Below are 57374 nucleotides of genomic sequence, written 5' to 3' on the forward strand. Positions count from 1 at the left end.
TCACCGACGAGGTGCCCGAGCCTGCCGTGGCCGTGGACGAGGCGGAACGCGCGGTGGAGGCGTGGACCGTCGCCGAGGCCCTGAACCGGCTCAGCCCCACCCACCGTGAGGTGCTCGTCGAATGCTTCTACCAGGGAAGGTCGGTGGCGGAGGCGGCCTCCCGGCTGGGCGTACCGCCCGGCACGGTCAAGTCCCGCACCCACTACGCCCTGCGCTCACTGCGGTTGGTCCTGGCCGAGATGGGGATGACGGAATGACCCCGTGCGAGTTCGCGCACGACGACGGCGCGTACGTGCTGGGTGCGTTGGCCCCCGCCGAACGGGTGGCCTACGAGCGGCACCTCGCCGGCTGCGCCGCCTGCCGCCGGGCGGTCGCCGAGATCGCCGCCCTGCCCGGGCTGCTCGGCCGGCTCGACCCGGCCGCGCTGGAGCACCTCCTGCCGCCACCGGAGAACCCCCGGGTGCCCGAACTGCTCGCCGCCGCGCGGGAGCGCCGCCGCCGCGAGCGGTCCGCCACCCGCCGCCGGTACGCCCTCACCGCGCTCGTGGCCGCCGCGCTGGCCCTGGTCGTCGGCGTCGGCGCCGCCGCCCTGCTGCCCCGGGAGGCGGCCGACCCGTCGCTGCCGGTCGAGGTGCGGATGGTCGCCATGCAGCCGGTCGCCGGCACGGTGCCGGTGCACGCCGAGATCGCCCTGCGCGGCACCGAGTGGGGCACCGAGGTGAGGATGCGCTGCGGGTACGACGCGAAGACCGGCTACGCCAAGGCGTACGCCTTCCGGCTGGTGGCGCACGGCCCGGGCGGCGCGACGGAACAGGTCGCCTCGTGGCTCGCCGCTCCCGGCGACGACGTGCGGATCACCGGCGCGACCCGGTTCACCGACGCGGAACTGGTCCGGCTGGAGTTGCTCCGCGCCGACGGCACCCCCGTCCTCGCCTACGACGTCCCCTGACCGGACCGCAGGCCGGTCAGGGGGTCGTGGCGACCGTCTCGGCCTGGCGGGCGAGGCGGGTGGCGGCGCGGGTGTGGCGGGAGTGCCGCACGGCGTCGATGGTGAAGACGATCAGCGCTACCCAGACCAGGGCGAAGCCGGCGAGCCGGGCCGGCGGCATCGGCTCGTGGAAGATCAGCACCCCGCAGCCGAGCTGGAGGACCGGGGCGAGGTACTGGATCATGCCGAGACCGGTGAGCGGGAGCCGGTTCGCCGCACCGGCGAAGAGCAGCAGCGGGATCGCGGTCGCCGCCCCGGCCAGCACCAGCAGCACGCTGTGCCAGACCGACACCTGCCCGAAGGTCCCGTCACCGCTCGCGGTGAGCCACCCCAGGTACGCCAGCGCGGGCAGCGCCAGCGCCGCCGACTCGACGAAGAGGCCCTCCGCGGCGGGCAGCCCGAGCCGCTTCTTGACGAAGCCGTACCCGGCGAAGCTGAACGCCAGGACCAGTGCCAGGTAGGGCAGCCTGCCGTAGTCGACGGTCAGCACGGCCACCGCCAGGGCGCAGATGCCGAGGGCCAGCCACTGCGTGGGGCGCAGCCGCTCGCGCAGCACGGTGACGCCCAGCAGCACCACCACCAGCGGGTTGATGAAGTAGCCGAGGGCGGTCTCCACCACCCGGTCGGAGTTCACGCCGTAGATGTAGGTGCCCCAGTTCACCGCGATCAGCGCGGCGGCGATGCCGATGCCGGCCAGCGCCCGGGGCCGGCGCGCCAGCGCCCGCAGGAAACCGATGTTGCGCATCGCCGCCAGCAGCAGGGCGACGAACACCACCGACCAGACGATGCGGTGGGCCAGGACCTCCATCGGCCCCGCCGGGCGCAGCAGCCGCAGGTAGAGCGGGAAGAACCCCCAGAGCAGGTACGCGACGAAGCCGTAGAGGTATCCGAGGCGGAGTGGCGTCACGTCCCCACCGTAAGGGCCGAATGGCCGCCCGGTTCCTCGCCGGTGACCTGGCTCACCTGCTGATTGCGCTGGTCAATCTGCATCCAGCGGTCCGGATCGGTCATCCGGGCGAACCCGACCTTCGCGTACACGCCCTGGGCGTCGGCGGTGGCCAGCAGGATCCGGTACACGCCCAGGTCGGCGAGGTGGTCACGGACCGCCCCGGCCAGCCAGGTGCCCAGCCCCCGGCCACGCTCTCCCGGGTCGACGTAGACGTCGCAGAGCCAGGCGAAGGTGGCCCGGTCGGTGACCACCCGCGCGACGGCGACCTGCCGGCCGTCACCCGGGCGGTAGACGCCGAACGGCACCGACCCGGCGAAGGCCCTCGCCACCGTCTCCCGGTCCCGCCCGATCGCCCAGTACGCGTCCGTGGAGAGCCAGCGGTGCACCACGTCCAGGTCGATCCGGTCCGGGTCGGTGCAGATCAGGTAGCCGTCGTCGCGGGTCAGGGTGAACATGCCGCGATGCTAGGCGGTGCGCGGGCCCGTCGTGCGGACGGTGGCCGTGCGGGCCGGCAGGCGCAGGCGACATGGCCCGTCGGGTCCTCCGGCAGTGGACGCCGTTGCGGGGGCGCGGGCCCCTGGCAGAAACCGGCAGCACCGGCGGCCTCGTCCCGTTCGAGGAGACGCACGCACTTCGATCTAGAGGAACTTCGATGAAATGAGTAACGTCATGCATCGATGTACTGAAACTTATCGTCATGTAGCGGCATTGATGGAGGGTGTATGACCAGAACCCGGATGCTGACCCTGCTCGCAGGTGTCCTCTCCGCGACGCTCGCCGTACTCGGGCTGGCCAACCCGGCGCAGGCCGCCGGTCACCACTACGTGGCGCTCGGCGACTCGTACGCCTCGGGCGTCGGTGCCGGTAGCTACACGGCGGAGAGCGGCAGCTGCAAACGCAGCACCAAGGCGTTCTCCGCCCTCTGGGCGGCAGCCAACGCGCCGGCCTCCTACAAGTCGGTGGCCTGCGGAGGCGCGAAGACGACCGACGTGATCAACTCGCAGATCGCCGCGCTCAGCGCGCAGACCACCCTGGTCAGCATCACCATCGGCGGCAACGACGCCGGGTTCGGCACCATCATGAGCACCTGCGCCCTGCAGGGCTCGAGTGCCTGCATCGCCGCCGTGGACGCGGCCCAGGTGCAGGCCCGGGCGAACCTCCCCGGCCTGCTCGACCGCGCGTACGCCGCGATCCGCAGCAAGGCCCCGAACGCGAAGGTCGTGGTGCTCAGTTACCCGGTCTTCTACCAGCTCGGCACGGTCTGCGTCGGGATCGGCGAGGCGGCCCGCGCGAAGGTCAACGAGGGCATCAACCTGGCCGACAGCCTGATCGCCGCCGCCGCGGCCCGCGCCGGGTTCGTCTTCGCCGACGTACGCGGCATCTTCGTGGGGCACCAGATCTGCAGCGGCAACAAGTGGATCCACGCCGTGGACTTCCTGAACCTGTCGAACTCGTACCACCCCATGGCGACCGGGCAGGCCAACGGCTACCTTCCGGTGTTCACCCAGGCGGTCGGCCAGTCCGCCACCGCCAAGAAGGCCAGCGCCAAGGTGTAGCCCGCTTCTCGCCTCCGCCGGCATCCGTCGGCGGAGGCGAGGCGCGAGCGGTCCTCGTCCGGGGCGCGGCGCCTGCCGGATCTCCGGACAGGGCAGCGCCCCGGCGGGCGGCAAGCAGCACCGGGGCGGTCAGTCGCGGTCGAGGGCGGCGCCGAGGATCCAGGTGACGATGCCGACGAGGAGCGCGCCGAGCACGGCCTCCGGCCAGAAGCCGTCGACGTGGAAGGGCAGCCCGGCCTGGTCGGCGATCCAGCTGGTGAGCAGGAACAGCAGCCCGTTGACCACCAGCGCGATCAACCCCAGCGTCAGCAGGTAGAAGCCGCAGCCGACGGTCTTGATGATCGGCTGGAGCACCGCGTTGACCACGCCGAAGATCACCGCGACGAGGACCAGCGTGACGACCGCCTCACCGGCGGACGCGGTGCCCAGCGTGATGCCCGGGATGAGCAACGTGGCCAGCCAGAAGGCCAGCGCCGTGCTGCCCAGCCGGATCAACAGCCCTTTGAGGAAACCCATGGCCGGGATCGTGCCACGGACGGACAAACCACGGAAGCCTCGAGATCGCGGCCGGCTCAGCGGCGGGAGGGACGGCCGACCAGCTGCGACTCGATCGGGGTGGGGGAGAGCAACGCCCAGCGCAACGCCCGCCGGTTGACCACCGCGACCATGTCGTCGCGGATCCGGGTCAGCCACTCCGCCGATCCGCCGAGCCCCAGCGCGCCACCCGCCACGGCGGCCTCGGCCGGATCGAGCGGTTGCAGCACCGCCAGGTCGGCGCGGCCCAGCGCGTCGGCGTCGGCGGCGGTCAGCTCGTCGCGCACCAGCAGGGTGGTCCGCCAGGGGGCTGCCGGCTCAGCCTCGGCGGGGGCCGGACCGGCGTCGACCACCACCAGCAGCGGGCGCAGCGGCGAACCGGGCTCGCCCACCGGACGGCCGGGCGGCACCACCGGGATCATCCCGCCGGGGGTGCCGACGCCCCGGACGAACGGCTCCCAGGCGCGTGGCCGTGCGGTCTGCACCACCACCCGGGCCCCGAGAGCCATGGCGCGTACCACCGTGAGCTGCGCCGCGCGCACCCCGCCGACCAGCATCACCCGGGTGCTCTCCGGCCGGAACAACCGGACGGTCACCGCGCCGCCGTGCCGGTTGGTGCCGACCATCAGCCCCGACTCCCCGAGGGGCAGCTCCAGGTCGGCGGGCGCCGGACCAGGACCCGTCGCGCCCGCCGCGAGCGGCAGCGTGTCGGCCAACCCGTCGAGCTGCGCCCCGTCGAGCCGATGCACCTCGCCGCCCACCTCGGAGACCAGCCGGCGCAGCGCCTGCGCCGCCGTCGAGAGCTCCGTCGGGGTGGCGGCGGCCAGTCGTACGGTCAGCTCGGTCGGTGCCGACGCGGGGTCGGCGCCGGCCCACGGCCCGACGGCGAGCGAGACGGTGGTCGCCGTCGCGGGCAGCGCGAGCAGCCGGGGCACCAGCCGCCGACCGGCATCGGTACGCCCGTCGGGCCAGCGGCGCAGCCGGAACGTCGTCTGGAGCAGGTCGCCCGCCCGGACCGCCTGCCAGGACTCCTGCGCCGGATGGTCGTCGTGGTGGGCCAGCTCCGCCAGCATTCGCAGCGTCGCGTGCTCGCCGAGCGCCCGGACGGTGACGGGCCCGAGCCGCCGGACGATCCGGCGCACCGTTCCGGCGAGCGCCCGGCGCAGCTCCTCCGCCGTCCAGCCCTCGGCCCGGAGCACCCGCACGGCGAGCACGGCCCGTTCCCGGCCGGCGAGTCGCCCGTCGGTGAGCTGCCGGTACGAGGTGGCGACCGTGCCGCCACCCGCGCCGACGGTCGGCGCCGGTGAGCCCGTCAGCAGGAGCTGGAGCCGGACCGGGGGGCCGTCCGGCGCGGCGGCCGGCAGCAGCGTCGCCGGGACGGGCAGCGCGCGGGGCGCGTCGCCGAGCAGGTCGGCCGGGTCGCCGATCTCCAGCACGGCCACCATGCCGGCGGCGTCGTCCAGCACGGCGGCCGGCGTGCCGGCCAGTTCGGCAGGCCGGACGACCGCGCCCGGGTCGACCAGGCCCAGCAGGGCCGCCGGACCGGCGGCGGGCGGCAGGGCGCGGCGGCGCGTGGCGTAGCCCAGCCCGGTGGTCAGCCACTCGAAGACCCACCGCCCCCGCAGCCGTACCCACGCCAGGGGCAGCAGCAGCGCGGCCACCGCGACGGCGGCCAACGTCGCCAGCAGGCCCCGGCCGGTGGCCGCGACCACGGCGGCCAGCGCCACCTGCGTGGCGACCACCTGACCGGCCCGGACACCGGCGCCGCCCCGGCGGGCGGCCGGGATCCACGGCGCCGTCGGGACGAGCGGAGTCGCCGGCCCGCCCGCCACGGTGCCGGCCGGGCCGGGCCAGCCGGTCGGGCCCGGTGATGCGGGGACCGGAGCGGCATCGTCGTCCCGGCCGCCGCGTCGGCCCGGTGGTACCGGGGCGGTCGGGCCCGGAGCGTCGCCCGGTGTCGACCGGTGCCCGCCCACGCCGGTGGTCACCGTCACCGCGCCTCCTCGACCGGTCACTCGCCGCGACATCGACGCCGCCCATCGTAAGGTGCCCACCGGTCGGGGCGGGGCCCGTGCCCGTCCACAGGGGATCGTCACGGGGGTAGCAGAACCGCGACCGTGCCGCTACCGTCAGCGACGAGTTTCGCTGACCCCGCGCCCGCCGTGTTCGACGTCCGGGCGGCGCGAGCGGCGCACCCGGTGAGCGGGCGCGCCGACGGCCAGCCACGACCGATGAGACGAGGTGACGTCCCGGGTGTCCCAGACCCAGGCAGAGGCAGCGGTGATGCAGCAGACCGCCGCGAAGTTCGAGCAGGTCGACCAGTCCCTGCAGTCCATGCTGAGCAGCCTGATGGCCGAGTTGGAGGTGTTGCAGCAGGCCTGGCGCGGTGCCGGCGGGCGCTCGTTCAGCCAGGTCAAGCAGCAGTGGGCACAGGACCAGGCGGCGCTGCAGCGGGCGCTGCGGGAGACCGCCGGTGCCATCCGCACGGCCGGCCAGCACTACGACGTCTCGGACGCCGAGGCCGCCAGCCGCGTGTCCACCACCAACCGCGGCGGCATCCAGCTGCCGCTCTGACCCGGTCTCGGGGGAGGAGACATTCGATGGACCACGGTGTACTGGTCGTCAACTTCGCCGCCCTGCAACAGGCGAGCGCTGACATCCAGAAGGCGCTGAACGCGCTCGACTCGCAGCTCGGGCAGCTCGAGCGGGACGCCGCCCCGCTCGTGGCGAGCTGGTCGGGCGAGGCCCGCCAGGCCTACGAACAGCGGCAGGGCCGCTGGCGTTCGGCCTCGCAGGACCTCCAGGCCATGCTGCGCGACATCAAGCTCGCGGTGGACGACTCCGCCACCGACTACCTCGACACGGAGAAGAAGAACGTCGGCCTGTTCCAGTGAGTCCCGCCCGATGGTGGCGTCGACCGTGTCCCGGTCGGCGCCACCACCGGCCGTTGGGGACCGGTCGGGTCACGCGGGCCCGGCCGGGCGCCAGCGTCGGCGGGCGCCGCGCGGCACGACGAGCGCCAGCAGCAACGCCAGGGCCGCCACCGCGCCGCTGGCCCCCGCCACGAGCAGCGCCCGGTCCCGGGCCGCCTCCCGGCGGGCCCGCTGCGCCACCACCGCCGGTTCGGCCCGGTCGTCCGCGAGCGCGGTGACCTGACGCGCCCGCTGCGGCGTCCCGTCCCCGGTCTCGGTGACCGCGCGGTACGGGTTCAGCACCCCCGCGCCGTACCCGCCGCCCCGACCGTCGCCCGGGGCCGGATCGGCGGTCGCCACGATCCGCTGCGCCACCTGCGCCGCGGTCAGCTCCGGTCGGTACTGGCGCAGCAGCGCGGCCGTGGCCGCCACGAAGGGCGCCGCGTAGCTGGTCCCCTCGGCCCGGTGGTGGCCCTGACCGGGGGCGGCCATCAGCACGTCGCCGCCGGGGGCCACCAGGTCGACGTACGAGCCGGTCTGGGAGAACGGGGCCCGCATTCCGTCCGGCCCGATCGCGCCCACCCCGAGCACCCCGTCGTACGCGGCCGGGTAGGGCCGGGGATCACCGGCCTCGTGCAGGTTCCCGGCGGCGGCCACCACGACGACGTCCCGGTCGACGGCGTAGCCGATCGCGGCCCGCACCGCCGGGTCGTCCGCGTACAGAACGACGGAGAGGTTGAGCACGTCGGCGTCGTGGTCGACGGCCCAGCGGATGGCGCGGGCGAAGTCCTCGGCGCTGACCGTACGCCCCGACTCGCGCCCCTCGACCACCTGCTGCTCGCTGACCCGTACCGGCAGGATCCGGGCGCTCGGGGCGAGGCCGCGGAACGCCACCCCGTCGCGGGGGACGGCGGCGACGATGCTCGCCACGCCCGTACCGTGCCCGGCGCAGTCGCGGCTGCCGTCTCCGCCGGGCTCCAGCAGGTCGGTGCCGTCGAGCACCCGGCCGGCCAGCTGCGGGTGCCGGCGGTCCACACCCGAGTCGATCACCGCCACCGTCACCCCGGCGCCGGTGGCGAGCGGTGCCAGCCGCTCCGGGGCGTACCGCTGCTGCGGCCACGGCCGCGCGGACACGGGGCGGACCGGGGCGAGCGGTGCGGCGCAGCCGGGCACCGCACGGGCGGCGGTGGGCGCGGCGACGGACCGGCCGGCCGGCACCGGGCCGATGGTGCGCCCGTCCGGGCGGATGGCGACCGTCGGGGCGGACGGGTCGCCGGCGGCTGCGGGAAGGGCCGGATCGGCGGCCGGGACGGTGGTCAGCAACACCGTCGTGAGAGCGGCGAAGAACGGGCGTGTGCGGGACCGGGACATCGACCGCCTCCGTATCGTGTCGACTCCGGAACGGGATGTTAACGCTTCTTGTGGCACCCGGCGCACCGCCGCCGGCCAGCGATTGTGATCTTGTTTCTACCTTGTAGGTTGTACGCGATACCTATGGCCTGTGCGCGGGAGGAGGGGTGGCCGTGACCGAGTGGGAGCCGGCCACCGACGCCGAAGCGGCGATGCGGGACGCGCTGCGCGCCAACGATCAACAGCTCTACTTCCGCGTCCTGGCTCGGACCGAACTACTGCTGCCGGTCTCCGCCGAGGCGCTCGCGGGGACGGCGCCGGTGGGCTGGGGCACCTGGACCACGGGTGGCCGTACGCACGTGTTGGCGTTCACCTCCGGGGCGGCCGTGCGCGCCTGCCTGGGGGAGAACGGCGGCACCGTCCGACGCGTCCCGTACGCCGATCTGGCCGACAGTTGGCCCAACCACGAGTGGTGGCTGGCGGTGAATCCCGGCCTGCCCATCGAGGGCTACCTGCCCGCGTGGTTCGTCGCCCAGCTCTCCCGGGGCGACGTCCGGCTGCCCGGCCGCACCATGGGTGCGCGCGCCCGGCTGGAACGGGTGGAGACGGCCGCGCGGGCGCGGGCCCAGGCGGCGGCCCACGACACGCCGGGCGGGTCGATTGCCGGTGTGCCCCGGCCCGAGCCCACGGCCGCGCCGACCACCGGCCGGGTCCCCGCGTCGGTCTGGCCCGCCGCGCCGGCGGAGCCGGCCCGCCCGCCCGCCCCGCCGACCTTTCCGGCGGACCATCTCGACCCACGCCGTGGTGCCCCGACGGCCGGCGGACCGGCGCGGTTCGACGCCGCGACGGCACCCGACCGGCCCCCGCCACCGCGCCCCGCGCCGCTCACCGAGCGCCCCAGGGGCCTGCCGCCGCCCGACGCGCCGTCGACCAACGGCCGCCCGGCCGGGGAGACGCCCGAGCGGCCGAACCGGTCGTTCTTCGAGCCGGCCTCCGGCCGCGCCGCCGCCTCCCGGCAGGAGGCGCTGCGCTCAGGCGAGCGGGCGGCTCCGCCGCCCCGCCTCACGCCCGGCAGCCAGCCCTTTCCCCGCCGCCGGCCGCTCTCGGAGCCGGTGCCGGAGGACCCCACCCGCCCGATCCCGAGCGCCCCGACCGGTGCTGAGCCGACGCAGGCCTTCACGGCACCCGGCGGCGAGGCGACCCGGGCCTTCACGGCACCCGGCGGCGAGGCGACCCGGGCCTTCACGGCACCCGGCGGCGAGGCGACCCGGGCCTTCACGGTGCCCGGCGGCGAGGCGACGCAGGCCTTCACGGCACCCGGCGGTGAGCCGACCCGGGCCTTCACGGTGCCCGGTGCTGAGCCGACCCAGGCCATCACGGTGCCCGGCGGTGAGCCGACCCGGGCCTTCACGGTGCCGGGGGCCGAGGCCACGCAGGTGTTGCCGCCGCGCGGACCCGACGAGGAGGCCACCCGGGATCTCCGGGCCCCCGCCCCGGAGACCGGCCCACCACCGGCGTACGGCGTGCGGCGCCCGGAGCCGACCGAGGACGTGACGCAGAAACTGCCCCGCCGACAGCCCACCCCCGAACCGGTCGGGCCCGAGCCGGCGGCGGCCTCGGACGCGGAGCCGGTCTCCGCACCGCCCGCCCCCCGGCGCGGGTTCACGCCGATCGTCATCGAGGGCACGATCATCGAGTCGCGGGACCTCACGGGCCCGCCCGCGGCCGGGCCCGGCGCGGCTGCCGACGAGACCGTCTCGCTGTTCGAGCCCGTCCGACGTCGGCGGGAACCGGTGACCGCGTCCGCCGCTCCGGCCGACGCCACACCTGAGCCCGCCGCCGCGGCTCCGCCGCCGTCCGCCCCCGCGGCTGCACCGCCGTTCGCCGCCGGACCGCCGTCCGCCGATCCGCCGTCGCTCGCCGCTCCGATGGCGTCCACCGAGGCGGTGCCGCCCGCCGCCCCGTGGTCCGGTGCCGCGTCCGCCCCCGCCGCTCCGGCGTGGTCCAGCCAGGAGCCGGCCCCCGACGGTTCGTCGGCCTGGGAGGCGTCGACGACCGTACCGGTGCCGGGTGCCGGTGCCGCCCCGGAAGAGGCCGCGCCCGTGGCGCCGGCGCCCACCGGTGTCACCGAGGTCGGCGCGACCGCGGGGACGGGGACGGCGTGGCCGGTCGCGGTCGGGGAGGCGCCCGGAGCCCCCGTCGCCGACGAGCCGACGACGGGCCGTGTCGCCGGTGACGTGACGCCGGACCCCGGTCCCGCCCCGGTCGACTTCCAGCCGGCCAACGAGGTCGAGGAGAACATGCTCGACGCCGCCGGGGCCGGCAGCACCGACACGTTCCTGTCCACCCTGCTGCTGGCCCGCGTGCTGTTGCCGGTGGCGCCCGACTCCGCGCCCGGCGCCCGGCCGGGTGAGCCCGGCTTCGTCTGGCGTACGGAGGAACTGGACGGTGAGCCGTACGTCGTCGTGTACACCTCGCCGGAGCGGCTGGCCGATCACACCGACGCGCCGGTCGAGACCATCGAGGTCCGGTTCGTCCAGCTGATCCGCCGCTGGCCCGACGAGTCCTGGTCGTTCGCGGTGAACCCGGGCACTCCCGTCGGGGCGAAGCTGCCCGGGGAGCAGATCCTCGGGCTGGCCAACTGGGCGGCCGAGGTGGGGCTCGGGGACGACACCGGGGCCGAGGCCGAGCCGCCCGCCGCCGAGGAGCCGGTCAGCCGCCCCCGCTACGCCCCGCCCGCGCCCGACCCGGCGCGGCCGATCGTCATGCAGAAGGCGGTCGCCCCCAGCCAGCTCGCGTACTACCTGGAGCGGGGCTACGACCGGGTCTCCGGCTTCGTGCACCGGGCCGGCGAGCTGGCCCACCTCAACACCCCGGCCCAGTTGCACGACGCGCTCGGCCTGGCCTATCCCGACTCCCCCTTCGACAGGGACGCCGGGGAGATCTACGTGCTGCGCTGGCCCGCGCACCGGCCGAGCCTCTACCGGATCCCGTACGGGGGGCAGAACGAGGCCGCCATGCGCGCCATGGAGGGCTGGGTCATCGAGCGCCCGCCGTTTCGGGGCAACGGGTTCGCGCCGGGCGAGAGCAGCGACGTGGTGGCGGAGTTCAAGGTGGACAGCGCCCGGCTGCCACACGGCGCGCAGCTGTGGCGGATCGGCGCGGACGGCACCGAACGGGTGGTCGCCATCCTCGACACGGACGCGCTGCGGTGGCGACAGGTCGGTGAGCAGTGATGCGCGACGGCTACGTGGCCCGCTGGCAGGGCCGGGAGTACCAGGCGAGCCCGGACGGCGACGACGTCCGGCTCTACCAGCCGGAGCCGGGCGAGGGCTTCGAGGAGATCCGTCCCGGCCGGTACGTCCGGGTGCTGCCGGCCAGCGAGATCGACGACCTGGCGTACGTGCGTACCACCTGCACCTGGCAGGGGCAGCCGTTCATCGTCCTCGGTGAGCACGACGGCTGGCTGCGGGTGGAGTACACCGGCGGGCGCTGGCCGGTGGCCCGGGCGATGGGGCTGGAGGTCTTCGACTTCGGCGTCTACCAGGGCTGGGCGCCCGCCACCGAGGTCGCCGACCTGCGCGAGAAGCGGGTCTGAGTCAGGACTTCGCCCAGCGCAGGATCTCGCCCAGCACCACGTCTGTGGCCTCCACGTGCGGGAAGTGCCCGACGCCGTCCAGCAGCCGCCACTCGTAGGGTGCCACCACGTAGCGGCCGGAGCCCTGGGCGGTACGCGGCAGGGAGGCCTCGTCCAGCGCGCCGTGCAGTTGCAGGGTCGGCGTGACCAGTGGCTTCTGCATCAGCCGGACGAAGCGGTAGCCGTGCAGCCGGAGCACCGAGCGGAACGCCCAGCGGTAGCCCTCCAGGGCGCAGAACGCCGCCTGCGGGATGCGCATGGCCTCCCGGCACCGCGTCGCGTACGCCTCGAAGCCCGGCCCGCCGACCCAGCGTGGCCCGCCCCAGCGACGCAGCATCTCCTCGACGGCCGCGGCGTCGTCGCGGGTCAGCACGTGCTCGTAGCGGGGCAGCTGGAACTTCAGGGTGGGCGTGGCCGCGGCGAACTGCCCGCGCGGGTCGGCGAAGATGGCGGCCCGGAGCCGGAGCGGGTGGGGAGCGCCGAGCACCACCAGCCGGCGGACCAGGGACGGGTGGAACGACGCCACCGTCCACGCGATCATGCCGCCGACGCCGGTGCCCACCACGGTGGCGGAGCGCTCGCCGAGGGCCCGGATCAGCCCGGCGACGTCGGCGGCCAGGGTGTAGCCGTCGTACCCCCGGGGCGGCTTGTCGCTGGCGCCGTAGCCGCGCAGGTCGACCGCCACGGCCCGGAAGCCGGCGTCGGCGACCGCCGGCAGCATCTCGTGCCAGGCCCACCAGTGCTCCGGGAAGCCGTGCAGGAACAGCACCATCGGGCCGGCGCCGGCCTCCACGACGTGGAAGCGGCTGCCGTTGGCGCCCACGAACCGGTGCGTCCACGGCCCCTCGGTGAGGACGCACGACTCGTCGACGGGCCCGCCGCGCTGCTCGGTCATGACAGACAGCCTAGGACCCCCGTGCCGGCCGGCTCCGCCCCCGACCCGCGTGATGGCCGGGAGCGCTCGGGCGGGGTCGGCCGGGATCGCTCAGGCGGGGCGGGCCGGTCAGCAGACAAGGGCTGGTTCCCGCGACGCTTCCCGGCTCCCGGCTCCCGGCTCCCGGGTTCCGGCTCCCGGGTGCCGGGGCCGCACGCGGCTGGAGTGTGGAAAGGGCGATGCCCGGGCAGGTCACCTGCCCGGGCATCGTGTGTTGCTGGTGGTGCGGGATCAGCGGATCAGGAGATGCGGATCTTGGTGTAGACGCCGTCCTTCTCCAGGACCTTGATCTTGGTGCCGGTGGCCGGGAGCTTGACGCCGTGGTTCGGCAGCTCCGGGTACCAGTACTGCTTGGTGTCGTCGAACAGCGGCTCCGCAGCCTGGCCACGGATGTACTGCGGCTGGCTGTTGAGGTGCAGCGTGAACGAGTCGGCCTTCTTCAGGCTGAACGGCGCGTCGTAGACCTGGACGCGGGCCCGCCACGGCTGGCCGGTCAGGTTGTAGATCGGCCGCGGGTGCGCGTCGATGATCAGGTTGCGACCCTCACCCGGGTGCGCGAACGTGTCGTTGTCCGCCCAGCGGGTGTTCCAGTAGGAGATCAGCAGACCCTCCTGGTACGCGTAGTGGTCCACGTAGTCCGGGCGGGTGTTCGCGTAGCCGAAGAAGTACGGGCCGGTCTTCAGGTACTTGTCGTACGAGATGTACTGCCGGGTGCCCGCGATGTAGTAGTTGTCGTACAGCTTGGTGTAGGTCTCCTCGGCGACCGAGAAGCCACCGGCGAGCGTCCAGCCCGCGGCACCGGTCTCGGCACCGTCGGAGAGGACGGTCTGACCGTCGGCGGTCACGGTGATCGCGTCACCGTAGAAGCCGCCCGCGGAGAGACCACCGTCGGTCTGGTAGCGCAGCCGGACCTGCGCGACCTTGCCCGCAGCCACGTCCAGGGGGATGACGATGTCGGCCCACTGGTCGTCGGTGCTGCCGTCGAGCGCGTAGCGCCCGGCCGAGATCTCCTTCAGCGGCTGGCCGTTGGCCGTGCCGGGCAGGGTCACCCAGGACTGGCCGCCGTCCAGCGACGCCTCGAAGAACAGGTAGTCGTAGTCTTCCTCGATGTTGTAGCGGCCCTTCATCGACAGCGACGCCGACGACTTCCCGGTGAGGTCCAGGGTCCGGGTCATCGTGCTGTTCAGGTCGTCCTGGTTGCCGGTGAAGAACTGCTTGGTGCCCTCGAACGGCTTGCCGTTCTCGAACGTGTACTCCCGCTTCGGGAGCACCACGACGACGCCCTGGGCCTCGTCGCTGTTGTACTCCTGCGGACCGAGGGTCATGGTCCGCTTCTGCCCCGCGACGACCACCTCGTAGTCGAGCCAGCCGAGCTGGAGCTTGTTCCACGCGCCGAGGTCGCCGCCCCGGTCGCCGATGCCGCCGTCGTTCTTGGCGCCGAGCCGGCTCTGGGCCATCAGGGTCCAGTGCTCGTTGTTGTTGTCCCCACCACTGGTGACGTTGTAGTCGTCCGGCAGGCCCAGGTCGTGGGCGTACTCGTGGTAGAAGACGCTCCGGCCACCGTTCTCCGGCTGGATGGTGTAGTCGCCGATCCAGAGGCCGGTGTTGCCGATCTGGGTGCCGCCGAGCGGGTTGCCCACCGGGCCGGTCGAGCCCTGGTCGGACGCGTAGGCGTACCAGCGGTGGCTCCAGATGGCGTCCTCGCCCTGGTGCGGGTCACCGTCGGCCTCGTCGCCACCGGAGTGGACGATCTGGAAGTGGTCGATGTAGCCGTCCGGCTCGTTGAAGTTGCCGTCCGAGTCGTGGTCGTACCGGTCCCACTGGTCCATCGCCGACAGGTCGGCGGCGATCTGGGCGTCGGTGCGGCCCGCGGCCTTCTGGTCGGCGACCCACTGGTTCGCGGCGTCGCGGACCAGCGCCCAGGTGTTGGTGCAGACGTTCGAGCCGCACGGGTAGCCGCCGGAGCGGCCGTAGCGGGCCTCGTTGTACTGGACCTTCACCCAGTCGGTGACGGTGCCGTCGACGCTGTAGCGGCCCGAGGACTGCGCCTCGAAGTACTGCTTGACCGACTCGTCACCGGGGTTGGTGCCGAAGTAGAGCTTGCGGAAGTAGTCCGCGTTGTAGTCGGCCTGCCACACCGTGGAGTTGTCCACCGCCCGGTTGGGCTGGGGGATCTCGTTGTGCAGCGGACCGTCGAACCGGGTCGGACCCGGGGTGTTCGGGTTCGTGTCCTGGTCCGGGTAGTTCGGGTGACGCTCGTTGCCGAACTCCGCCAGGATGACGAAGATCCGGTCCGTCTTCTCCCGGGAGAGCTCGACGTACTGGTCCTCCGTCTGGGCGGCGGCGTTGGCCCGGGTCGAACGGGCGTTGGCCCCCTCGGCCTGGGTCTTGCCGACCTTGACGACCGTGCTGCCGTTGATCTTCTGCGGCTTGACGCGGCCCGAGAGGACGTCGCTCAGGCCCTCCTGGCGCAGGGCGCGCCGCTTCTCCTCCAGCGGGTTCGGCAGGTCGTGGTCGACATGGGCTGGCTCGGCGACCGACGGAGCGGCCGTCGGCAACTTCGGCTGCGGCGCGGCGCTGGCGGACGATCCGAACGCCAGTCCTGTCGCCGTCAGCGAAAGCCCGAGCAGACCCACTGCGACTTTGCGCACGTGGTACCTCCGGTTTGAGGGAACCGACCCAACGGGGGTACGGGTCGGTGAGACCGATCCCACTAGTGGGACCAATGGTGAACATAGACACTGATGTGACCGGTGGGAAGATGCGTGCGTCGATTTGTTGCAAAGTTTTGTTGGGAACGCTTTTCACCGTCACATCCCGGCCCTTCGCGAGCGCGGTGAGCTGCGCGGACGGCCGCACCTGGGCGAGAAAGAGACGGTTTTCGATAGGCGTGATCGCCGGCGGGAAATGTGTGCCGGGCCACCATCCCCGCCCGTCCCGCTGGTGCTTCAACACACTTCGTGGCCGCCGCCCGAGCGCGGGTACGCAGGGCGGGGCCCGCCCGGAGAGCAGCGTGCTCCCCGGACGGACCCCGCCCGTCTTCCGCTCGGTCGACCCCGGTCAGTTCCTGGCGGGGGTGACGTGCACCGTGGCGTACGAGTTGTCCCTCGCGGCGCGCTTGATGGTGATGGTGACGCCGTAGGACACGCCCTGGTCACCCGGGTTCCCGGTGCCCAGCACGATGGCGCCGCCGCCCAGCGTCACCCCGTAGTAGGAGGGTGCCGGCGTACCGTCCGGGTTGGTGACCCGGGTGGTGTACGGCGCGTTGCCCTTCGACGGGACGACCACGGAGGCGTCGTTGTCCCGGGCGTACGCCGCGCCGTCGCGCATCTCGATGCCCGGGTACCAGCCCTTCGCGTCGGTGAAGCCCTTCACGGGCGGCTGCGCCGGGAAGTTGGTGCAGTACTCGCTGTACGGCTCGTCCGCCGCCTCCAGACACTCCTTGAAGGGGTACGTGGCGTTGAGCGAGAAGGCCGCGTTCGCCGACTGCGGGCGGCTGGGCAGGTTGTCCAGCACCGACGGGTCCTTGACGGCCGCCTCGCCCGTACGCCGGTACGGGTCGAAGTGCGAGTCGACGATCAGCAGCCCGCCCTTGGCGCCGTAGCTGGGCAGCGCGGTCATCTGCGCCGTGGTGTGGTTGACGTCCCCGAGCGCGGTGTCCCGGTACCAGACGAGCATGCCGGGCGCGTTGTACGAGATCCGGTCGACCTTCCACGCGTCGCGCGAGTAGACCGTGTCGTAGGTGTACTTCAGGCCCTTGTCGAAGCCGTCGAAGTTGCGCCACTCGGCCAGGTAGTAGTGCGCCTGCACCGAGGTGCCGCTGGCGGTGCGCCAACCCGGGCCGGTGGTGTCGACGAAGGTGCCGCCGGTGGCGGTCCAGCCGTTGGCGCCACTCTCGACGTCGTCGCTCCAGGTGGTGGCGCCGCCGCCGGTCACCGAGAAGTCGTCGGCGAACCAGCCCCGCTCCACGAACGCCTCGTCGGTGGCGTAGCGGAGCCGGAGCTGCACGGTCTGCCCGGCGTACGCCGACAGGTCGACGTAGTCGTGCCGCCAGCCGTGGGTGTCACCGGTCAGGCCGTACTTCTTGTTGCCGAAGTCGACCATCCGGCCGTTCGGGTCGGCGTAGCCGTCGTTCGTGGTGACCAGGTTGCCGGCGGCGTCGTAGACCTTCTGCTCGGTCCAGGTGGTGCCGCCGTCGGTGGAGAGCTCGACGAAGCCGAAGTCCCAGTCGGCCTCGATGACGAAGTTGTTCCACATCCAGAACTTCGCGTCGGCCGCCGCCGGTACGGCCACCTGGCGGGTGATCTTGACGTCCGCCCAGTTCTGGTCGGCGCCGGTGTACCACATGTTCGCGCCGCTGTGCGGCGTGGCCAGCGTGATCACCTTGTCCGGCAGGTCGATCTTGATGCCGTCCTGGGTGCCGCGCGGGGTCCGCGAGGTCTGACCGAGCTGCACGGTACGCGGGTCCGCGCCCGGGGCGAGGGTCAGCGGGTCGGCCCAGCCGAGCACCCACTTGTCCCACAGTCCCATGTGCGTCGGCAGCGCCTGGAAGATCTCGCCGGAGTGCGATCCCGAGGCCATCAGGTCCCAGAAGTCGACGTCCGAGTCGGCGTTGCCGGAGGTGTCGTAGAGGTCCGGCAGGCCCAGGTCGTGGCCGAACTCGTGGGCGAAGACTCCGACGCCGGCGTCCTCCGGCTGCACGATGTAGTTCGAGACCTGGAGGTTGGTGCCGGGGATGGTGTAGCCGCCGGTGATCGAGGAGGAGTGCGCCCACACGGCGTACGTGCCCTCGGCACCGCCGCCGCGGGACTTGCCCTGCCCGGCGTGCACCAGCACCAGGTGGTCGATCACGCCGTCCGGCTCGAAGAGGTTGCCGTCACCGTCGCGGTCGCCCTGGTCCTCGGTGTCGTAGTCGGCCCACGGGAAGTTCGGGTTCATCCTCGCGAGGGCGTCGATCGCGTCGGTGGCGAGCCGGCCGGCGCCCTGCGGGTTGTCCGGGTGGCCGTTCATCGACTGCTGGCGCCCGGCGACCCAGTTGCCGTTCTCGTCCTGGAAGCAGCGCGAGGCCGCGTACCAGCCCTCCGAGTGCGGGACGGTGATCCACGGGCTGGCCTGCCCGTCGACCGTGTACGCGCCCTTGGACATCTCCAGGTACATGTTGTGCATGGTGCGGCCGGTCAGGTCGATGCCCGGCCTGCCGTCGGGGCCCCGCAGGTCCTTGCGGACCCGCTCGGTGATGCCCTTCTTCGAATAGAGCATCTTGTCGTAGTGGGCGGGGGAGAAGTCCGGCACCCACATCGAGTTGTTGTCCTCGTGCGGCAGGTTCGCCGGGTTCGGGATCCGGTTGTGCCGGGGCCCGTTCTGCACGGTCCCGGGGACACAGGTCCGGTCCTCGAAGACCGTCCTGGGGACCATGACGCCGGTGAAGTCGTCGTTGGCCTGGTCGTTGAACTCCACCAGCAGGGTGAGCAGCTTGGCGGTCTGGGTGGCCGGGGCCTTCTTGATCTGCCGGGGGCTCTTGCCCGTCATGATCGACTTGGCCTCGTGCTTCGCGAGCTGCTCGGCCGCGACCGGGTTGCCGCGGGCGTACTTGCGGTCGTAGGCGCGTGCCTCCTCGACCGCCGGGGCGTAGACGCCGCCCTTGCCCTTGACCTCGCGGCCGTTGCTGTCCGGCTGGACGGCCGGCTCGGCGTAGTTGATGTAGTACTCGTCGGCGCCGATCGTGGCTCGGGCGGGGCCGGGCTCAGCCGCCGCCGTACCACCCGTCACGGTCAGTGACCCGGCGGCGAGGGCGAGGGCGGGCAGCGCGACGAGCAGGCGTCGACGCGACCCGGATTGCGGTTTTCTGTTCATGCCGCTCCGTTTCTCGGGCATGGGGAGGAGGAAGTCGACCGGGCCCTGTCGATGTGACGCCCATCGAAGCGACCCGATCTGCGTGAACGTAGAACAGAAAACAGGGGAACGACAGGGGTCGACAACAGCCTGTGTCCGTTCAGCTTCTCTCGGCTCACCCGACCGACCGATGTGACAGTCCGCGACCGGCCGGTCGTACACCCGTAAGAAAACGACGATGGGTGACGGTCCGCGAGGGACCGCCACCCATCGGGGCGTACGCCTGCGTCAGTCCTCGTCGGACTTGCCGCCGCTCATACCGGACGAGATCAGGTCCATCACGGACGAGTCCTGGAGCGTGGTGACGTCGCCGAGCGAGCGGTTCTCCGCCACGTCGCGCAGCAGCCGGCGCATGATCTTGCCGGAGCGGGTCTTCGGCAGCTCCGGCACCAGCATGATCTGCCGGGGCTTGGCGATCGGCCCGAGCGTCTTCGCCACGTGGTTGCGCAGCTCGGCGATGAGCTTCTCGCCCGCCTCGCCGGCGGTGTCCGTGGTGCCGCGCGGGATGGCGAACGCGACGATCGCCTGCCCGGTGGTCGGGTCGGTCGCGCCGACCACGGCCGCCTCCGCCACCGACGGGTGGGAGACCAGCGCGGACTCCACCTCCGTGGTGGAGATGTTGTGCCCGGACACCAGCATCACGTCGTCGACGCGGCCGAGCAGCCAGATGTGCCCGGCGTCGTCCTTCTTCGCCCCGTCCCCGGCGAAGTACATCCCGTCGAACCGCGACCAGTACGTCTCGATGAACCGGTTGTCGTCGCCCCAGATGGTGCGCAGCATCGACGGCCACGGCTCACGCAGCACCAGGTAGCCACCGCCGCCGTTCGGCACCGACTGGCCCTGGTCGTCGACCACGTCGGCGACGATCCCGGGCAGCGGCGTCATCGCGGAGCCGGGCTTGGTCGCCGTCACGCCCGGCAGCGGCGAGATCATGATCGCCCCGGTCTCGGTCTGCCACCAGGTGTCCACGATGGGCAGCTCACCGCCGCCGACGTGCTGCCGGTACCACATCCACGCCTCGGGGTTGATCGGCTCGCCCACGCTGCCCAACAGCCGCAGCGAGGACAGGTCGTAGCCGGCGGGGATGTCGTCGCCCCACTTCATCATCGTGCGGATGAGCGTCGGGGCGGTGTAGAGGATGCTGACCTTGTACTTGCCGACGATCTCCCAGAACCGGCCCTTGTGCGGGGTGTCCGGGGTGCCCTCGTACATGACCTGGGTGGCGCCGTTGGAGAGCGGGCCGTAGACGATGTAGGAGTGCCCCGTCACCCAGCCGATGTCGGCGGTGCACCAGTAGACGTCGGTCTCCGGCTTGAGGTCGAAGACCGCGTGCGTCGTGTACGACGTCTGGGTCAGGTAGCCGCCGGTGGTGTGCAGGATGCCCTTCGGGCGGGCCGTGGTGCCGCTCGTGTAGAGGATGAACAGCGGGTGCTCGGCGTCGAACGGCTGCGCGTCGTGCTCGGCCGAGGCGGTCTCGACCGTCTCGTGCCACCAGCGGTCCTTGGCCGACCAGGCGACCTCCTCGCCGGTACGGCGCACCACCAGCACGTGCTCGACCGACGGGCAGTTCGCCACCGCCTCGTCCACGGTCGGCTTCAGCGCCGACGGCTTGCCCCGGCGGTAGCCGCCGTCGGCGGTGATCACCACCTTGGCGCTGGCGTCCTGGATCCGGTTGGTGAGCGCGTCGGCGGAGAAGCCGCCGAAGACCACGCTGTGCGTGGCGCCGATCCGGGCGCAGGCGAGCATCGCGACCGCCGCCTCGGGGACCATCGGCAGGTAGATCGCCACCCGGTCGCCGGCGGCGACGCCCAGCTCGGTCAGCGCGTTCGCGGCCTGGCAGGTGAGCCGGTGCAGGTCGGCGTACGTGATGGTGCGGGTGTCGCCCGGCTCGCCCTCCCAGTGGATGGCGACCTTGTCGCCGAGGCCGGCCTCGACGTGCCGGTCCAGGCAGTTGTACGCCACGTTGAGCTGCCCGCCGACGAACCACTTCGCGAACGGCGGCTTCGACCAGTCGAGCACCTGGTCCCACTGCCGCGCCCAGGTCAGCCGCCCGGCCTGCCGCTCCCAGAACGCCAGCCGGTCGGCGTCGGCCTCGTCGTACGCGTCGGCGGTGACGTTGGCGTTCGCGGCGAGTTCGGCTGGCGGCGGGAACTGGCGCGTCTCGTTCAGCAGATTGGCCAATGCCTCGCTCATGCCGTGCTCCCTCGTCGATCGGGTGACCTGCGTCTCTCTAGGGCAGAAGGTTAGTCGGGGCGACCAGCGCGGGCGACCGCCGGTTCCGCCAACGCGCGCCGAGCGGCCCCCGCGACGCGCCGGACGGTGATCCGGACGCAAGGAAGGGCCACTTGGCAGGGCATGAACGACCCTGCCAACGTCGGAGCGGGTGGCGCTTGTCGCTTTCGGTCGGCTCGTCGGCGGGGCATGCCGGGCAGTCGATAGCGTGACGGGGTGACCGCCGACCCGCTCGCCCCGCTGCTCGCGCTCGCCGACATCGCCTCCGCCGTCGAGCGGGCCCGCGAGCGGTTCGACCAGGCGTTGGGGCACCGCGCGCTGCGCCGGCACGGTGGCCAGGTCGCGGCCGAGGTCAGCCTCCGGTCCGCGGTGGCCAGCGCCGCCCTGGAGGGGTACGCCCGCGACCGCGAGGCGGTACGCGCCGGAACGGTGACCGAGCCCGTGGTCCAGGGCGCGCTGCGGGTCGCCGGGGCGCTGCCCGGCCTCACCGAACTCTGGCCGAAGGCGCCCCGGCAGGCGCTGGCGAAGCTGCACGTGCTCGCCGCCCGCGACGTCGTCGGCGAGGCCGAACTGGGCCGTCCGGTGACCGACCCGGTCGTCGCCGCCCGCCTGGACGGGCTGGCCGGGCTCGTCGCCGGCGGCACGAAGGTCTCGCCGCTGGTGCTGGCGGCCGTCGTCCACGGCGAACTGCTCAACCTGCGCCCCTTCGCCGGGCCGTCCGGGGTGGTGGCCCGGGGCGCCGCCCGGCTGGTGCTGCTGTCCAGCGGGCTCGACCCGCGCGGCCTGCTCGCCGTTGACGTCGGTCACCACGAGCGCGAGCCCGAGTACGTCGGCGCGGCCGGAGCATTCGCCACCGGCACCCCGGACGGCCTGCGCTCCTGGCTGCGCCACTACATGGCGGCGGTGGAGGTCGGCGCCGACCAGCTCACCACCATCGGCGACGAGATCCTCGCGGCGTCCTGACCGTCCCCGGCTGGCGGGCTCAGGCGGGCGTGGGGGTGGTGCGGGTGCGGCGGTGGCGGCCGTACCAGGCGATGCCGATGGCGACACCCACGCCCACACCCAGCGCCGCCGCCGCGACCGGGACGGCCGGGCGCTCGCGCAGCCGCCGCCCCAGGGGGATCGGGTGCCGGAACTCCAGCACCGGCCAGGAGTTCTCGATCGCGAGCCTGCGCAGCTGCCGGTCCGGGTTGACCACCGACGGATGGCCGACGCACTCCAGCAGCGGCCGATCGCTGTACGAGTCGGAGTAGGCGTACGAGTCGGCCAGGTCGTAGCCGCGTTCCGCGGCCAGCTCGCCGACCGCGTCGACCTTGCTCGGGCCGGCCGCGTAGAACTCGACCTCGCCGCTGTAGCGGCCGTCCACCACGCCCATCCGGGTGGCGATGACATCGGTGATCCCGAGCAGTACGCCGATCGGCCGGACCATCTCCTCGCCGGAGGCGGAGACGAGGACGACGTCCCGGCCGGCGGCCTGGTGCTCCTCGATCAGGGCGGCGGCCTCGGCGTACACGTAAGGGTTGATCAGCTCGTGCAGGGTCTCCGCGACGATCTGGCGGACCTGTTCCACCGGCCAGCCCTTGCAGAGCGCGGCGAGGTAGTCCCTTGTCCTGGCCATGGTCTGCTCGTCGGTGCCGCCCAGCCGGAACATCAGCTGCGCGTACGCCGACTTGACCACGTCACGCCGGGTGATCAGGCCGTCCCGGTAGAACGGCCGACCGAACGCCAGGGCGCTCGACTTGGCGATGACGGTCTTGTCCAGATCGAAGAAAGCGGCACTTCGGCCCACGGCGCGAAAGTCTAGCCGGATGGTCTATGGTCGGCGGGTGCCCGGGGCCCAACGACCCCTCGGAGCTGCGGGCCGAGCCCCCGCCACCCTCGCGCACAGTGACGAGAGTCACACTCTGCGAAATTTATTTCGCGGGGAGTGGGGGCGGCACCACTCGACGTATACACGTTCGCTCAGGCAGACTTGTCGACGCGACGAGCGTTCACATCTCGTACAACAGGCAGACCCTCGGCGGTTGCACCCCCCGCGACCGCTGAGCGGGTTCGGCTCGACCCCCCCGGAGCCGAACCTTCGACGACCCCCGTCTCCCCCCGACGGGGGTCGTCCCTTTCCCGCGTGCCTATTTGTGCAGGTGGATGGGCCTCGCCCCGGCTGGCGCGGCGTGGTGCCAGGCGGAGTCAGCGAACGTCAGCCGGACCCGATGGGCGTAGTCGTCCGGGGTGTGCGTATAACGATTGAGCGTCGTTGACGACCGCTTTGTCGAAGGGGAGCAGCACGACGCTGGAGCGCCACTACCTGTACGGGGCGTACTGGATGCTGCGGGACCAACGCCGCCAGAAGGGTAGCGGCAGGCATCCGGCCGGCGCTTCGCCTCCGATCTCGGTCTCCACGGTTCCATCGGCGAGCAGGACCGAGATGGCCGAGCGACCCGGAGCGAACACCTCCCGAACTCTGCCGGCGATCACCGAGCGAGTGATGTCTTCAAGCAGAGCGACGTCTTCGGGACCAGCGCCCAGTTCCCATCGGCCGCCGTAGTCGCCGACCTGAAGGATGAGCTGATCGGAGAACTCCGCCCAGCCGAAAGCGCGAGCACGAGGATTGCGCGGTGTGACGCTGACCGATATCCCGCCCTTGCAGTCGTCGATCTCCACAGTCGCCACCGCCGCCAACTCCTGTGCCAGCTGCCTTGCGATTCTCAGAGTCGTCGCTGACGGCTGGTCGGTGCCGGGTTCGTCCAGGCCGTGCCCATCACTCACGGCGTCACTCTGCCAAACCAACGGCCGAGAAGTCCTGATCTTCGTCGGGCGGATCCGGTCGCCGCGCCCGGGTCCGTCTCCGGAAGGCACAGGTCATGACCACCTTGGTCGCCTGCCCTACTTCTTGTTCGAGCTGGACGGCAGTCTCCTCTCGTAGAAGATTTCCGCGTACGTGCCGTCGTGGTATGCCGGGATCTCGACATAGCCGTGCCGCAAGTAGAGCGCACGGGCCTCGACCAGGTCGAGACGGGTGTCGAGCACGATTCGTTCCGCGCCCAGGTCACGCGCGAGACTCTCCGCCGCGACCAGCAGCCGCGCGCCGCCGCCCAGGCCCCGCAGCGCGGGGCGCACGAACATCCGGGTCAACTCGGCGGTGTACGGGTCGAGTATCCGCAGACCCACGCAGCCGGCCGGGTCGTCGCCGTGTCGCGCGAGCAGGAACAGTCCGGTTGGCGGGGCGAGGTCATCGCTCGGAGCGGCGGCAAGGCCCTCTTCGATCTCCCGAGGCGTGGACGGGCGGCCGAGGTGGAGCTGGTGGTAGCGGTTGCTGACCTCGGTGTAGTAGTCCCGCAGCAGGTCTGTCGCCGCAGTGGAGCCGACGAGGGCCAGGCCCACGTTCCAGGCCTGTGCGGTCGGGACGGTGATGCTCATGCGCCATTGTCGGAGGGCCGGCATGGTCATCCAAACCAATTTGCGGCCGACGCCGAGCGCGACCGTCGGAGCCCATAGCAGATCGACTCGCGCGGCGGGCGTTGTCCACAGAGCCTGCGGTTATCCACAGGCTGTGGAGATCGGGCGGCGCCGAGGGGCGGTTCCGGAGCAGGGTCTCGGGTCAGCAACCCCGAGCCCGACCGCTGGAGGCCGCGATGCCACCCCGTACCTCCGTTCCACCGCACCGGCCCCTGCCGCTGCTCGTCACCTCGGACGGTGATCTGCTCGACGACCTGCTCCGGCTCGCCGCGGCGGGCGGCGTCGAGGTGGAACTCGCCGCCGACCCGGCGGCGGCCCGCACCCGCTGGTTGCCCGCTCCGCTGGTGCTGGTCGGCGCCGACCAGGCTCAGCCCTGCCTGCGGGCACGGTTGCCGCAGCGGCCACGGATGGTGCTGGTCGGCCGGTCCGGGGAGCTCGATCCCGGCTGGCAGGTCGCCGAGCTGATCGGCGCGGAGCACGTGGCGACGCTGCCGGCCGCCGAGCCCTGGCTGGTCGACCGGTTCGCCGAGTGTGGACCGGAGGGCGTCGAGCGGGGCGGCGCGCAGATCGTCGCGGTCCTGGGCGGGCGGGGCGGCGCCGGAGCGAGCATCCTGGCGGGCGGGCTCGCCGTCACCGCCGCCCGGGCTCGGCTGCGTACCCTGCTCGTCGACGCCGACCCGCTCGGCGGCGGCCTCGACCTGGTGCTCGGCTGGGAACAGTTGGAGGGGTTGCGCTGGCCGGCGCTGACCGGCGCCGACGGCCGGGTCGACGCGCCGGCGCTGGTGCGGGCCCTACCGAGCCGGGGTGACCTGGTGGTCCTCTCCTGGGACCGGGGCGACCTGCTCGCCCTTCCCGCCCAGGCGATGGCGGCGACCGTCGACGCCGCGCGTCGGGGCCGGGACTTCGTCGTGGTGGACCTGCCCCGGCAGTTGGACGACGCCGCCGTGACCGCGTTGCAGGCGGCGGACCAGGTCTACGTGGTGGTCCCCGCCGAGCTGCGGGCCACCGCCGCAGCGGCCCGGGTGGTGGCGGCCGCCGCACCGCACTGCGCCGCGATGTCCGTGATCGTGCGCGGCCCGGCACCGGGCCGCCTCGGGGCGGCGGAGGTGGCCCGGGCACTCGCGCTGCCGCTGGCCGGCACGCTGCGCCCGGAACCCGCGCTGGCCCGTGGGTTGGAGCGGGGCGAGGCCCCGGCCGCGCACGGTCGGGGTCCGCTGGCCGCGCTCTGCCAGCGGATCGTCGCCGAGCTGACCGGCACCCCGGCGGCGGGTGCGGCATGACCGGGCCGTCCGAGGGTGACACCCTCGCCGCGCGGGTGCGCCAGCGCATCGCGGCCGCGGCGGCGCCGGTCACCCCCGCCGCGATCGTGTCAGCCGTACGGGCGGAGCCGACCGCCGCCGTTCTCGGCGACACCGCCGTGCTGCGGATGGCCGACCAGGTGCACGACGATCTGGTGGGAGCCGGTCCGCTCGCCCCGTTGCTGGCCGACCCGGAGGTCACCGACGTACTCGTGAACGGCGTGCGGGTCTGGGTGGACCGGGGACGGGGCCTGCACCAGGTGGCGGTGCCGCTCGGCACGGTCGACGACGTACGCCGACTCGCGCAGCGGCTCACCGCCAGCGCCGGCCGACGGCTCGACGACGGTTCCCCGTACGCGGACGCCCGGCTCCCCGACGGCACCCGGCTGCACGCCGTGCTGCCGCCGGTGGCGACCGACGGGCCCTACCTGTCCCTGCGGACCTTCCGGCAGCGGCCCTTCACCCTCGACGAGCTGGTGAGCCAGGGGACGGTTCCCCGACCGGTGGCGCCGGTGCTCTCCGCCGTGGTGGCGGCCCGGCTGGCGTACCTGGTGACCGGCGGCACCGGCTCGGGCAAAACGACCTTGCTGAACACGCTGCTCGGGCTTGTCCCCGGCACCGAGCGGATCGTGCTGGTGGAGGACGCGGCCGAGCTGCACCCCCGGCACCCACACGTCGTCGGATTGCAGGCGAGGACGGCCAACGTGGAGGGCTCCGGCGCGGTCGGGCTGACCGACCTGGTGCGGCAGGCCCTGCGGATGCGGCCCGATCGGCTGGTGGTCGGCGAGTGCCGGGGCGGTGAGGTGGTCGATCTGCTCGCCGCCCTGAACACCGGCCACGACGGAGGCGCCGGCACCCTGCACGCCAACGCCCCGTCGGACGTGCCGGCGCGGCTGGAGGCCCTCGGGATGCTCGGCGGGCTGCCCCGGCCCGCGCTGCACGCCCAGGTGTCCGCCGCGCTCCAGGTGCTGCTCCAGGTACGCCGGAGCGCCGAGGGCCGGGTGCTGGAATCGATCTGCCTGCTGCTGCCGGAGGGCCCCGATCGGCTGGTCACCGCAGTCCCCGCCTGGGTACGCGGTCGGGGGCTCGACCTCGCCGCCCCGGCGCTCGCCGCACTGCTGCGGGAACGGGCCGTGCCGGTGCCGCCGGTCCTGACCGAACCGTGGCCCGGATCGGCGGGACCGAAGTGAGCACCCCGTTCGCGCTGGTGGCGCTGCTCTCGGCCCTCGCAGCGGCGGTGCTGGTGGCCGGGGCGGTGCGGGGCGGTCGGGGCCTGCGGGGCGTACTGGTTGCCGGCATCGGGGGAGACGTGCGCGCCGCCGAGGACCCGCTCGTCGACTGGATCGCCGAACTGCGTCGTACACCCGATCGCGACCCGATGACCCCTGCCGTGCGCGTCGACGGAGGCGTTGCGTACCCCCGCCGCGATGCGTACGACGAGCCCAGGGCCCACCTTCGGCAGCCACCGGCAGGCTCGGTTACTCCGACCGGCGGCGGTCTCGGCGGCGGACGCGTACCGGCTGGTGGGGATCGGTGGTCGTCGTGGAACGCGGCCGGCCGGTCGCCCTGGCCCTGGTCTGCCGGAGACGACCCCGGCGCGGCGCGACCAGCGGGATCGGTCCGCCCCGGTGACGGAGACCCCGGCCGGGCCCGACCACCTGCGCGGCGGGACGCCCGACGGCCCGGTGGAACGCCCGCCCCGACAGCTGCCCCGTTCCGTCGACCCGGGGCGGCGAGCGAACCGCCCGATGCAGGGCTGCGGGCGAGGTGGCTCCGGTCGGAGCTGCTGACGGAGTCACCGAGGCGTGCCCTGCTGCTCGCCGCGTCGGTCGGTGCCGGAGCCGGCCTGCTGCTGGCCGGCCCGGTCGCGGCGGTGGCCGTCGGCACCTACGGCACGTTGATCGTCCGCGCACTGCTTCGACGGAAGGCTGGCCAGCACGCCGTCCGGGCCCGTCGGCATCGGCTGGACCAGCTCTGCGGCCTGGCCGCGGACCTTCGGGCCGGCCTGCCGGTACCGGTCGCCGCGGAGCGGCTCACTTCCGGCGCGGCGGGGACCGACGGAGTCCCACAGTCGCGGGCGGAGACGGGTTCGGGTGAGCGCGGCGAAATCCCGGGGAGCAAGGCGGCGGACGACGATCGGGGCGGGGTGGGACGCCTGGACCGGTTGGCCGGTGCGGCCGTGCGCCTCGCCGACGAGACGGGCGCTCCGCTGGCCGAGTTGCTGGAGCGGATCGAGGCGGACGCCCGCGCGTCCGATCGTGGGCTGGCTGGGGCGGAGGCACAGGCGGCCGGGGCACGAGCCACCGCCCTGCTGCTCGCCGTTCTGCCGCTCGGCGGTATCGGGCTCGGCTACGGCATCGGCGTCGATCCGGTGGCCGTGCTGCTGCACACCCCCGTCGGCGGCGCGTGCGCGGTCGTCGCCATCGCGCTCCAGGTCGCGGGACTGTTCTGGGCCGAGCGACTCGGTGCGGCGCCGGGACGGGCGAGCTGATGCCCCGGGTGGCGCTGGCGGTGGGCTTCGTGGCGGCGGCGGCCCTGCTCGCCGTGATGCTCGCGGCGGGCCGGCGCCCTCTGCGGCGTCTGCGTGCCCTGCGCAGGGCGCCCGTCGGCGTACACCCGGCGGCCCTGCCCCGCCGACCGGTCGCTGCCGCGGGCGACGCCCCCGACGACGCCGTGTCCCGCCGCCGGCGACCGGACGCCATCCGCGTCGCCGCCGGCCTGGGCGGCGTGGCGGTCGTGGTCGTCGTCGGCGGAGTGGCCGGGGCGGTGGCGGCCGTGCCGACGACACTGCTGCTCGACCGGCTGCTCCGCCGCATCGAGCCTCCGGCCGTACGGAACCGGCGGCTGCGGGAGGCGGCCGATCTTCCACTCGCCGCCGATCTGCTGGCGGCGGCGATGAGGGCGGGAGCGCCCGTGGACAGGTCGATCCTGGCCGTGGCGGGGGCGTTGGACGGACCGCTCGCCGACCGGCTCGCCCGGGTCGGCCGGTTGCTGCGGCTGGGCGGCGGCCCCGAGGAGGCGTGGGCTCCGCTCGCGGCGGTGCCGGGGGCCGAGCGGCTGACGGCCGCCGTGTTGCGCAGCGCGAACAGCGGAGCCGCGCTGGCCGGCGCGCTGACCCGACTCGCCGACGACCTCCGCGCCGACCGGTCCACGGCCGCGGAGGCGGCCGCCCGCCGGGCCGGCGTGCTCATCGTCCTGCCGCTGGGGCTCTGCTTCCTGCCGGCCTTCATTCTCGCCGGCCTGGTGCCGGTGATCGTCGCCGTCCTCGGCGACGTGCTCTGACCATCTCCGAGAAAGGACGAGAACGTGCGCAAACTGCTTGCCCGCCTGCGCGGGGACGCGGGAATGAACACCGCCGAGTACGCCGTCGGCACCCTGGCGGCCGTCGCCTTCGCCGGGATTCTGCTGAAGGTGCTGACCTCGGGCAACGTGCAGTCCGCGTTGACCGCCGTCATCGACCGGGCACTGAAGTGAGCGGGCGCCGGTCGGCCGGCCGCGACCGGGGTTCCTTCACCGCCGAACTGGCGGCCGGCCTGCCGGCGCTCCTGCTGCTCCTGCTCGGCGGGCTGTCGGCGGTCAACGCCGTCGGTACGAGGGCATCTTGCCTCCACGCGGCCCGGGAGGCGGCGCTGGCCGCCTCCCGGGGCGCCGACGGGGACGCCGCAGCCAGCGGTGTGGCCCCGCCGGGAGCGGAGGTGACCGTCACCGTCGACGGACAGCGGGTCGTCGCCACCGTCCGGGCGCCCGTACGCGCGCTCGGCTCCCGACTGCCCCGGATCGCCGTGACCGCCACGGCGGTCGCGGCCCTCGAACCCGGGGTCGCGGGAGCTGCCACACCTGCCCCGGGTGCCCCGGCGGGTGGACGGTGAGCGGGCGCCGGTGGTTCGGAGACCGGTCGGCCCGAGGCTCAGGCGGCAGCGCGGGGGAGCGTGGTGGGGCGACCGTCTGTCTGCTCGCGGTGGGGCTGGTGTTCGTCCTGGTCGGGTCGCTCGGTGCCGCCGTCGGCGCGGCCCGGGCCGCCCGGCAACAGGCCCGGGTGGCGGCGGATTTCGCCGCGCTGGCCGGTGCGGGCCGTGGGCTGTGGGGCGAGGCGGGCGCCTGCGGGCGGGCGGCCGACATCGCCGCCGCCAACGGTGGCCGGCTGCTCGCCTGTCGGCTCGACGGTCTCGATGTCCTGGTGACCGTGGAGGTTGCCGTCAACCCACTGTCGAGGGTGGCGCGGGTGGCGACGGCCAGTGCCCGTGCCGGCCCGGTGCGCGGCTGAACCCCTGCTGCGCACCAGGCCCCAGACCGCCGGGCTGCGCAGAGCGGAGGCTTACCGTCCCGGCAGCCGAGCTTCGTTGATTGTGGACGCCAACGGGGCGGCTACGGCACGACGGGCGATCTCCGTTGATTGTAGACGCCAACGGGGCGGCAACGGCACGACGGCGATCTTCGTACGACCAGCGGGGTTGGTGATCAACCCGCCAACCGGAGGGGCGGTCGCACAGACGGCACGGAAATGGGCTCCCACCCGCCTTGGGGTGGCCCCTGCCTCACCCGCTGGCTCGTGCGGAGGGATGTCGTTCGGGGTGGACGTCGCTCGCCATCCTGGGAACAGGAAGCTCAGCTCCGACCGCACCGCTGGAGGAGGCTCCATGAGAAAGCCGGTCAGGACCGCTGCGATCCTTTTCGGGCTGGGTGTCGGCGTCGCCGTCGGCTCGTCCCTCGGCGCGGACGCCGCCTGGCCCGGCGTCGCGGTCGCCGTGCTCGGTGTCGGCCTGTCCCTGGTCGGCACAGCGGGATCCGCTCCAACGGGGGACAACACGGTCGACCCTGACGGGGACGCCTGGTTGACGACTTCCATGACGGCCGCGGAGAGAGCGGCTGCCGCGGAGCAACGGTGGCAGGATCAGACGCGGCCCACGCTCAGTGGTCTCGGCAACCGGGTGGAACAGATCCTCAGGCTCGCGGAGAAACAGGGGGAAGACCACCGCAACGAGGCGCGGCGTGAGTCCGAGGAACTCGTCGACACCGCGCGGCGGGAGGCGGAGACGATCGTGAACCGGGCGCGCGAAGAGGCGGCCCGGATCGCTGGCGGCGAGGGCGGGTAGCGCGGCGGCGAGTGTTTCAGGCCCGGGTGGGCGGCGTCCCGCTGCGCCCGCGACCCCGGCGCAGCAGCCGGGCGGCGGTCACGGGCAGCAGGTTCAGCACGACGATGAGCGCGACCACCAACGAGACGATCTGGCCGGTGGCGAGCCCGTGCAGCGCCAGCACCAGCCAGCCGCAGGCACCGGTGAGCAGCGCCTGGGCCGCCACGCGCAGCAGAACCCGCTGAATTGGCTGTGCCGTGCCGTCCGGTCCGGGCTTGGGGCCGCGCTGCCAGATCGTGCTGACCGACGCCGCGATCGCGATCAGCAGGGCGATGTCCAGCGCCCAGATCGCTGCCGTACCGACGCCAGCGTCGTTGGTCTGCGAAGGCACGGCGACTGTCGCGGCCACAAGCACGACGAGGGTCGGCGGCCAGGTGAAAAGGAAGGCCCATACCGCTGTCGTGATCGGGTTCCGGATCGGGTTCGGCAGGCCTGGTGGTGACTGCACCTGTTGCGTGATGCCGTCGATCACGTCGTCGGAGGCTCGCACCAACTGACGAGCCGAACGAGTGTCGGGCATCGGATCTGTCATGCGGGCAAGCCTAATGACCCCTCGCCATGCCGGGCTCGGGTCGTGCTCGGGCCGGGGTGCCGGGAGTCGACACCCCGGCCCGGACGGATCAGCGTCCCTGGAGCGCGTCGAGGGCGATGGCCATCGCGATCACGAGGCGGCGGTCGACCTGCGGCTGGTGGATCTGGACGACGTACCGGTCGCGCAGGCCCCACTTCTTGATGACGGAGAAGACCGGCTGACCGCCGGCGACGAAGTCGAAGTGGTAGGGCAGCCAGGACAGCGAGTCGACGAAGCGGCGCAGCAGGGCCACCGGCATGCTGCGTTCCTGGCCGGTGACCTGCGGCAGGCCGGGCTGCTCGACGTGCCAGGTGGACCGCAGCAGGGACTGGGCGAAGTCCTTGCGGAACAGGCCGATCGGGCTGCCGGCGTGGTCGGTCACGTCGTACGTGGCGCCGAGGTCGAGACGCTGGCGGGCCTTGAAGCCGAGCAGGGGCTGCTGCTTCGAGTCGTCGGTGTAGATCGTCACCTGCTCCTTGAAGGCGAGCCGCTTCTGCTGGGCGAACGCCAGCAGCCCACCTTCCGAGCCGTCCGGTGCGACGGAGTGCACCTCGTACTGGTTGACCATCATCCGGATCCGCTGCCGGATGTGGAACTGCTGCTGGGCCTGCAAGTTGTCGGGCTGCATGGGTTCTCCTTCGAGGGGTCGCCGGAGTGTCGCACAGCTTCAACCGCGCTGCCGCCCACAGGTCACGCGGCCCCACCCGCAGCCCCGCCCGGCTCCGCCACCCGGTCAGGCAGGCACCGGCACCGCAACCCGCTCAGTTAGGCACCGCCACTCGCAATCCGGTCAGCCAAGCACCGGCACCGCAACAGGGTCGCACGCATCGGCAGCCGCAACGGGCGGTCCGCGTGCACCGGGCTCAGCGCCCGCCGTCGACGGTCGCCTTCAGCGCCCACGCGTTGAGGACCTGGTGGATGCTGCGCAGCCGCTCGTTGATCTGCTCCAGGCGCTCGGCCTGCGCCAGCCCGGCGAGCGCGGAGCCCAGGGCGATCTGCTGGTCGAGGGTGAGTTTCTCCTGGTCGATCGTGTAGAGCAGGTCGACGGTCTCGGCGATGGTGTCGGCCACGACTCCTCCTTCGGGCGGGAAGGGCAGCTGGGTATCCGCGAACTTGCATGGAAGCGCTCCCACGCCCTTGATGCCCGGGGAGAAGAGGTTCTATGCCTGCTTCCCGCGACCCGGGACGGGGGCCTCCCCGGCAGGCGGTTCCGCGACCACCGGGGAGCGGGAGCCGCCCGAGCCCTCGGGGCCGCTGGTGGCGGCATCGTCCGCAGCGGCGCGTTCCCCCGGAATGGGAAAGTGGGAGGGACCGTCGGACTGGCGGGGTGCCGGCACGGCGTCGGGCAGGTTGGCGAGCACCACGTCCAGCACCCGGACGGCGTCCGGCTTGGAGAGCGGGTTGTTGCCGTTGCCGCACTTCGGGGACTGGACGCAGGACGGGCAGCCGGCCTCGCAGCCGCACTCGGCGATCGCGTCGCGGGTGGCCCGCAGCCAGGTCGCCGCCGTCCCGTACGCGCGCTCGGCGAAGCCCGCCCCACCCGGGTGCCCGTCGTAGACGAAGACCGTCGGGGCCTCGGTGTCCGGATGCACCGCCGTGGAGAGCCCGCCGATGTCCCAGCGGTCGCAGGTCGCGGTGAGCGGCAGCAGGCCGATCGCGGCGTGCTCGGCGGCGTGCAGCGCGCCGGGCACGTCGGCGGGTTCCACCCCGGCGGCCGTCAGCGACTGTGGCGACAGGGTGAACCAGACCGCGACCGTACGCAGCTCCCGGGCCGGCAGGTCCAGGGGGCGGGTGTCGATGACCTCGCCGGTGGCGATCCGCCGCCGCTGGTACGACACGACCTGGCTGGTCACGTCGACCTCGCCGAGGAAGAGCCCGACGGGGCCGGCGTCCACGTACGAGCGGACCGACACCACCGACAGCGAGGTGACGTCGCGGGCGTGGGTGGACCAGTCCGGTTCCTCGGGGTGCACCAGCGCGCAGCCGTCGGCCAGGTCGAGCGAGTCGACCACGTACGAGGCGCCCTGGTGCAGGTAGACCGCCCCAGGGTGGAGCAGGAAGTGCGACGAGCCGCCGTCGACGGTGCCGAGCAGCCGCCCGGTCGCCGCCTCCACCACGCAGACCGGCGCGCCACCCTCGCCGCGCAGGTCCACCTCCGGCCGCTCCCGGTGCCGCCAGTACCAGCCGGTGGGTCGCTGCCGCAGCGCCCCCGCCGCCACCAGTTGGTCCACCGCCTCCTTCGCCCCGTCGCCGAAGAGAGCCAGGTCGTCGGGGGTCAACGGCGCCTCGGCCGCCGCGCAGGCGAGCTGCGGAGCCAGCACGTACGGGTTGGCCGGGTCGAGCACGGTCGCCTCCACCGGCCGCCCGAAGACCGCCTCGGGGTGGTGCACGAGATAGGTGTCGAGCGGGTCGTCCCGGGCGACCAGCACGGCGAGCGCCTCCTGCCCGGAGCGCCCCGCCCGCCCGGCCTGCTGCCACAGCGACGCCCGGGTGCCCGGGTAGCCGCAGATCAGCACCGCGTCGAGGCCGACCAGGTCGACGCCCAGCTCCAGCGCGTTGGTCGAGGCCAGGCCGAGCAGGTCGCCGTGCAGCAACGCGCGTTCCAGTTCGCGCCGCTCCTCGCGCAGGTAGCCGGCCCGGTAGGCGGCCACCCGGTCGCCGAGGCCGGGCACCGCCTCGTCGAGGGATCGGCGGGCGTTCGCCGCGACCACCTCGGCGCCGCGCCGGGAACGCACGAAGGCGAGCGTGCGTACGCCCTCGGCGACCGCGTCGGCGAGCAGGTCGGCCGTCTCCCGCAGCGCCGAGCGGCGGACCTGGGTGAGATCCGCCTGCTGGTCGGCGGCGGAGTCCGGCGGCAGCAGCGGCGGTTCCCAGAGCGCGAACGTCACCCCGCCGCGCGGCGAGGTGTCCTCGGTGACGGCGGCGACGGGCAGCCCGGTGAGCCGCCCGGCCGCCGTCGCCGGATCACCTGAGGTGGCCGAGGCCAGTACGAAGACGGGCGTGCTCCGGAACCGGGCGCACTGCCGCCGCAGCCGGCGCAGCACGTGCGCGACGTGCGAGCCGAAGACCCCCCGGTAGGTGTGGCACTCGTCGATCACCACGTACGTGAGCCGGCGCAGGAAGCCGGACCACTGGGCGTGCCCCGGCAGGATGCCGTGGTGCAGCATGTCCGGGTTCGTCAGCACGAACCGCGAGTGCTTCCGGATCCACTCCCGCTCGGCGCGTGGGGTGTCGCCGTCGTAGCAGGCGGGGCGTACCCCTTCCAGCTCAAGCGCGGCGACGGCCCGCAACTGGTCGGCGGCGAGCGCCTTCGTCGGCGCCAGGTAGAGCACGGTGGCCCGGGGGTCGGCGAGCAGGGTGGCCAGCGCGGGGAGCTGGTAGGCCAGGGACTTGCCGGACGCGGTGCCGGTGGCGACCACCACGTGCTGGCCTTCGTACGCCAGGGTGGCCGCCTCCGCCTGGTGCCGCCAGGGCGCGACCACGCCGCGTCGGGCGAACGCCGTGCGCAGCTCCTCCGGAGCCCAGTCCGGCCACGCGGCGGGCTCGCCGACTCGGGCCGGCACCCGCTCGACGTGGGTGACGGGGTCGGCCCCGGTGCGGGCGCGCAGCCGGCCCAGCAGGTCCGCGGGCGTGCGCCCGGTGGGGACGGAGGACGGCTCCGGGTCGTGGCGGGGCGACAGGCGCGCCGAGCTCGAGCCGTCGGTGGTCACGTTCTGCACTCTCGCACTGGTGTTCGGAGATGGAAAACGGGGGGCCGGGGTATGAGGAAGCCTCCGCCGGTGAGCAGAGCCGGTATCCGGCGGGATGGTTAGATGCCCAGGAGAGTTTACGGCTCTTGCGAGGGAGGACCGATGGAGCTGTCGCTGGCGACCCGCACCGTGGGCGAGCACACGGTGCTCGAAGTCGGCGGTGAGGTGGACGTCTACACCGCCCCCCGGCTGCGGGAGCGGCTCCTCGAGCTGATCGACGGCGGGGCCCGCCACGTCGTGGTCGACCTGGGTCGGGTGGACTTCCTCGACTCCACCGGGCTGGGCGTGCTGGTCGGCGCGCTCAAGCGGCTGCGCGCGGCCGGCGGCTCGTTCGCGCTGGTCTGCGACAAGGAGCCGCTGCTCAAGATCTTCCGGATCACCGCGCTCGACCAGGTCTTCCCGCTGCACCCCACAGTCGACGCGGCGATCGGCGCCGGCCCGGCCGGCTCAGGCGCCTGATGGCCACGGTCAAGCTCTCCTTCTCGCCGGCCCCGGTGCACGTGCGCACCGCGCGCCTGGTCGGGGTGGCGGTCGCCCGGCGGGCCGGGGTCCGCGAGGAGCTGCTCGACGAGGTACGGCTGGCCATCGGCGAGGCGTGCACCCGCGCGGTCGCCCTGCACCGCCAGTACGGCGTGCCCGACCCCGTGCTCGTGGAGATGTCCGACACGGGTGTCTACGCCGTGCGCGTCGTCGACCGCGCGCCGATCGAGGCCGGTCTCGGCCTGGCCGCGCTGAACGCCGACCAGCTCGCCAACGAGTCGCTCAACGAGGACGACCTCACGACCGGCGTCGGCTTCGCGCTGCTGGCCGGTTTCGTCGAGGACCTTCAGGTCCGCCCCGTCGACGAGGGCGTCGGCACCGAGGTACGGATGGTCTGGCCCGTCGGCCGTTGAGCTGATCTTCCACCGCCCTTGGTGAGGGCGACACAAGCTGATCTTCAAGCGCTTCCGAAACCCCGTCGTACGCCGTGAGAGGCCGCACCCCGCAGGGTGCGGCCTCTCAGTCATGGATGGGCTCCTATATCAGATTTTTCCTCATAACACAGCGACGAAGATCATCGGGCCGGGGTGCCCCCTCGGTGTGACCTCCAACACTGCGGAGGGCTACAGTACGCGGGTTGTCAGCAAGTGATCCAACCCGCAGCCAGCGGGAACGGTTGTTCGTCGCTGGTCCGGCCGGGGTGGATGGCGTGTGCTTGCGACTCGCATCCAGGCGCCGGACGGTGCGTCTCCACCGGTCGGCGCGAGCGTTCGGTACAGGAGGACACAGATGTCCGACACCTTGGCCGCCGAGGGCGGCGGGATCTCCCTCACCGGAAACAACGTCACGTACGTCGTCATCGCCGCGGTCATCGCGTTGGTGGCGCTCGCCTTCGCCGGCGCGCTGACGAAGGCCGTGCTGGCCGCCGGCAAGGGCACCAACAAAATGCAGGAGATCTCCGGCGCGGTCCAGGAGGGCGCCTCGGCCTACCTGCTGCGGCAGTTCCGGACCCTGGCGATCTTCGTGGTCGTCGCCGTGGTGCTGCTCTTCCTGCTGCCCGTGCACGAAACAGACGGCAGCGAGACGGCAGTGAAGATCGGCCGGTCCGTCTTCTTCGTCGTGGGAGCACTGTTCAGCGCGTTCATCGGCGGCGCCGGCATGTGGCTGGCCACCCGGGCCAACCTGCGGGTCGCCGCCGCCGCCCGGGAGCGCGAGGGCGGCCGGGAGGCCGCCATGAAGATCGCCTTCCGTACGGGTGGCGTGGTCGGCTTCCTCACCGTCGGCCTCGGCCTCTTCGGCGCCGCGCTGGTCGTGCTCTTCTACCGCAGCGACGCGCCGACCGTGCTGGAGGGCTTCGGCTTCGGCGCCGCACTGCTCGCCATGTTCATGCGGGTCGGCGGCGGCATCTTCACCAAGGCCGCCGACGTCGGCGCCGACCTGGTCGGCAAGGTCGAGCAGGGCATCCCCGAGGACGACCCGCGCAACGCCGCCACCATCGCCGACAACGTGGGCGACAACGTGGGCGACTGCGCCGGCATGGCCGCCGACCTCTTCGAGTCGTACGCGGTCACCCTCGTCGCCGCGCTGATCCTCGGCCGCGCCGCCTTCGGCGAGCAGGGGCTGGTCTTCCCGCTGATCGTCTCCACCATCGGCGTGCTCGTCGCGATCGTCGGCGTCTTCATCACCCGGCTGCGCGCCTCCGACCGCAACGGCCTGACCGCGATCAACCGGGCCTTCTACATCTCGGCGCTGCTCTCCGCGGTGCTGGTGGCGATCGCCACGTACGCGTACCTGCCGGCGACCTTCGCCGAGTTGGAGGGCGGGCTGACCGACGTCAGCGAGAACCCGCGGACGGTCGCCATCGGCGCGGTCGTCATCGGCATCGTGCTGGCGGCGGCGATCCAGGCGTTGACCGGCTACTTCACCGAGACCAACCGGCGCCCGGTGCAGGACATCGGCAAGAGCTCGCAGACCGGCCCCGCCACCGTCATCCTCGCCGGCATCAGCGTCGGCCTGGAGTCGGCGGTCTACTCGGCGCTGCTGATCGGCGCCGGCGTGTTCGGCGCGTTCCTGCTCGGCGGCAGCTCCATCACGCTGTCGCTGTTCGCGGTGGCGCTGGCCGGCACCGGCCTGCTCACCACGGTCGGCGTCATCGTCGCGATGGACACCTTCGGCCCGATCTCCGACAACGCCCAGGGTGTGGCGGAGATGTCCGGCGACATCGACGAGCACGGCGCCCGGACGCTGACCGAGCTGGACGCCGTCGGCAACACCACCAAGGCGATCACCAAGGGCATCGCGATCGCCACGGCGGTGCTCGCCGCGACGGCGCTGTTCGGCTCGTACACCGACACGCTGCGCACCGCGTACTCGGACGCCGGGGTGGGCGACGTCGGCGCAGAGATCCTCAACTCGCTGAACGTGGCGAACCCGCGCAACCTGGTCGGCCTGATCATCGGTGCGGCGGTGGTGTTCCTCTTCTCCGGCCTGGCCATCAACGCGGTCTCCCGCTCGGCGGGCGCGGTCGTGATGGAGGTACGCCGGCAGTTCCGCGAGCTGCCCGGGATCATGGACGGCACCCAGCGCCCCGAGTACGGCAAGGTCGTCGACATCTGCACCCGGGACGCGCAGCGCGAGCTGATGACCCCCGGCCTGCTCGCCATCCTCGCGCCGATCGCGGTGGGCTTCGGCCTCGGGCCCGGCGCGCTGGCGGCGTACCTGGCCGGTGCCATCGGGGCCGGCACGCTGATGGCGGTCTTCCTGTCCAACTCCGGCGGCGCCTGGGACAACGCCAAGAAGCTCGTCGAGGACGGCGCGTACGGCGGCAAGGGCTCCGAGTCGCACTCGGCCACGGTCATCGGCGACACCGTCGGCGACCCGTTCAAGGACACCGCCGGTCCGGCGATCAACCCGCTGATCAAGGTCATGAACCTGGTCTCGCTGCTGATCGCGCCGGCCGTGGTGGCCTGGAGCGTGGGCGACGAGCGCAACACCGGCCTGCGGGTGGGGATCGCCGTGGTGGCGACGCTGGTCATCGTCGCGGCGGTCGTGTTCAGCAAGCGCAAGGGCGTGGTGATGTCCGACTCCGACTCCGGTTCGGGTGCGGGCAACTCGGGCCAGCGGCCGGAGACGGTCAACGTCTGATCCGTCCGAGGTCCCGGTCCCCGGTCGGCCCGCGTGGTCGGCCGGGGACCGCTCGTGACACCGGCAAACCTGTCCGCTGCCCGGACTCGACAGACGCCGTACGCTGCAACGCATGCGTACGTGGACGTGCCGGGCGGCAGTCGCCGGAAAGCTCACGGTGGTCCTGGCCACGCTCGTACTCCTGACGGCCGGCTGCGGCGGCGGTCCGAGCCCACGGGCGTGGGCGGCGTCCGTCTGCTCCGCGCTGACCCCGTGGCGGGCCGAGATCAGCAAGCTGACCCGCAGCACCGACCAGCAGATGACCGCCCAGACCACCCCGGCGCAGGCGAAGGAGAACCTGGTGCGGCTCTTCGACGGCGCGGAGCGGGCCAGCGAGACCGCCCGGCGCAAGGTCGAGGCGGCCGGCATCCCGGACGCCGAGCATGGCGCGGAGGTCTCCGCCGGCTTCGGGGCCTCCCTGGCGAAGGTGCGCGACGCGTACGGCAGGGCCCGCGACACCATCGACGCGCTGGGCACCGGCCAGCCCACCGCCTTCTACGACGGCGTCCGCGCCGCCGTGGACACCCTGAACAAGGAGTACGACGCCAGCGCGCTCGACACCAGCCGGCTCAACTCCGAGGAGTTGAAACGCGCCTTCGACGAGGTGCCGGAGTGTCGCTGAGCGGGCCCGGTGAACCGTCGGGCGGCGAGGCGCTGCCGGTGCTCTTCCCGGCCCCCGTGGACCGGGTCGCGCCGGTCGCCCGGCGTACCGTCCCGGCCCCGCCGGCCGATGCCGACGAGACCGTCCGGCAGCTGACCTTCTTCGGCGCGGAGGCGGCGGACCCGTCCCTCGCCGACCTCGCCGGGCTGCTGGCCGGCCCCGGGGAGGTGGTCCGGATGGGCGGCACGGCCCGCCTCTCGGTCGTGGTCGACGCCGCCTGGCGGGTGCACGTGCTCGTCGCGGAGCTGGCGCTGCGCGGGGTGGCCGCCACGTGGGAGGCGACCGCCGACGGGCGGCACGCGGTGCGCACCTCGTACGCCCGCACGCTGAAGCCGCTCGCGGTGGCCTGGCTGCGCGGCTCCGGCAAGCGACCGCCCGACGGCTTTCACCTCAACGGGCGGCGGCTGCGGCTCTGGCTCGCCGCGGCGGGGGCCCCCGAGGCGTCCGGCTTCCTGCTCCGGCTCGGCGTCGCCGACGAGGAATGCTGGGCGCCGGTCGGCGGGGCGCTCGACGCGGTCGGCGTCGCCGGGGCGCTGCTCGGGCCCGGCGAGGGCGGACCCGCGTACCGGATCACGGGCCGCCGGCCGCTGACCCGCCTGGCCGAGCTGGTCGGCGACCCGCCGCCCGCCGCCCCGGCCGCCGACTGGCCGACCCGCTCCTGACCACCGCGAACTGGTCGGCCCGCTGCTGACCGCCCGTGGACTGGCCGGTCCGCTGCTGGCTCCCGTGCCTGTTCGCCCGCCACGGCCTCGGCGGGGCCCGGTGGTCCGGCCGCGACGGTCGATCAGGACCCCCTCGCGGCCCACGCGACAGCCGGCGACCGCCGCTCGCCTGTCCGATGCGGGACACCAAGTGCGCAATTTTGCGGAAAACGGCTGGGTCGTGCCTCGGTCGAGGGTCCGCCATCGTCACAGTGTCCCGCCCGACGCCACACGCACGGTGTACGGTGGCGCCGTCCGGCACACCCGGGCGCCGGTGCGGAAAAGGGCCGCCCCGGCCCGGCATGGTTTGCCGCCCGCGAAACCCGAAATGCGGGCGGCGCGTTACGTTGGACATCCGGACCGCCGGGGTCGGCGGGCCGAAACTGGCCCGAACCGCGCGCCGGTGGCTACGAGCAGGAGTGAGGTCGGGGAGAGACGTGCCGAGCAACGCTGGAACCACCCGTCTGGTCATCGTCGAGTCACCGGCGAAGGCCAAGACGATCTCGGGCTATCTCGGCCCGGGGTACGTCGTGGAGGCCAGCTTCGGCCACGTCCGGGACCTCCCGCGCAACGCCGCCGACGTGCCGGCCAAGTACAAGGGCGAGTCGTGGGCCCGGCTCGGAGTGGACGTCGACAACGGCTTCCACGCCCTCTACGTGGTCTCCGCCGACCGCAGGCAGCAGATCAGCAAGCTGGTGAAGCTGGCCAAGGAGGTCGACGAGATCTTCCTGGCCACGGATGAGGACCGCGAGGGCGAGGCGATCGCCTGGCACCTGGTGGAGACGCTCAAGCCCAAGGTGCCGGTCAAGCGGATGGTCTTCCACGAGATCACCAAGCCGGCCATCCAGGCTGCGGTGGCCAACCCCCGCGAGATCGACCGCGACCTGGTCGACGCCCAGGAGGCCCGGCGCATCCTCGACCGCCTCTACGGCTACGAGGTCTCGCCCGTGCTGTGGAAGAAGGTCATGCCGAAGCTCTCGGCGGGCCGGGTGCAGTCCGTGGCGACCCGGATCGTGGTGGAGCGCGAGCGGCAGCGGATGGCCTTCCGCACGGCGGAGTACTGGGACATCCTCGCCACCCTGGCCGTGACGGACGCCGGCGAGGGGCCGCGCAACTTCAACGCCACCCTCGTCGCGCTGAACGGCGACCGGATCGCCACCGGCAAGGACTTCGAGCCGACCACCGGCCGGGTCAAGGCCGGCGCGGGCGTGGTGCACCTCGACTCCGGCGGCGCCCGGGGCCTCGCGGCCCGCCTGGAGGGTCGGCCGTTCACGGTCACCCGGGTCGAGGAGAAGCCCTACCGTCGCCGCCCGTACGCACCGTTCATCACCTCCACCCTTCAGCAGGAGGCGGCCCGCAAGCTGCGGTTCTCGTCGCAGCAGACGATGCGCACCGCGCAGCGGCTCTACGAGAACGGCTACATCACCTACATGCGTACCGACTCGGTGAACCTGTCGGAGACCGCCATCGCGGCGGCCCGCCGGCAGATCGTCGAACTGTACGGCGAGCGCAGCGTGCCGCCGGAGCCGCGCCGCTACACCGGCAAGGTGAAGAACGCGCAGGAGGCGCACGAGGCGATCCGCCCGGCGGGCGACAACTTCCGCACCCCGGGCGACGTGGCCAAGGAGCTGTCGGCCGAGGAGTTCAAGCTCTACGAGCTGATCTGGCGGCGCACCATCGCCTCGCAGATGACCGACGCCGTCGGCTCTAGCGTCTCGGTGCGGATCCGGGCCGTCTCCTCCGCCCAGGAGGAGGCCGACTTCGGCGCCACCGGCAAGACCATCACCGACCCAGGCTTCCTGCGGGCGTACGTCGAGTCCAGCGACGACGAGAACGCCGAGGCCGAGGACGCCGAGCGTCGCCTGCCCAACCTGGTCAAGGACCAGCCGCTCACCGCCGACGAGCTGGCCGCGCAGGGCCACCACACCCAGCCGCCGTCGCGCTACACGGAGGCGTCGCTGGTCAAGGCCCTGGAGGAGCTGGGCATCGGCCGTCCGTCCACGTACGCGTCGATCATGCAGACGATCCAGGACCGCGGCTACGTGACCAAGCGCGGGCAGGCGATGATCCCGACTTTCCTGGCGTTCGCGGTGATCGGCCTGCTGGAACGGCACTACCCGCGCCTGATCGACTACGACTTCACCGCCAGCATGGAGAACGAGCTGGACGAGATCGCCGGCGGGGACCACGCCGCCGTCGACTTCCTCACCGCGTTCTACTTCGGCAGCGCCAACGGCGCCGGTGACCGGGACATCGCCCGCTCGGGCGGGCTGAAGAAGCTGGTCACCGAGAACCTCAACGAGATCGACGCGCGCAGCGTCAACTCGATCCCGCTGTTCACCGACGACGAGGGCCGCGAGGTCGTCGTACGGGTGGGCCGCTACGGTCCGTACCTCCAGCGGGCGGTGCCGGGCGAGCAGCAGGCGCCGGCCGCCGAGGGCGAGGAGGGCGGCGCCCAGGGCGATCGGGCGCCGATCCCCGAAGGGCTGGCGCCGGACGAGCTGACCCCGGAGAAGGTGCACGAGCTGTTCCTCGGCGGCGGGGGCGAGCGCAAGCTCGGCGACGACCCGGCCACCGGCGAACCGATCCTGCTCAAGTCGGGCCGCTTCGGCCCGTACGTCTCCAGCGGCGAGCGCAAGTCGTCGCTGCTGCGTTCGCAGTCGCCGGACTCGCTGACCTTCGACGAGGCGCTGAAACTGCTCAGCCTGCCCCGGCTGGTCGGAGTGGCCCCGGACGGCGCCGAGGTCCTCGCCAACAACGGCCGCTACGGCCCGTACGTCAAGCGCGGCGACGAGTTCCGCTCGTTGGACTCCGAAGAGAAGATGTTCACCGTCACGCTCGACGAGGCACTGGCCCTGCTGGCCGCCCCGAAGACCCGCCAGCGCAGGGCTGCCGCGCCGCCCCTGCGGGAGATGGGCGTCGACCCGCTGACCGAGAAGCCGCTCGTCATCAAGGACGGCCGCTTCGGCCCCTACGTCACCGACGGCGAGACGAACGCGTCGCTGCGGCGCGGCCAGACCCCGGAGGCGCTGAGCATCGAGGAGGCCTCCGAGATGCTCGCCGAGAAGCGTGCGAAGGGGCCGGCGCCGAAGAAGAAGGCCGCGGCGAAGAAGGCACCCGCGAAGAAGGCCACGGCGGCGAAGAAGACGGCTGCGGCGACCAAGTCGACGGCCGCGAAGAAGTCCACGACGGCCAAGGCCACCACGGCGAAGAAGGCTCCGGCCAAGAAGGCGGCTCCCCGGAAGGCCACCACCACCGCCGACTGACCGCCGGGCGGCTCGCCGGCACCTGCTGCCACTGCCACAAGAGATCTTGGCAGGTCCCGGCCCTTTGGAGGGCCACTGCCTGCCAAGGTCTCTTGCGTTGTCCACAGGGGCGGCGCGGCGCGGTGCCGCGTAGGCAGGGTGGAGGGCGTGAGACCGCGCTTCACGCAATCCCTGGCGGCGCTGGGCCGGGCGGTGCCAGGCGACGACGCCGACGAGTTGACCTGGTTGCTCTTCCGGCAGGACGAGGTGATCAGCCTCGACCAGGCGTTGCGACACCTGTCCCGCAAGGCGATCCGGTACCGGGTGACCAGCAGACGGTGGCGACACGTTCACCGTGGCGTCTTCGTCGCTCACAACGGGCCGATCGGTCCCGCACAGCTTCGATGGATCGCGGTGCTGGCCGCCGGGCCAGGCGCGATGCTTGGTGGGCTGACCGCCGCCCAGGCGGGAGGTCTGCGTGGCTTCTCTGACCTGGCGATCCATCTCCTGCTACCGGCCGGCCGGCGGCGAGAGCTGCCGCAGCGAGTGGTGGCGCACCGAACGACCCATCTGCCGGAGCGAGATGTGCTCGCGATCGGGCAGCCACGTCGGACGATGCCCGCCCGCTCGGTCGTGGACGCGGCGCAGTGGGCGCGTACCGACGCGGAGGCCCGGGCGATCGTCGCGGCAGGCTTCCAGCAACGGATCGTGTGCGAGAAAGATCTGCGCGACGTTCTCGACCGGATGCCCCGGCTGCGTCGCCGGAAACTGATCCTGACCGTCGCCACGGACGCGGCCGGCGGAGCACACTCCCTGGCCGAGCTGGACTTCCTGAGCCTGGCACGCCGCGCCGGCCTGCCCGAACCCACTAGACAGAGAGTCAGGTACGACGCCACCGGACGGCGCCGCTACCTCGACGCGTACTTCGAGGAGTGGAGGGTGCACGTCGAGATCGACGGCGGGCAGCATCTCGACCCACGTGCGGCCTGGACCGACATGCGTCGCCAGAACGACCTGTGGGTCGAAGGGGACCGCGTCCTGCGCTTCCCCGCCTGGGCCCTTCGCGCCCATCCGGGCGAGGTCATCGCCCAACTCCGTACGGCACTCCGCAGAGCGGGCTGGCCGGGTTGACGCCCCCGAACGCAATCTTGGAAGCTATCGGCCCCTCGCGGGGCCATTCCCTGCCAAGATCTCGCCGCTCGCCGCTCGCCGCTCGCCGCTCGCCGCTCGCCGCTCGCCGTTCGCCGGTCCCGGCTCCCCGATCGAGCCGGCGGAGCCAGAGCCTGGCGGCGGGCGGGTGGGGTCAGCCGAGGACTCGGGTGAGGTGGGGGTTGGTGAAGAGGTGGTGCGGGTCCAGGCGGGCGCGTAGCGCCTGGAAGTCCGCCCAGCGGGGGTAGGCCGCCGAGAGCGACTCCGCGTCGCGCCAGTGCAGCTTGCCCCAGTGGGGCCGACCGCCGAGGCTGGCGGCGACCTGCTCGAAGGCCTTGAAGTACGGCTCGTACGGCATGCCGACGTACTGGTGGACGGCCACGTACGCCGACTCGCGCCCGTGGCCGTGGGAGAGCCAGATGTCGTCGGCGGCGGTGAAGCGCACCTCGACCGGGAAGAGCACCTTGAACGGCAGCCCGTCGACGATCCGCCACAGCGCGTCGAGCGCCTCGGGCAGGGCGTCGCGCGGCAGCGCGTACTCCATCTCCACGAAGCGGACCCGGCGCGGGGTGCAGAAGACCCGGTCGGAGCGGCCGGTGTAGCGGCGCTCGGTGAGCGCGCGGGCGGAGACGGCGCTGATGCCGGGGGCGAGCGCCGGCACGGCGCGGCCGAGGCGGCAGGCCCCGGCGAAGACGGTGTTGGAGAGGAACTCGTCGTCCAGCCAGCCGCGCCACCGGGGCAGGGGCAGGTCGTCGGCGGGCACCCGGTCGTTGGCCTTGATCTGGGCGCGCTCGGTGTACGGGAACCAGTAGAACTCGACGTGGTCGTGCCGCCCGATCAGCGCGGGCAGTTCGTCGAGCACGGCCCCCAGCGGCGCCGGCCGCTCGTGGGCGCGGAGCACGAAGGCGTCCACGCAGCGCAGGGTCACCTCGACGAGGACGCCGAGCGCGCCCAGCGACACCCGGGCGGCGGCGAAGACGTCGGGGTGTTCGTCGGCGGAGCAGCGCAGCACCTCGCCGGTGCCGGTGACGAGGGTGAGCGCCTCCACGAACGTCGACAGGCAGCCGTACGCGGCGCCGGTGCCGTGGGTGCCGGTGGAGATCGCGCCGGCGATCGTCTGCGCGTCGATGTCGCCCAGATTGGGTAGGGCGAGGCCGTGGGAGGCGAGCAGGTCGTTGAGCGCGCGCAGGGTGATCCCGGCCGGTACGGTGACCAGTCGGCGACCGACGTCGACGCGTACCTCCGTGTCGAGGTCGGTCAGTTCCATCCGTCGTCCGTCGGTGACCGCGACGCCGGTGAAGGAGTGACCGCTGCCCACCGCCCTGATCCGGTCCCCGGTCGTCGCGGCGGCGCGGACGGCCTCGGTGACGTCGGCGAGGGAGGTGGGGCGCAGGATGGCAGTGGCAGTGGCCCGTTGGTTACCGGCCCAGTTGGACCAGGCTGTCACGGTTGGCGGTGTGCTACCGGCCATGTGCACTCCTCGACATGAATGTGAACTGCCTTCATATCAGCAACGTTGTCGCAGGTAAATACCGCAATCGAGGTTTGCTCGTTGTACCGGTAGTCACGAACCCGTGACGTGCAGATATGTTCATCCGTCGAAGGGGGGTGGCGAGTGTCCACACCAGCCGCCACAGCCGGGCCGCTGCGCCGCGTACCGGTGCAGGGTCGAAGTGTCGCACGGGTCCAGCGGATGCTGGACGCCTGCGCCGAACTCGTCGACGAGGTGGGGTACGAGGGGCTGACCACTACCCTCCTCGCCGAGCGTGCCGAGGTGGCGATCGGATCGGTCTACCAGTTCTTCCCGGACAAGCGGGCGATCGTGCAGGCGTTGACCCTGCGCACGATGGAGTCCTACCTCCAGCGGCTCGACGAGCGGTTCGCCGCCGACGACCTGACCCACTGGTGGGACGGGGTCGACGCGGGCATCGACGAGTACATCACGATGCACCGTACCGTCCCGGGCTTCCGTACCCTGCACTTCGGCGACGTGGTCGACCTGCACCTGCTCGACGAGCAGCGGGACAACAACGGGGTGATCGCGGACCAGTTGGCGCGGGTGCTCGCCGAGCGTTTCGGGCTCGACGTCCCCGATCTCCGGTTCTACCTGGAGATCGCCGTGGAGGCGGCCGACGCGCTGATCAAGTTGGCGTTCCGCCGGCTGCCCGAGGGCGACGACCGGGTGCTGGCCGAGGCGAAGGCGCTGATCCGGGAGTACCTGCACCGCCAGGTCGACACCCCGGCCGAGGCCAACCAGCCCGGCTGACCCGCCGCCGGCCAACCAGCCGGGTCCGAGGCCGATCAGCCAGGTCGATGGCCGATCGGCCCGGCCGATCAGCCGGGCTGACGGGCGACGGCCGATCAGCCGGGCCGATGGCCGATGGTCGATCAGCCGGGCCGATGGCCGATGGTCGATCAGCCGGGCCGAGGGTGACGCCGAGGGTGACGCCGACGCCGACGCCGACGCCGACCCAGAACCGGACGCCGGGGGCGGGCCGACGCCGGCAGGTCGGCGGTGCCGTGTTGGCGGCCGGATCACAGGAAGGCGTGGCCCTCGCCCCGGTAGGTGGGGACGGTGGCCACGATCGCGTCCCCCTCGACCAGGTGCAGCTCGTTGACGTGCTCGCACAGCTCGCCGGCCTTCGCGTGCCGGAACCAGACCCGGTCGCCGACCCGCAGCGTGCCGGCCGTCGGGCCGGACAGCGGGGTCTGCACCTCGCCGGCCCCCTCGGTGCCGACCAGCTTCAGGCCCTCCGGCAGCCACGGTCGGGGCAGCCGGCTGTCCTCGGCGGGCCCGGAGGCGATCCAGCCGCCGCCGAGCACGGTGACGAGGTCGGGACCGGGACGGCGGACCACGGCGCAGGCGAAGGACGCGGCCGGGGTGGGGCGCCAGGCGCGGTACGCGTCGAACAGCGTCGGCCCGTACAGGCCCGATCCCGCGGTGACCTCGGTGACCGCGGGGTCGGCGCTGGTCGCGGCCACGCTGCCGGTGCCGCCGCCGTTGACGAACTCCAGGTCGGCGTGTTCGCGTACGGCGGCCACCGCCGCGCTCCGGCGGGTCAGCAACTCGCGGTACGACCTGCGCTGGGCCAGCCGGATCGCGGAGCCGAGCACCGCCCGCCCGGGCGGCGCGTCGCCGAGGCCGGCGATCTGCGCCTCGTACGCCATCAGCCCGACCAGCCGGAAGCCGGCGCGCGCCGCGATGGTGGCGGCGAGCGTGCCGGCCGCCCGCGCGCTGTGCACCGGCGAGCGGCGCACCCCGACGTGCACCCGCCCGCCGAGGGGTCGCCAGGAGGCGTCCAGCTCTAGGCAGACCCGCAGCTCGGGACGGCGCCCGGGCGGGCACACGGCGTCGATGAGGTCGAGCTGGTCGGTGCCGTCGATCATCAGCGTGACGGCACCGGCGAGCGCCGGGTCGGCGGCGAGCGCGGCGAGCGCCCCCCGGTCGGCTGTGGGGTACGCGACCAGCGCGTCGTCGGTCACTCCGGCGCGGACGAGCCAGAGTGCCTCGGGCAGGGTGAAGGCCATCACGCCCCGCCAGCCGGGTCGCGCCAGCGCCCGGCTGATCAGGTCGCGGGCGCGTACCGACTTGCTGGCGATCCGGACCGGCTTGCCGTCGGCCCGGTCGACCAGCTCGGCGGCGTTGCCGTCGAAGGCCGTGAGGTCGACGACGGCGTACGGCGGGTCGAGGTGGGCGGTCGCCCGTTCGAGACGGTCACGAAGTTTGTCGCTTTCGATGGCCACGAGTGCACGCTAACTGTCCGACGGTCAATGCGAAATACCCTCGCGTCTGTCCGGGCTGCGGGCGGTGGCCGCGGCGGCCTAGGCTCGGCGAACAGGAGAATGTCGCGGCGGGGTGGGTCTCCACCGGGTCTAGAGTGTTCCACCGGGACTGCCCAGCGATGGGCCGGCACGTGGAGGTACGGCCATCGAAAGCCAGTTCAACGGCGAGTCGCCCGGCGTGTCGTCGTCCTCGAGCAAGCCCGGCAGCGCCACCGAGAAGCCCGGGCCGGACCACTCCGGTTACGCCGCCATCCGTTCGGTGTTGCGGATCACCCCGTTCCGCCGGCTCTGGATCGTGCTCGGCGCGGCGTCGTTCGGCGACTGGTTCGGCCTGCTCGCCACCAGCGTCTTCGCCGCCTCCCAGGTCGAGGGGAGCACCGCCCAGGGTGCCGCGTTCGGTGGCGTGATCGCCATCCGGCTGCTGCCGGCGCTGGTGCTCGGCCCGGTCGCCGGCGTACTGGCCGACCGGTTCGACCGGCGCTGGACCATGGTCATCTGCGACGTGCTGCGCTTCCTGCTCTTCGCCTCGATCCCGCTCGCCGCGCTGCTCGGCGCCCCCGGCGGCGCGGTGGTCGCCTGGGCGGCGATCGCCACCTTCCTGATCGAGTCGATCACGCTGCTGTGGATCCCGGCGAAGGAGGCCGCGGTCCCCAACCTGATCCCGCGCGCCCGGCTGGAGGCCGCCAACCAGCTCACGCTCATCACCACGTACGGCCTCACGCCGGTCCTCGCCGCGCTGGTCCTCGCCGCGCTCGACGGCATCGTGCGGGCGGCCACCGGAGGCTCGACGCCGAACTGGGCCGCGCCGGCCGACCTGGCGCTCTGGTTCAACGCGTTCTCCCGGCTGGCCACCGCGCTGGTGGTGGCGTACGGCATCAAGGAGATCAGCCAGGGCAAGGGCGGCGAGCGGGACGGCACCGAGCAGAGCATGCTGCGCCAGTTCAAGGAGGGCTGGCGCTACATCGGCCAGACCCCGCTGGTCCGCGGCCTGGTGCTCGGCATCTTCGGCGCGTTCGCCGGCGGCGGCATCGTGATCGGCACCGCCAAGTTCTTCGCGACCTCGCTCGGCGCCGGTGACGCGGCCTTCTACCTGCTCTTCGGCGCCATCTTCGTGGGTCTCGCGCTCGGCATCGGGCTCGGCCCGATGATCGTCAAGGAGATGTCCCGCCGGCGCTGGTTCGGCATGAGCATCGTGCTGGCCAGCGCCTCGGTGATGGCCCTGGCCTTCGCCATCCACCTCTCCATGGCGATGGTCGGCGCGGTCCTCGTCGGCGCGGGCGCCGGAATGGCGTTCCTCTCCGGCACCACCCTGCTCGGCGGGGAGATCGCCGACGAGGTGCGCGGCCGGGTCTTCGCCGTGGTGCAGATCGGCACCCGGCTGGTGCTGATCCTCGCGATCGGCCTCAGCAGCCTGCTCGCCGGCGTCGGCGGCTCGCGCCGGCTGGAACTGGCCGACCTGGGCGTGTCGATCTCGTCCACCCGACTGCTGCTGCTCGCCGCCGGGGCCGCCGGCATCTTCGCCGGGATCAGCGCGTTCGGGCAGATGGACGACAAGAAGGGCGTCCCCGTCCTGGCCGACCTCTGGGGCTCGATCCGGGGCCGCCCGCTGATGCCGGCCGAGCCGTTCGTCTCCGCCGGCCTCTTCGTGGTCTTCGAGGGCGGTGAGGGCGCCGGCAAGTCCACCCAGCTCGCCGCGCTCGCCGAGCGGCTGCGCGGGCAGGGACGCGACGTGGTGGTGACCCGTGAGCCGGGCGCCACCGCCGTCGGCGAGCGGATCCGGTCGCTGCTGCTCGGCGCGCCCGGCTCCGACGTGCCGTCGCCGCGCGCCGAGGCGCTGCTCTACGCCGCCGACCGGGCGCACCACGTGGCCACCGTCGTCCGGCCGGCGCTCGTGCGGGGCGCGGTGGTGATCAGCGACCGGTACGTCGACTCGTCGCTGGCGTATCAGGGGGCGGGGCGGACGCTCCCCGTCGACGAGGTCTCCTGGCTGTCGTCCTGGGCCACCGGGGGGCTCAAGCCCGACCTGGTGGTGCTGCTGGACGTCGACCCGCGTACCGGCCTGTCCCGGGTGGCCAGCCGTGCCGAGGCGGCCGACCGCCTGGAGGCCGAGTCCGTCACCTTCCACGAGCGGGTCCGCTACGCCTTCCTCGACCTCGCCGCCGCCGACCCGAAGCGCTACCTGGTGCTCGACGCGTCCCGCCCGGTGGAGGAGATCGCCGGGCAGGTCAGCCGTCGGGTCGAGGAGATGCTCGGCGCCCCGGGCGGCATCGTGCACCCGCGCCCCGCGAACGGGCCGGACACCTCGGTGCAGCCGGAGTTATCCGAATCGGAGCTGGTACCGATGGAGCACCGGACCTGATGCCCGACGTCTTCGCCGACCTGGTCGGGCAGGACGAGGCGGTCGACACGCTGCGCCGTGCCGCCGCCGCGGCGTCCGCCGTGCTGCGTGCCGCCGCCGTCGCGCCCACGACCGACGCCGCCGGGGACGAGTTCGACGCGCTCGCCGAGGAGTCGGACGGCCCGCCGCCGCCGGCCGCCGTCGACGCGGGGGCGGGGATGACGCACGCCTGGATCTTCACCGGGCCGCCCGGCTCGGGGCGGTCGGTGGCGGCGCGGGCCTTCGCCGCCGCGCTCCAGTGCGCGTACGGCACCGGCTGCGGCACGTGTCCCGGCTGCCACACCACAATGGCGGGCACGCACGCCGACGTCCGACTGGTGGTGCCGGAGGGGCTCTCCATCGGCGTCAACGAGATGCGGGCGCTGGTGCTGCGCGCCGCCAGCACCCCGTCGGGCGGGCGCTGGCAGGTGGTGATCATCGAGGACGCGGACCGGCTCACCGAGGCCGCCGGCAACGCGCTGCTCAAGGCCGTCGAGGAGCCGCCACCGCGTACGGTCTTCCTGCTCTGCGCCCCGTCCACCCACCCGGACGACATCTCCGTGACCATCCGGTCGCGCTGTCGGGTCGTACCGCTGGGGCAGCCCTCGCCGGACGCGGTGGCCGAGGTGCTGGTCCGCCGGGACGGCGTCGCGCCCGACGTGGCGCGGTGGGCTGCGGCGGCGGCGCAGGGGCACGTGGGCCGGGCCCGCCGGCTGGCCCGCGATCCGGAGGCGCGCAAGCGTCGGGAGGCCGTCCTCGCGGTGCCGCGCCGGCTGACCGGCGTGGGTGCCGCGTTCGACGCGGCGTCGGCGCTGATCGAGGCGGCGGAGGCGGAGGCCGAGGCGTCCGTCGCGGAGGCCGACGCGGCCGAGCGGGCGGCGCTGGAGACCGCGCTCGGCGCCGGCGGCACCGGGCGCGGGGCGGCCGGCGCGATCCGGGGCGCCGCCGGGCAGCTGAAGGACCTGGAGAAGCGGCAGAAGAGTCGGGCCACCCGGGCACAGCGGGACGCGCTCGACCGGGCGCTGGTCGACCTGGCCGGCTTCTACCGCGACGCGCTCACCATGGCGCTGCGTGCCCCCGTGGCGCCGGTGCACACCGACACCGCCACGCTGGCCGGGGCGGGCGCGCAGAAGTGGGACGCCGAGGGGGCGCTGCGCCGCCTGGAGGCGGTGCTGGAGTGCCGCGCGGCCATCGAGGCGAACGTCAAGCCCCGCATCGCCGTCGAGGCGATGATGCTCTCGCTCTGGAAGGGCTGAGCGCACCGACCACCTCCGGTCCCGCCGGCCGGACCGGCTGTCCACAGGCATCGACACGCGCGATTGCTGTGCGGTACGGTCCGGTGTGCCGTGGTGACGGTGGCGGCACGCACAGTGATTTCCTGCTCGGGAGGAGTCCGCCGATGCCGCGGGGGGAGATCGACGAGGCCTGGATCGAGGAGGCGGTGCGGCGCTACCGCCGCATCGAGTCCCTTCAGGCCGAGTTCGACCAGGCGGTGTCGACCGTCGAGGTGACCGTCCGATCGCCCGACGGGCTGGTGGAGGTGATCGTCACCGCCGGCGGGCGGATCACCGACGTGCGGTTCCTCGGCCCGCTGCACACCCGCAACCCCCGTGACGTCGCCGGCTCGGTGCAGGCGGCGGTCACCGCGGCTGCCGACGCCGCCCAGTGGGCCCGGGAGAAGCTGCACAACGAGACCTTCGCCGCCTACCGGCCGCTGGCGGGAGCCTGAGATGGAGAGCCTGCGCGCCCTCGCCGCCCGGCTCGACGCGGCGAGCGAGACCATGACCACCGTGTCCCGCACGGTCACCGCCGGTGACCCGGCCCAGGTCGCGTTCGGCGCCGACGCTCCCGGCCGGCCCGGCGAGATCGGGCGGGCCCTGCACCGGCAGTGGACCGCCGCCACCGGCGACCGGGCCCGGGAGGCGCACGCCGCCGCCCAACGGTTGGCCGCCGCCGCGACGGCGGTGCGGGCCGCCGCCGACCGTTACGCCGACGTCGACCGCGCCGCGCACCACCGGCTGACCGGGGAGGTGTGATGGACGCGCTGGACCGGCTCGCCGAGCCCGGCCTCGACCTGCTCCGCCGCGTCGACACGCTGCTCGCCGCCGGAGCCCCCGAGGGCCACCGCGTGTGGCCGCTGCTGCGGCGGATGCAGGTGCTCCCCGGCGAGGCGGTCCGCAACTTCCTCGACCTGCATCCGGCGCCGTTGGCTGCCGCCGGGCACAGCGCGCGCCGCCTGATCCGGGGCTACGACGACGCCTGCGCCGCGCTGACCGACCCGGTGCTCTGGTCCGGCCCGGCCGCGTCGTCGTACGGGCAGGCGCGGGCGGCGCTGCTGCGCCACCTCGACGAGGGGCCGGACAGCCTGGTCGGCCGGCTGGAGTCGACGGCCGGCTACGCCGACGCGCTCGCCGACTGGGTGGAGGGCAGCCGGCTCGCCCTCGCCCGGGCGCTGGCCGACGTCCTGCGCTGCGCCGAGGCGGTGACCGTGGTCGCCGCGACGTCGTTGCCGACGGGGGTCGCGGGGCAGCGTGGGGCGGCGGGGCCCGGCGGGACCGAGGCCGCCGAGATCGCCGCGCGGGTGCTGGCGGTGCTCTGCGTCGCGTACGACGGGGCGGAGACCCTGCTGCGCCAGTGGGCGCCGAGCCTCGCCGAGGCCCGCTGGCGGGCGCCGGTGACCGAACGCCCCCGCTACGACACCCCCACCCGCGTCGGCTGGTGACGCGCACTCGGTGACCGCAACCACGAGCGCGGCCGCTCCGGGCGCACGTGCCGTAGTCGGGCGGCGACTGCCGGCCCGGTGGCCCCGGTCCCCGCGTCGTAGGGTGTGAGGCATGGGCATGCTCTGCGCGGTCAGCTTCCAGCGGTACGGGCGCCTCTACTACCTGGACCCGGGCGAGTTCCGCCCCCAGGTCGGCGACAAGGTGCTGGTGCCGACCGACGACGGGCCCGAGGTCGCCGAGTGCGTCTGGGCGGCGCAGTGGGTCACGGAGGAGACCGACGGCTTTCCCCGGCTGGCCGGCCTGGCCGGTGAGGAGGACCTCCGCCGCGACGAGGCGGTACGCCGCCGCAAGGCCGAGGCCAAGGTCGCGGCGAAGCGGCTGATCCGGGAGCACGCCCTGCCGATGAAGGTGGTGGCGATCGACCACGTCCTCGCCGCCGCCGAGGGTGGCGGCGAGCGGAGCACGATCTACTTCACGGCCCCCCACCGGGTGGACTTCCGGGCGCTGGTCCGGGACCTCGGCGCCACCCTGCACTGCCGGGTCGAGCTGCGCCAACTCTCCGCCCGGGACTCGGCGCGGGTGCAGGGCGGCATCGGCTCCTGCGGCCGGGACCTCTGCTGCGCCACCTTCCTCACCGACTTCGAGCCGGTCACCATCCGGATGGCGAAGGAGCAGGACCTGCCGCTCAACCCGCTGCGCATCTCCGGCGCGTGTGGTCGGCTGATGTGCTGCCTCAAGTACGAACACCCGCTCTACTCGGGTGGCGGCACCTTCCTGAAGGAGTGCAGCAAGGCCGGCTCGTGCGGCCCTCGCCGGGCGTACGACACCCGGACCAGCCCCGCCTGACGGGCGGACGCGGCGCGCCGACGTGGAAAGAGGGTCGCCCTCCGCGCCGGAAACGCGGAGGGCGACCGGTGTACGGGATTGCCGGTTACCGGACGTCGGTGAGACCGTAGGCGCGGTCGATGGTCTGCAAGACGCGATTGCCCGACCGGTCCCACGCCTCGGTGCGTACGGACACCGCACCGCTGGTCCCGGCCAGCTTCGGGTGTACGACCAACGCGTGGTAGCTGCCGCCGAGCCCCGGCACGACGACCGCCTGCTTCCAGGTGGCCCCGTCGTCGTACGACACCCACGTACGCAGCCCGGCGATCCGGGGAGCGTTCGGCGCGGCGTGCGGGGTGACCTCGAACCGGTACGCCCGCCCGGCCATCGTGGTGTCGGTCAGCGACAGGTCGAAGTCGTGTTCGAGCTGGATCAGCGGCTGCCAGTCGCACCGGCCGCTACCGATGCGGATCTGCTCGGTGTAGCAGGACGCCGGCTCCTGCACGGTGCCGGTCGCGCTGGTCGACCGGAACGTCCAGTCGGTGGCGATCCGCTTCGCCAGGTTCTGCCCGGAGAAGTTGTCCTGGCGGACGGTGCGCAGCGTGTACTGGCCCGGCGTCGACGGCACGGTCCAGTGCATGAAGTTCGTCCCCCGGCCTGGTGGCGGATTCGGGGTGACGGGGACGCCGTCGCGTTCGAGGGTCGCCTGCACCTGTCGGGCGCCGGAGACGGAACTGGTCAGGTCCGCCGCTGACGATGAGCGTTCCAGCAGGTAGATGGTGTCCCCGTCCCGGCAGCCCATGCAGGTGCTGGACAGGGACGGGTGGCTCGGCAGGGTGCCCAGCACGACCGGCGGCTGGTGGATCTTCTCGGTCCTCGTGACCGGCCGGGGGAACATGCCCACGTGGTCGGAGCCTCGGCTGGCCCCGTCGGCGGGGTTGCGCACGGTGAAGTACCGCGCCCAGAGGATCTCCGGACCGGACGTGTTGTAGTACTCGGTCCGGGCGACCGGCACGTTGTAGGCGTGCGCGGCGTTGGCGCTGAAGTTCTGCCCGGGAGAGTACGTGTGGCTGACCTCGTGCGCGTTCGTCTCGTACTGCGGCGCGGAGACCTGGGCGTGCTGCTCGCTGCGCACCTGGACGAGGTCCCGGTGCCGGACGCTGCCGACCGGCTTGGCGGGCATCCGGCCTTCGGTGTGGTGGCGCAGCTTGTACTCGTACGGGCTGACGACCTGGGCGTCGATGTCGACGAAGGGACGCTTCGCACCGGCGAGCACCTTCGCCACCTTCGCCCCCTGGTCACCGTCGAGCCACAGCAGCGGCAGCCGGGGCTTGACGACGTCGTACGGGGGGATCTGTTCGTAGGAGCCGGGATCGTTGCGGCCGGCGAAGTACTGGAGCACGCCCGCCGCTCCGGCCTCGGTGGCCCGCTCGATGTCGTCGACGTACCAGACGTCGGCCGGGGTGTCGAGGAAGACGAGCTTGCCCCTGACGTCCCGCCCGGCCAGCAGGTCCGCCCGGCTGGCGAGCTGGAGCCGCTGGTCGGTGGTGAACTTGGGCGCGAACTCGGCGTCGGTCAGGTACGTCGGGTTGACCTTCACCCGGCCGTTGCCGTGCACGGTGGTGGTGGCCTCCGGCGCGGCGAGCAACTGCTCGAACCAGGTCCAGTAGTCACCGATGGTCGGCTTGACCCGGGTCGGTACGACGTGGGTCCGCCAGCTGTACGCGTGCCCCGGACCGCTGTACCAGATGCTGGCGTAGTTGGCGCCGGACGCCGTGGAGAAGCTGCTGCCCATGGCCCGGTGCACCGCCTCGCTCGGCAGCGGCGTGTCGATCTTCTCGACCTCCACGAGGTCGCGGGCGAGGTCGTACTCGATGGTGGTGTTCCCGGTGATCTTGTATTGCGGGTCCTCGATCCAGGCCTGGTGCCGGAACGACCTCCCGTCGCCCCAGTAGGCGCCCCAGCAGCTCACGTGGTACTCGCCGTCCGGGACGTATCCGGTGCCCTGCATGTCCTTGCCGCCCAGCGGGACGGACATCATGACCTGGTAGTTCGTGTCGTCCCGGAGGTTGCGGAAATCGCAGGGGGCGGCGCCGATGGCGAGGGGCTCGCCGGGCCGGCTGAGGATCCGGGTGGTGACCTGACGCATCGGCGGCTGTCGGATGAGCCCGACCGCGAGGGTCAGCCGGGTCCCGGTGGCCTCGTCGGTGGCGACGAACGACCCGGTGTAGCTGCCGATGTCGAGCCCGGTGGCGTCGAGGGTCAGCGTGGCCTGCGCGGTGCCGCGGGCCGGCACGGTGACCGAGGCGGGCGTGGAGAGGGCGCCGGTGACGTCGCCCCCGCCGACTCTGCGCAGCGTCGGGGTCAGGGTGAGGGTGACCGGCTGGTCGGTGGGATTGTGGTAGCCGACCTGCCGCTCGATGCGGGGCTCGGTGTTCGGCGACACGGTGCCGAAGTCGACGTTCACCGTGCTGGTGGTGACCTGCTGGCGGACCGCGCGGGCCAGGTCCAGCCGGCCGGCGCCCTGTTCGTAGGCGGTGTGGCCGTTGTCCTTGCTGGTGCCGATCAGCGTCGGCTTGAGCTGGGCGGCGGTCCAGTCCGGGTGCTGCTGGGCCAGCACGGCGGCGGCGCCCGCCACGTGCGGAGTCGCCATCGAGGTGCCGTTCGCCGAGGTGTAGAGGTTGTCGACCGGGGTGCCCATCGAGGTGCCGGTGGCACGGGCGGCGACGATCCCCACGCCGGGGGCGGAGATGTCCGGCTTGATGGCCCGGTCACCGAGCCGGGGGCCACGGCTGGAGAAGCTGGCGAGTTCGTCCGTCTTCGAGGTCGCACCCACGGTCAGCGCCGCGTCCGCGGCACCCGGGGCGCCGACGGTGTTCTCCTGGCCGGAGTTGCCCGCGGCGATGACGAAGAGCGTGCCCGTCTCGGCGGTCAGCCGGTTGACCGCCTGGCTGGCCGGATCGGTGCCGTCGGTCGGCGCGCCACCGAGGCTCATGCTGACGACCTTCGCGCCGCTGGTGGTGGCCCACTCCATCGCGTCGATGATCCACGACATGT

At 73.2% G+C, this 57374-nt stretch carries 48 protein-coding genes and 1 pseudogene (2 of these 49 running past the window's edge); 30 read left to right on the forward strand and 19 right to left on the reverse strand.

Annotated elements, in window-relative coordinates:
* Together ACGFIR_RS03070 and ACGFIR_RS03075 are read left to right on the forward strand one after the other, a co-directional pair.
* Positions 1-257 carry the final stretch of a sigma-70 family RNA polymerase sigma factor gene (locus ACGFIR_RS03070; RefSeq protein ID WP_393001415.1) on the forward strand. It extends 259 nt beyond the left edge of the window, so 257 of the gene's 516 nt are visible here — the last part of the coding sequence; its start codon lies beyond the left edge, outside the window; it ends in the stop codon at positions 255-257.
* Positions 254-949, forward strand: a complete 696-nt coding sequence (locus tag ACGFIR_RS03075; RefSeq protein WP_393000999.1) for an anti-sigma factor family protein — start codon at positions 254-256, stop codon at positions 947-949. Before ACGFIR_RS03070 ends, ACGFIR_RS03075 begins: the two co-directional genes overlap by 4 nt.
* A gap of 16 nt (positions 950-965) precedes the next feature.
* Here the strand turns inward: ACGFIR_RS03075 and rarD are convergent, their stop codons facing one another.
* Both rarD and ACGFIR_RS03085 read right to left on the reverse strand, forming a co-directional pair.
* Positions 966-1895, reverse strand: a complete 930-nt coding sequence (gene rarD, locus ACGFIR_RS03080) for an EamA family transporter RarD (protein WP_393142917.1) — start codon at positions 1893-1895, stop codon at positions 966-968.
* A complete protein-coding gene (locus tag ACGFIR_RS03085) occupies positions 1892-2392 on the reverse strand; it encodes a GNAT family N-acetyltransferase (RefSeq protein ID WP_393142919.1) in 501 nt (166 codons plus the stop codon). The genes rarD and ACGFIR_RS03085 overlap by 4 nt, the downstream gene beginning before the upstream one ends.
* Positions 2393-2659: 267 nt before the next feature.
* Between ACGFIR_RS03085 and ACGFIR_RS03090 the strand changes: the two genes are divergently transcribed.
* Positions 2660-3493 carry an SGNH/GDSL hydrolase family protein gene (locus ACGFIR_RS03090; RefSeq protein WP_393142921.1) on the forward strand — a complete coding sequence of 278 codons (834 nt, stop codon included), beginning with the start codon at positions 2660-2662 and terminating at the stop codon, positions 3491-3493.
* A 129-nt stretch (positions 3494-3622) separates the two neighbouring features.
* Here ACGFIR_RS03090 and ACGFIR_RS03095 read toward each other — a convergent pair whose 3' ends face one another.
* Both ACGFIR_RS03095 and eccE read right to left on the reverse strand, forming a co-directional pair.
* On the reverse strand, positions 3623-4009 hold the full coding sequence (locus ACGFIR_RS03095) for a phage holin family protein (RefSeq protein WP_393000991.1): 387 nt from the start codon (positions 4007-4009) through the stop codon (positions 3623-3625).
* Between the two features lie 56 nt (positions 4010-4065).
* On the reverse strand, positions 4066-5859 hold the full coding sequence (gene eccE, locus ACGFIR_RS03100; protein ID WP_393143726.1) for a type VII secretion protein EccE: 1794 nt from the start codon (positions 5857-5859) through the stop codon (positions 4066-4068).
* 421 nt (positions 5860-6280) lie between these two features.
* On the opposite strand from eccE, the gene ACGFIR_RS03105 reads away from it, so the two are divergent.
* Positions 6281-6601: a WXG100 family type VII secretion target gene (locus ACGFIR_RS03105; RefSeq protein ID WP_393000989.1), complete on the forward strand. Its 321-nt coding sequence runs from the start codon at positions 6281-6283 to the stop codon at positions 6599-6601.
* Positions 6602-6627: 26 nt separating this feature from the next.
* Positions 6628-6921: a WXG100 family type VII secretion target gene (locus tag ACGFIR_RS03110; protein ID WP_121397065.1), complete on the forward strand. Its 294-nt coding sequence runs from the start codon at positions 6628-6630 to the stop codon at positions 6919-6921.
* Between the two features lie 69 nt (positions 6922-6990).
* Here the strand turns inward: ACGFIR_RS03110 and mycP are convergent, their stop codons facing one another.
* A complete protein-coding gene (gene mycP, locus ACGFIR_RS03115) occupies positions 6991-8310 on the reverse strand; it encodes a type VII secretion-associated serine protease mycosin (RefSeq protein ID WP_393142923.1) in 1320 nt (439 codons plus the stop codon).
* Positions 8311-8462: 152 nt separating this feature from the next.
* Here mycP and ACGFIR_RS03120 point away from each other — a divergent pair, with 152 nt between their 5' ends.
* Together ACGFIR_RS03120 and ACGFIR_RS03125 are read left to right on the forward strand one after the other, a co-directional pair.
* The gene (locus ACGFIR_RS03120; protein WP_393142925.1) at positions 8463-11525 is read left to right on the forward strand and encodes an SseB family protein; all 3063 of its coding nucleotides are present in this window, start codon (positions 8463-8465) and stop codon (positions 11523-11525) included.
* Positions 11522-11887 carry a hypothetical protein gene (locus ACGFIR_RS03125; RefSeq protein WP_393000981.1) on the forward strand — a complete coding sequence of 122 codons (366 nt, stop codon included), beginning with the start codon at positions 11522-11524 and terminating at the stop codon, positions 11885-11887. Before ACGFIR_RS03120 ends, ACGFIR_RS03125 begins: the two co-directional genes overlap by 4 nt.
* Before the next feature lies 1 nt (position 11888).
* On the opposite strand, the gene ACGFIR_RS03130 is transcribed toward ACGFIR_RS03125, so the two are convergent.
* The 4 genes from ACGFIR_RS03130 to acs form a co-directional block, all read right to left on the reverse strand.
* Positions 11889-12821, reverse strand: a complete 933-nt coding sequence (locus ACGFIR_RS03130; protein ID WP_393142927.1) for an alpha/beta fold hydrolase — start codon at positions 12819-12821, stop codon at positions 11889-11891.
* 278 nt (positions 12822-13099) lie between these two features.
* Positions 13100-15496, reverse strand: coding sequence for an immune inhibitor A domain-containing protein (locus ACGFIR_RS03135; RefSeq protein WP_393143728.1), 2397 nt, complete (start codon positions 15494-15496; stop codon positions 13100-13102).
* 424 nt (positions 15497-15920) lie between these two features.
* A complete protein-coding gene (locus tag ACGFIR_RS03140) occupies positions 15921-18713 on the reverse strand; it encodes an immune inhibitor A domain-containing protein (protein ID WP_393142929.1) in 2793 nt (930 codons plus the stop codon).
* Between the two features lie 267 nt (positions 18714-18980).
* Complete coding sequence (acs, locus tag ACGFIR_RS03145; protein WP_393000975.1) at positions 18981-20945, reverse strand: acetate--CoA ligase; 1965 nt, start codon at positions 20943-20945, stop codon at positions 18981-18983.
* A 255-nt stretch (positions 20946-21200) separates the two neighbouring features.
* On the opposite strand from acs, the gene ACGFIR_RS03150 reads away from it, so the two are divergent.
* Entirely contained in the window at positions 21201-21947 is a 747-nt protein-coding gene (locus ACGFIR_RS03150; RefSeq protein ID WP_393000973.1) for an oxidoreductase, read from the forward strand.
* A gap of 19 nt (positions 21948-21966) precedes the next feature.
* Here the strand turns inward: ACGFIR_RS03150 and ACGFIR_RS03155 are convergent, their stop codons facing one another.
* The 3 genes from ACGFIR_RS03155 to ACGFIR_RS03165 form a co-directional block, all read right to left on the reverse strand.
* Positions 21967-22773 (reverse strand): HAD family hydrolase, encoded by an 807-nt coding sequence (locus ACGFIR_RS03155; RefSeq protein ID WP_393000971.1) that lies wholly within the window; start codon positions 22771-22773, stop codon positions 21967-21969.
* 512 nt (positions 22774-23285) lie between these two features.
* On the reverse strand, positions 23286-23750 hold the full coding sequence (locus ACGFIR_RS03160) for a hypothetical protein (RefSeq protein ID WP_393142931.1): 465 nt from the start codon (positions 23748-23750) through the stop codon (positions 23286-23288).
* Between the two features lie 117 nt (positions 23751-23867).
* The gene (locus ACGFIR_RS03165) at positions 23868-24401 is read right to left on the reverse strand and encodes a GNAT family N-acetyltransferase (RefSeq protein WP_393142933.1); all 534 of its coding nucleotides are present in this window, start codon (positions 24399-24401) and stop codon (positions 23868-23870) included.
* Between the two features lie 215 nt (positions 24402-24616).
* Here ACGFIR_RS03165 and ssd point away from each other — a divergent pair, with 215 nt between their 5' ends.
* The 8 genes and pseudogenes from ssd (at position 24617) to ACGFIR_RS03205 (ending at position 30831) form a co-directional block, all read left to right on the forward strand.
* Positions 24617-25720, forward strand: coding sequence for a septum site-determining protein Ssd (ssd, locus tag ACGFIR_RS03170; protein WP_393000965.1), 1104 nt, complete (start codon positions 24617-24619; stop codon positions 25718-25720).
* Positions 25717-26928 (forward strand): TadA family conjugal transfer-associated ATPase, encoded by a 1212-nt coding sequence (locus ACGFIR_RS03175; protein WP_393000963.1) that lies wholly within the window; start codon positions 25717-25719, stop codon positions 26926-26928. Before ssd ends, ACGFIR_RS03175 begins: the two co-directional genes overlap by 4 nt.
* A 485-nt stretch (positions 26929-27413) precedes the next feature.
* Positions 27414-28229 (forward strand): annotated as a pseudogene (locus ACGFIR_RS03180) (type II secretion system F family protein); the annotation flags it as partial.
* Positions 28229-29020, forward strand: coding sequence for a type II secretion system F family protein (locus tag ACGFIR_RS03185; protein ID WP_393142935.1), 792 nt, complete (start codon positions 28229-28231; stop codon positions 29018-29020). The pseudogene ACGFIR_RS03180 and the gene ACGFIR_RS03185, both read left to right, overlap by 1 nt.
* Positions 29021-29083: 63 nt before the next feature.
* Positions 29084-29212, forward strand: coding sequence for a DUF4244 domain-containing protein (locus ACGFIR_RS03190; RefSeq protein ID WP_208418639.1), 129 nt, complete (start codon positions 29084-29086; stop codon positions 29210-29212).
* Positions 29209-29607 (forward strand): TadE family type IV pilus minor pilin, encoded by a 399-nt coding sequence (locus ACGFIR_RS03195; protein WP_393142937.1) that lies wholly within the window; start codon positions 29209-29211, stop codon positions 29605-29607. Before ACGFIR_RS03190 ends, ACGFIR_RS03195 begins: the two co-directional genes overlap by 4 nt.
* Entirely contained in the window at positions 29604-30002 is a 399-nt protein-coding gene (locus ACGFIR_RS03200) for an Rv3654c family TadE-like protein (protein WP_393000957.1), read from the forward strand. The genes ACGFIR_RS03195 and ACGFIR_RS03200 overlap by 4 nt, the downstream gene beginning before the upstream one ends.
* A 373-nt stretch (positions 30003-30375) precedes the next feature.
* The gene (locus ACGFIR_RS03205) at positions 30376-30831 is read left to right on the forward strand and encodes a DivIVA domain-containing protein (RefSeq protein WP_393142939.1); all 456 of its coding nucleotides are present in this window, start codon (positions 30376-30378) and stop codon (positions 30829-30831) included.
* Positions 30832-30847: 16 nt separating this feature from the next.
* Here the strand turns inward: ACGFIR_RS03205 and ACGFIR_RS03210 are convergent, their stop codons facing one another.
* From ACGFIR_RS03210 to ACGFIR_RS03225, 4 genes are all read right to left on the reverse strand, one after another.
* Entirely contained in the window at positions 30848-31402 is a 555-nt protein-coding gene (locus ACGFIR_RS03210) for a hypothetical protein (RefSeq protein ID WP_393142940.1), read from the reverse strand.
* Between the two features lie 88 nt (positions 31403-31490).
* The gene (locus ACGFIR_RS03215; protein ID WP_393000951.1) at positions 31491-32069 is read right to left on the reverse strand and encodes a hypothetical protein; all 579 of its coding nucleotides are present in this window, start codon (positions 32067-32069) and stop codon (positions 31491-31493) included.
* 235 nt (positions 32070-32304) lie between these two features.
* On the reverse strand, positions 32305-32511 hold the full coding sequence (locus tag ACGFIR_RS03220; RefSeq protein ID WP_151453425.1) for a hypothetical protein: 207 nt from the start codon (positions 32509-32511) through the stop codon (positions 32305-32307).
* Between the two features lie 90 nt (positions 32512-32601).
* A complete protein-coding gene (locus tag ACGFIR_RS03225) occupies positions 32602-35121 on the reverse strand; it encodes a DEAD/DEAH box helicase (protein ID WP_393143730.1) in 2520 nt (839 codons plus the stop codon).
* Positions 35122-35292: 171 nt separating this feature from the next.
* Between ACGFIR_RS03225 and ACGFIR_RS03230 the strand changes: the two genes are divergently transcribed.
* From ACGFIR_RS03230 to ACGFIR_RS03260, 7 genes are all read left to right on the forward strand, one after another.
* On the forward strand, positions 35293-35649 hold the full coding sequence (locus ACGFIR_RS03230; protein ID WP_393000949.1) for an STAS domain-containing protein: 357 nt from the start codon (positions 35293-35295) through the stop codon (positions 35647-35649).
* Entirely contained in the window at positions 35649-36083 is a 435-nt protein-coding gene (locus tag ACGFIR_RS03235; RefSeq protein ID WP_393000947.1) for an ATP-binding protein, read from the forward strand. Before ACGFIR_RS03230 ends, ACGFIR_RS03235 begins: the two co-directional genes overlap by 1 nt.
* A gap of 376 nt (positions 36084-36459) precedes the next feature.
* Positions 36460-38814: a sodium-translocating pyrophosphatase gene (locus ACGFIR_RS03240; protein WP_393000945.1), complete on the forward strand. Its 2355-nt coding sequence runs from the start codon at positions 36460-36462 to the stop codon at positions 38812-38814.
* Positions 38815-38926: 112 nt separating this feature from the next.
* Positions 38927-39475 (forward strand): hypothetical protein, encoded by a 549-nt coding sequence (locus ACGFIR_RS03245; RefSeq protein ID WP_393000943.1) that lies wholly within the window; start codon positions 38927-38929, stop codon positions 39473-39475.
* Complete coding sequence (locus tag ACGFIR_RS03250) at positions 39466-40176, forward strand: hypothetical protein (RefSeq protein ID WP_393000941.1); 711 nt, start codon at positions 39466-39468, stop codon at positions 40174-40176. The genes ACGFIR_RS03245 and ACGFIR_RS03250 overlap by 10 nt, the downstream gene beginning before the upstream one ends.
* A gap of 476 nt (positions 40177-40652) precedes the next feature.
* Positions 40653-43481: a type I DNA topoisomerase gene (gene topA, locus ACGFIR_RS03255; RefSeq protein WP_393142942.1), complete on the forward strand. Its 2829-nt coding sequence runs from the start codon at positions 40653-40655 to the stop codon at positions 43479-43481.
* A 147-nt stretch (positions 43482-43628) separates the two neighbouring features.
* Positions 43629-44591, forward strand: coding sequence for a DUF559 domain-containing protein (locus ACGFIR_RS03260; RefSeq protein ID WP_393142944.1), 963 nt, complete (start codon positions 43629-43631; stop codon positions 44589-44591).
* Positions 44592-44763: 172 nt separating this feature from the next.
* On the opposite strand, the gene ACGFIR_RS03265 is transcribed toward ACGFIR_RS03260, so the two are convergent.
* The gene (locus ACGFIR_RS03265) at positions 44764-46080 is read right to left on the reverse strand and encodes a D-arabinono-1,4-lactone oxidase (RefSeq protein ID WP_393142946.1); all 1317 of its coding nucleotides are present in this window, start codon (positions 46078-46080) and stop codon (positions 44764-44766) included.
* A 222-nt stretch (positions 46081-46302) separates the two neighbouring features.
* Here ACGFIR_RS03265 and ACGFIR_RS03270 point away from each other — a divergent pair, with 222 nt between their 5' ends.
* Positions 46303-46875, forward strand: a complete 573-nt coding sequence (locus ACGFIR_RS03270; protein ID WP_393143732.1) for a TetR/AcrR family transcriptional regulator — start codon at positions 46303-46305, stop codon at positions 46873-46875.
* 269 nt (positions 46876-47144) lie between these two features.
* Here ACGFIR_RS03270 and ACGFIR_RS03275 read toward each other — a convergent pair whose 3' ends face one another.
* The gene (locus ACGFIR_RS03275) at positions 47145-48353 is read right to left on the reverse strand and encodes an amino acid deaminase/aldolase (protein WP_393142948.1); all 1209 of its coding nucleotides are present in this window, start codon (positions 48351-48353) and stop codon (positions 47145-47147) included.
* 334 nt (positions 48354-48687) lie between these two features.
* Here ACGFIR_RS03275 and tmk point away from each other — a divergent pair, with 334 nt between their 5' ends.
* The 6 genes from tmk (at position 48688) to ACGFIR_RS03305 (ending at position 54338) form a co-directional block, all read left to right on the forward strand.
* Positions 48688-50751 (forward strand): dTMP kinase, encoded by a 2064-nt coding sequence (gene tmk / locus ACGFIR_RS03280; RefSeq protein ID WP_393001405.1) that lies wholly within the window; start codon positions 48688-48690, stop codon positions 50749-50751.
* Positions 50751-52025 carry a DNA polymerase III subunit delta' gene (locus ACGFIR_RS03285; protein ID WP_393000931.1) on the forward strand — a complete coding sequence of 425 codons (1275 nt, stop codon included), beginning with the start codon at positions 50751-50753 and terminating at the stop codon, positions 52023-52025. The genes tmk and ACGFIR_RS03285 overlap by 1 nt, the downstream gene beginning before the upstream one ends.
* Before the next feature lie 143 nt (positions 52026-52168).
* Positions 52169-52498, forward strand: coding sequence for a YbaB/EbfC family nucleoid-associated protein (locus ACGFIR_RS03290; protein WP_393000929.1), 330 nt, complete (start codon positions 52169-52171; stop codon positions 52496-52498).
* A 1-nt stretch (position 52499) separates the two neighbouring features.
* Entirely contained in the window at positions 52500-52805 is a 306-nt protein-coding gene (locus ACGFIR_RS03295) for a hypothetical protein (RefSeq protein ID WP_393000927.1), read from the forward strand.
* The gene (locus ACGFIR_RS03300) at positions 52805-53491 is read left to right on the forward strand and encodes a hypothetical protein (RefSeq protein ID WP_393000925.1); all 687 of its coding nucleotides are present in this window, start codon (positions 52805-52807) and stop codon (positions 53489-53491) included. Before ACGFIR_RS03295 ends, ACGFIR_RS03300 begins: the two co-directional genes overlap by 1 nt.
* Positions 53492-53603: 112 nt before the next feature.
* Positions 53604-54338 (forward strand): stage 0 sporulation family protein, encoded by a 735-nt coding sequence (locus ACGFIR_RS03305; RefSeq protein ID WP_393142950.1) that lies wholly within the window; start codon positions 53604-53606, stop codon positions 54336-54338.
* 85 nt (positions 54339-54423) lie between these two features.
* Here the strand turns inward: ACGFIR_RS03305 and ACGFIR_RS03310 are convergent, their stop codons facing one another.
* A protein-coding gene (locus tag ACGFIR_RS03310; protein WP_393142952.1) for a S8 family serine peptidase crosses the window boundary here: on the reverse strand, positions 54424-57374 show its 3' portion. 1000 nt of this gene lie beyond the right edge of the window; 2951 of the gene's 3951 nt are visible here — the last part of the coding sequence; the start codon falls outside the window, past its right edge; it ends in the stop codon at positions 54424-54426.

Origin of the sequence: Micromonospora sp. NPDC049051 (genome assembly GCF_043197575.1) — a bacterium.
GTDB lineage: Bacteria > Actinomycetota > Actinomycetes > Mycobacteriales > Micromonosporaceae > Micromonospora.

Bases quoted from the DNA above. Each gene is read 5' to 3' on its own strand.
- ACGFIR_RS03190 (WP_208418639.1), top strand. From the start codon at position 29,084: ATGAACACCGCCGAGTACGCCGTCGGCACCCTGGCGGCCGTCGCCTTC.
- ACGFIR_RS03300 (WP_393000925.1), top strand. From the start codon at position 52,805: ATGGACGCGCTGGACCGGCTCGCCGAGCCCGGCCTCGACCTGCTCCGC.
- ACGFIR_RS03210 (WP_393142940.1), bottom strand. From the start codon at position 31,402: ATGACAGATCCGATGCCCGACACTCGTTCGGCTCGTCAGTTGGTGCGA.
- ACGFIR_RS03165 (WP_393142933.1), bottom strand. From the start codon at position 24,401: ATGAGCATCACCGTCCCGACCGCACAGGCCTGGAACGTGGGCCTGGCC.
- mycP (WP_393142923.1), bottom strand. From the start codon at position 8,310: ATGTCCCGGTCCCGCACACGCCCGTTCTTCGCCGCTCTCACGACGGTG.
- ACGFIR_RS03110 (WP_121397065.1), top strand. From the start codon at position 6,628: ATGGACCACGGTGTACTGGTCGTCAACTTCGCCGCCCTGCAACAGGCG.
- ssd (WP_393000965.1), top strand. From the start codon at position 24,617: ATGCCACCCCGTACCTCCGTTCCACCGCACCGGCCCCTGCCGCTGCTC.
- ACGFIR_RS03175 (WP_393000963.1), top strand. From the start codon at position 25,717: ATGACCGGGCCGTCCGAGGGTGACACCCTCGCCGCGCGGGTGCGCCAG.
- ACGFIR_RS03285 (WP_393000931.1), top strand. From the start codon at position 50,751: ATGCCCGACGTCTTCGCCGACCTGGTCGGGCAGGACGAGGCGGTCGAC.
- ACGFIR_RS03245 (WP_393000943.1), top strand. From the start codon at position 38,927: ATGCGTACGTGGACGTGCCGGGCGGCAGTCGCCGGAAAGCTCACGGTG.
- ACGFIR_RS03205 (WP_393142939.1), top strand. From the start codon at position 30,376: ATGAGAAAGCCGGTCAGGACCGCTGCGATCCTTTTCGGGCTGGGTGTC.
- ACGFIR_RS03290 (WP_393000929.1), top strand. From the start codon at position 52,169: ATGCCGCGGGGGGAGATCGACGAGGCCTGGATCGAGGAGGCGGTGCGG.
- ACGFIR_RS03235 (WP_393000947.1), top strand. From the start codon at position 35,649: ATGGCCACGGTCAAGCTCTCCTTCTCGCCGGCCCCGGTGCACGTGCGC.
- ACGFIR_RS03240 (WP_393000945.1), top strand. From the start codon at position 36,460: ATGTCCGACACCTTGGCCGCCGAGGGCGGCGGGATCTCCCTCACCGGA.
- ACGFIR_RS03265 (WP_393142946.1), bottom strand. From the start codon at position 46,080: ATGGCCGGTAGCACACCGCCAACCGTGACAGCCTGGTCCAACTGGGCC.
- ACGFIR_RS03090 (WP_393142921.1), top strand. From the start codon at position 2,660: ATGACCAGAACCCGGATGCTGACCCTGCTCGCAGGTGTCCTCTCCGCG.
- ACGFIR_RS03185 (WP_393142935.1), top strand. From the start codon at position 28,229: ATGCCCCGGGTGGCGCTGGCGGTGGGCTTCGTGGCGGCGGCGGCCCTG.
- ACGFIR_RS03305 (WP_393142950.1), top strand. From the start codon at position 53,604: ATGGGCATGCTCTGCGCGGTCAGCTTCCAGCGGTACGGGCGCCTCTAC.
- ACGFIR_RS03270 (WP_393143732.1), top strand. From the start codon at position 46,303: ATGCTGGACGCCTGCGCCGAACTCGTCGACGAGGTGGGGTACGAGGGG.
- ACGFIR_RS03130 (WP_393142927.1), bottom strand. From the start codon at position 12,821: ATGACCGAGCAGCGCGGCGGGCCCGTCGACGAGTCGTGCGTCCTCACC.
- ACGFIR_RS03215 (WP_393000951.1), bottom strand. From the start codon at position 32,069: ATGCAGCCCGACAACTTGCAGGCCCAGCAGCAGTTCCACATCCGGCAG.
- ACGFIR_RS03230 (WP_393000949.1), top strand. From the start codon at position 35,293: ATGGAGCTGTCGCTGGCGACCCGCACCGTGGGCGAGCACACGGTGCTC.
- ACGFIR_RS03295 (WP_393000927.1), top strand. From the start codon at position 52,500: ATGGAGAGCCTGCGCGCCCTCGCCGCCCGGCTCGACGCGGCGAGCGAG.
- acs (WP_393000975.1), bottom strand. From the start codon at position 20,945: ATGAGCGAGGCATTGGCCAATCTGCTGAACGAGACGCGCCAGTTCCCG.
- ACGFIR_RS03140 (WP_393142929.1), bottom strand. From the start codon at position 18,713: ATGAACAGAAAACCGCAATCCGGGTCGCGTCGACGCCTGCTCGTCGCG.
- ACGFIR_RS03095 (WP_393000991.1), bottom strand. From the start codon at position 4,009: ATGGGTTTCCTCAAAGGGCTGTTGATCCGGCTGGGCAGCACGGCGCTG.
- ACGFIR_RS03085 (WP_393142919.1), bottom strand. From the start codon at position 2,392: ATGTTCACCCTGACCCGCGACGACGGCTACCTGATCTGCACCGACCCG.
- ACGFIR_RS03075 (WP_393000999.1), top strand. From the start codon at position 254: ATGACCCCGTGCGAGTTCGCGCACGACGACGGCGCGTACGTGCTGGGT.